This is a genomic window from Paenarthrobacter sp. NPDC089988, assembly GCF_044748465.1.
Taxonomy (GTDB): Bacteria; Actinomycetota; Actinomycetes; order Actinomycetales; family Micrococcaceae; genus Arthrobacter.
Genome location: NZ_JBIVGD010000023.1, coordinates 1 through 55,648, shown reverse-complemented (window position 1 = coordinate 55,648; position 55,648 = coordinate 1). Strand labels below are relative to the sequence as shown.

Annotated in this window: 53 protein-coding genes; 20 read left to right on the top strand and 33 right to left on the bottom strand. The window is 64.5% G+C overall.

Going from position 1 to position 55,648, the window contains the following annotated elements; all coding sequences use genetic code 11:
* Positions 1-71: 71 nt before the first annotated feature.
* The 4 genes from ACIPV6_RS20890 to ACIPV6_RS20875 all read left to right on the top strand — a co-directional run bounded on the left by ACIPV6_RS20890 (position 72) and on the right by ACIPV6_RS20875 (position 3,681).
* Positions 72-449 (top strand): MarR family winged helix-turn-helix transcriptional regulator, encoded by a 378-nt coding sequence (locus ACIPV6_RS20890; RefSeq protein ID WP_400272735.1) that lies wholly within the window; start codon positions 72-74, stop codon positions 447-449.
* A 160-nt stretch (positions 450-609) separates the two neighbouring features.
* On the top strand, positions 610-2,241 hold the full coding sequence (locus tag ACIPV6_RS20885) for a M23 family metallopeptidase (protein WP_400272734.1): 1,632 nt from the start codon (positions 610-612) through the stop codon (positions 2,239-2,241).
* A gap of 100 nt (positions 2,242-2,341) precedes the next feature.
* Positions 2,342-2,575: a hypothetical protein gene (locus tag ACIPV6_RS20880; protein ID WP_400272733.1), complete on the top strand. Its 234-nt coding sequence runs from the start codon at positions 2,342-2,344 to the stop codon at positions 2,573-2,575.
* A gap of 140 nt (positions 2,576-2,715) precedes the next feature.
* On the top strand, positions 2,716-3,681 hold the full coding sequence (locus tag ACIPV6_RS20875; protein ID WP_400272732.1) for a phosphodiesterase: 966 nt from the start codon (positions 2,716-2,718) through the stop codon (positions 3,679-3,681).
* On the opposite strand, the gene ACIPV6_RS20870 is transcribed toward ACIPV6_RS20875, so the two are convergent.
* Positions 3,659-5,188, bottom strand: coding sequence for a stealth conserved region 3 domain-containing protein (locus tag ACIPV6_RS20870; RefSeq protein WP_400272742.1), 1,530 nt, complete (start codon positions 5,186-5,188; stop codon positions 3,659-3,661). The two genes, ACIPV6_RS20875 and ACIPV6_RS20870, sit on opposite strands and share 23 nt — an antisense overlap.
* Before the next feature lie 105 nt (positions 5,189-5,293).
* Complete coding sequence (locus ACIPV6_RS20865) at positions 5,294-6,214, bottom strand: hypothetical protein (RefSeq protein ID WP_400272731.1); 921 nt, start codon at positions 6,212-6,214, stop codon at positions 5,294-5,296.
* Positions 6,215-6,351: 137 nt separating this feature from the next.
* Here ACIPV6_RS20865 and ACIPV6_RS20860 point away from each other — a divergent pair, with 137 nt between their 5' ends.
* The gene (locus ACIPV6_RS20860) at positions 6,352-6,651 is read left to right on the top strand and encodes a type II toxin-antitoxin system VapB family antitoxin (protein ID WP_400272730.1); all 300 of its coding nucleotides are present in this window, start codon (positions 6,352-6,354) and stop codon (positions 6,649-6,651) included.
* 13 nt (positions 6,652-6,664) lie between these two features.
* Complete coding sequence (locus tag ACIPV6_RS20855) at positions 6,665-7,312, top strand: LytR C-terminal domain-containing protein (RefSeq protein ID WP_400272729.1); 648 nt, start codon at positions 6,665-6,667, stop codon at positions 7,310-7,312.
* Between the two features lie 4 nt (positions 7,313-7,316).
* Here ACIPV6_RS20855 and ACIPV6_RS20850 read toward each other — a convergent pair whose 3' ends face one another.
* Positions 7,317-7,997, bottom strand: a complete 681-nt coding sequence (locus tag ACIPV6_RS20850) for a TetR/AcrR family transcriptional regulator (RefSeq protein ID WP_400272728.1) — start codon at positions 7,995-7,997, stop codon at positions 7,317-7,319.
* 105 nt (positions 7,998-8,102) lie between these two features.
* Between ACIPV6_RS20850 and ACIPV6_RS20845 the strand changes: the two genes are divergently transcribed.
* From ACIPV6_RS20845 to ACIPV6_RS20825, 5 genes are all read left to right on the top strand, one after another.
* Positions 8,103-9,104 carry a LacI family DNA-binding transcriptional regulator gene (locus ACIPV6_RS20845; RefSeq protein WP_400272727.1) on the top strand — a complete coding sequence of 334 codons (1,002 nt, stop codon included), beginning with the start codon at positions 8,103-8,105 and terminating at the stop codon, positions 9,102-9,104.
* A 215-nt stretch (positions 9,105-9,319) separates the two neighbouring features.
* Positions 9,320-10,654 (top strand): extracellular solute-binding protein, encoded by a 1,335-nt coding sequence (locus ACIPV6_RS20840; RefSeq protein WP_400272726.1) that lies wholly within the window; start codon positions 9,320-9,322, stop codon positions 10,652-10,654.
* A gap of 34 nt (positions 10,655-10,688) precedes the next feature.
* Positions 10,689-11,630 carry a carbohydrate ABC transporter permease gene (locus tag ACIPV6_RS20835; protein WP_400272725.1) on the top strand — a complete coding sequence of 314 codons (942 nt, stop codon included), beginning with the start codon at positions 10,689-10,691 and terminating at the stop codon, positions 11,628-11,630.
* Between the two features lie 2 nt (positions 11,631-11,632).
* Positions 11,633-12,529, top strand: coding sequence for a carbohydrate ABC transporter permease (locus ACIPV6_RS20830; RefSeq protein WP_400272724.1), 897 nt, complete (start codon positions 11,633-11,635; stop codon positions 12,527-12,529).
* 41 nt (positions 12,530-12,570) lie between these two features.
* Complete coding sequence (locus tag ACIPV6_RS20825) at positions 12,571-14,109, top strand: alpha-N-arabinofuranosidase (RefSeq protein WP_400272723.1); 1,539 nt, start codon at positions 12,571-12,573, stop codon at positions 14,107-14,109.
* Between the two features lie 4 nt (positions 14,110-14,113).
* Here the strand turns inward: ACIPV6_RS20825 and ACIPV6_RS20820 are convergent, their stop codons facing one another.
* Positions 14,114-14,812, bottom strand: coding sequence for a DsbA family oxidoreductase (locus tag ACIPV6_RS20820; protein WP_400272722.1), 699 nt, complete (start codon positions 14,810-14,812; stop codon positions 14,114-14,116).
* 130 nt (positions 14,813-14,942) lie between these two features.
* Between ACIPV6_RS20820 and ACIPV6_RS20815 the strand changes: the two genes are divergently transcribed.
* Complete coding sequence (locus ACIPV6_RS20815; protein ID WP_400272721.1) at positions 14,943-15,992, top strand: glycosyltransferase family 4 protein; 1,050 nt, start codon at positions 14,943-14,945, stop codon at positions 15,990-15,992.
* On the opposite strand, the gene ACIPV6_RS20810 is transcribed toward ACIPV6_RS20815, so the two are convergent.
* From ACIPV6_RS20810 to ACIPV6_RS20790, 5 genes are all read right to left on the bottom strand, one after another.
* On the bottom strand, positions 15,993-16,523 hold the full coding sequence (locus ACIPV6_RS20810; RefSeq protein WP_400272720.1) for a GNAT family N-acetyltransferase: 531 nt from the start codon (positions 16,521-16,523) through the stop codon (positions 15,993-15,995).
* A 74-nt stretch (positions 16,524-16,597) separates the two neighbouring features.
* Complete coding sequence (locus tag ACIPV6_RS20805) at positions 16,598-16,990, bottom strand: universal stress protein (RefSeq protein ID WP_400272719.1); 393 nt, start codon at positions 16,988-16,990, stop codon at positions 16,598-16,600.
* Positions 16,987-18,549 carry a tripartite tricarboxylate transporter permease gene (locus ACIPV6_RS20800; RefSeq protein ID WP_400272718.1) on the bottom strand — a complete coding sequence of 521 codons (1,563 nt, stop codon included), beginning with the start codon at positions 18,547-18,549 and terminating at the stop codon, positions 16,987-16,989. Before ACIPV6_RS20800 ends, ACIPV6_RS20805 begins: the two co-directional genes overlap by 4 nt.
* Entirely contained in the window at positions 18,549-19,052 is a 504-nt protein-coding gene (locus ACIPV6_RS20795) for a tripartite tricarboxylate transporter TctB family protein (protein WP_400272717.1), read from the bottom strand. Before ACIPV6_RS20795 ends, ACIPV6_RS20800 begins: the two co-directional genes overlap by 1 nt.
* Positions 19,049-20,056, bottom strand: a complete 1,008-nt coding sequence (locus ACIPV6_RS20790) for a Bug family tripartite tricarboxylate transporter substrate binding protein (RefSeq protein WP_400272716.1) — start codon at positions 20,054-20,056, stop codon at positions 19,049-19,051. Before ACIPV6_RS20790 ends, ACIPV6_RS20795 begins: the two co-directional genes overlap by 4 nt.
* Positions 20,057-20,353: 297 nt before the next feature.
* On the opposite strand from ACIPV6_RS20790, the gene ACIPV6_RS20785 reads away from it, so the two are divergent.
* Both ACIPV6_RS20785 and ACIPV6_RS20780 read left to right on the top strand, forming a co-directional pair.
* Entirely contained in the window at positions 20,354-21,931 is a 1,578-nt protein-coding gene (locus tag ACIPV6_RS20785) for an ATP-binding protein (RefSeq protein WP_400272715.1), read from the top strand.
* A complete protein-coding gene (locus ACIPV6_RS20780; RefSeq protein WP_400272714.1) occupies positions 21,928-22,596 on the top strand; it encodes a response regulator in 669 nt (222 codons plus the stop codon). Before ACIPV6_RS20785 ends, ACIPV6_RS20780 begins: the two co-directional genes overlap by 4 nt.
* A 6-nt stretch (positions 22,597-22,602) precedes the next feature.
* On the opposite strand, the gene ACIPV6_RS20775 is transcribed toward ACIPV6_RS20780, so the two are convergent.
* A complete protein-coding gene (locus ACIPV6_RS20775) occupies positions 22,603-23,502 on the bottom strand; it encodes a LysR family transcriptional regulator (protein WP_400272713.1) in 900 nt (299 codons plus the stop codon).
* A 101-nt stretch (positions 23,503-23,603) separates the two neighbouring features.
* Here ACIPV6_RS20775 and ACIPV6_RS20770 point away from each other — a divergent pair, with 101 nt between their 5' ends.
* Positions 23,604-24,674, top strand: a complete 1,071-nt coding sequence (locus tag ACIPV6_RS20770; protein ID WP_400272712.1) for a YeiH family protein — start codon at positions 23,604-23,606, stop codon at positions 24,672-24,674.
* Between the two features lie 4 nt (positions 24,675-24,678).
* Here ACIPV6_RS20770 and ACIPV6_RS20765 read toward each other — a convergent pair whose 3' ends face one another.
* From ACIPV6_RS20765 to ACIPV6_RS20705, 13 genes are all read right to left on the bottom strand, one after another.
* Positions 24,679-25,155 (bottom strand): heme-degrading domain-containing protein, encoded by a 477-nt coding sequence (locus ACIPV6_RS20765; protein ID WP_400272711.1) that lies wholly within the window; start codon positions 25,153-25,155, stop codon positions 24,679-24,681.
* Positions 25,152-26,162 carry a Gfo/Idh/MocA family protein gene (locus ACIPV6_RS20760; RefSeq protein WP_400272710.1) on the bottom strand — a complete coding sequence of 337 codons (1,011 nt, stop codon included), beginning with the start codon at positions 26,160-26,162 and terminating at the stop codon, positions 25,152-25,154. The genes ACIPV6_RS20765 and ACIPV6_RS20760 overlap by 4 nt, the downstream gene beginning before the upstream one ends.
* A gap of 4 nt (positions 26,163-26,166) precedes the next feature.
* Positions 26,167-27,063 (bottom strand): TolB family protein, encoded by an 897-nt coding sequence (locus ACIPV6_RS20755; RefSeq protein ID WP_400272709.1) that lies wholly within the window; start codon positions 27,061-27,063, stop codon positions 26,167-26,169.
* Positions 27,060-27,941 (bottom strand): DUF1080 domain-containing protein, encoded by an 882-nt coding sequence (locus tag ACIPV6_RS20750; RefSeq protein WP_400272708.1) that lies wholly within the window; start codon positions 27,939-27,941, stop codon positions 27,060-27,062. Before ACIPV6_RS20750 ends, ACIPV6_RS20755 begins: the two co-directional genes overlap by 4 nt.
* Positions 27,942-27,945: 4 nt before the next feature.
* The gene (locus ACIPV6_RS20745; RefSeq protein WP_400272707.1) at positions 27,946-28,944 is read right to left on the bottom strand and encodes a sugar phosphate isomerase/epimerase family protein; all 999 of its coding nucleotides are present in this window, start codon (positions 28,942-28,944) and stop codon (positions 27,946-27,948) included.
* 1 nt (position 28,945) lies between these two features.
* A complete protein-coding gene (locus ACIPV6_RS20740) occupies positions 28,946-30,124 on the bottom strand; it encodes a Gfo/Idh/MocA family protein (protein WP_400272706.1) in 1,179 nt (392 codons plus the stop codon).
* Between the two features lie 33 nt (positions 30,125-30,157).
* On the bottom strand, positions 30,158-31,279 hold the full coding sequence (locus ACIPV6_RS20735; protein ID WP_400272705.1) for a Gfo/Idh/MocA family protein: 1,122 nt from the start codon (positions 31,277-31,279) through the stop codon (positions 30,158-30,160).
* Positions 31,276-32,022, bottom strand: a complete 747-nt coding sequence (locus ACIPV6_RS20730; RefSeq protein ID WP_400272704.1) for a sugar phosphate isomerase/epimerase family protein — start codon at positions 32,020-32,022, stop codon at positions 31,276-31,278. The genes ACIPV6_RS20735 and ACIPV6_RS20730 overlap by 4 nt, the downstream gene beginning before the upstream one ends.
* Before the next feature lie 67 nt (positions 32,023-32,089).
* A complete protein-coding gene (locus ACIPV6_RS20725; RefSeq protein WP_400272703.1) occupies positions 32,090-32,983 on the bottom strand; it encodes a carbohydrate ABC transporter permease in 894 nt (297 codons plus the stop codon).
* Positions 32,983-33,951 (bottom strand): carbohydrate ABC transporter permease, encoded by a 969-nt coding sequence (locus ACIPV6_RS20720; protein ID WP_400272702.1) that lies wholly within the window; start codon positions 33,949-33,951, stop codon positions 32,983-32,985. Before ACIPV6_RS20720 ends, ACIPV6_RS20725 begins: the two co-directional genes overlap by 1 nt.
* A gap of 11 nt (positions 33,952-33,962) precedes the next feature.
* Positions 33,963-35,282 (bottom strand): ABC transporter substrate-binding protein, encoded by a 1,320-nt coding sequence (locus ACIPV6_RS20715; RefSeq protein WP_400272701.1) that lies wholly within the window; start codon positions 35,280-35,282, stop codon positions 33,963-33,965.
* A 112-nt stretch (positions 35,283-35,394) separates the two neighbouring features.
* Entirely contained in the window at positions 35,395-36,189 is a 795-nt protein-coding gene (locus tag ACIPV6_RS20710) for a hypothetical protein (protein WP_400272700.1), read from the bottom strand.
* Positions 36,186-37,277, bottom strand: coding sequence for a Gfo/Idh/MocA family protein (locus ACIPV6_RS20705; protein WP_400272699.1), 1,092 nt, complete (start codon positions 37,275-37,277; stop codon positions 36,186-36,188). The genes ACIPV6_RS20710 and ACIPV6_RS20705 overlap by 4 nt, the downstream gene beginning before the upstream one ends.
* A 189-nt stretch (positions 37,278-37,466) precedes the next feature.
* Between ACIPV6_RS20705 and ACIPV6_RS20700 the strand changes: the two genes are divergently transcribed.
* Both ACIPV6_RS20700 and ACIPV6_RS20695 read left to right on the top strand, forming a co-directional pair.
* Positions 37,467-38,687 carry an ROK family transcriptional regulator gene (locus ACIPV6_RS20700; protein WP_400272741.1) on the top strand — a complete coding sequence of 407 codons (1,221 nt, stop codon included), beginning with the start codon at positions 37,467-37,469 and terminating at the stop codon, positions 38,685-38,687.
* Positions 38,688-38,787: 100 nt separating this feature from the next.
* Positions 38,788-39,981, top strand: coding sequence for a CynX/NimT family MFS transporter (locus tag ACIPV6_RS20695; protein WP_400272698.1), 1,194 nt, complete (start codon positions 38,788-38,790; stop codon positions 39,979-39,981).
* A 217-nt stretch (positions 39,982-40,198) separates the two neighbouring features.
* Here ACIPV6_RS20695 and aceB read toward each other — a convergent pair whose 3' ends face one another.
* Positions 40,199-41,851 (bottom strand): malate synthase A, encoded by a 1,653-nt coding sequence (gene aceB / locus ACIPV6_RS20690; RefSeq protein ID WP_400272697.1) that lies wholly within the window; start codon positions 41,849-41,851, stop codon positions 40,199-40,201.
* A gap of 209 nt (positions 41,852-42,060) precedes the next feature.
* On the bottom strand, positions 42,061-43,374 hold the full coding sequence (aceA, locus tag ACIPV6_RS20685; protein ID WP_400272696.1) for an isocitrate lyase: 1,314 nt from the start codon (positions 43,372-43,374) through the stop codon (positions 42,061-42,063).
* 143 nt (positions 43,375-43,517) lie between these two features.
* Between aceA and ACIPV6_RS20680 the strand changes: the two genes are divergently transcribed.
* Positions 43,518-45,032: a helix-turn-helix domain-containing protein gene (locus ACIPV6_RS20680; RefSeq protein ID WP_400272695.1), complete on the top strand. Its 1,515-nt coding sequence runs from the start codon at positions 43,518-43,520 to the stop codon at positions 45,030-45,032.
* A 159-nt stretch (positions 45,033-45,191) separates the two neighbouring features.
* Complete coding sequence (locus ACIPV6_RS20675) at positions 45,192-46,484, top strand: serpin family protein (RefSeq protein WP_400272694.1); 1,293 nt, start codon at positions 45,192-45,194, stop codon at positions 46,482-46,484.
* A 95-nt stretch (positions 46,485-46,579) separates the two neighbouring features.
* On the opposite strand, the gene ACIPV6_RS20670 is transcribed toward ACIPV6_RS20675, so the two are convergent.
* The 3 genes from ACIPV6_RS20670 to ACIPV6_RS20660 are packed head-to-tail and all read right to left on the bottom strand — an operon-like array spanning position 46,580 to position 48,294.
* Positions 46,580-47,119 (bottom strand): DUF6036 family nucleotidyltransferase, encoded by a 540-nt coding sequence (locus ACIPV6_RS20670; protein ID WP_400272693.1) that lies wholly within the window; start codon positions 47,117-47,119, stop codon positions 46,580-46,582.
* Positions 47,109-47,651, bottom strand: a complete 543-nt coding sequence (locus tag ACIPV6_RS20665) for a hypothetical protein (protein WP_400272692.1) — start codon at positions 47,649-47,651, stop codon at positions 47,109-47,111. The genes ACIPV6_RS20670 and ACIPV6_RS20665 overlap by 11 nt, the downstream gene beginning before the upstream one ends.
* Positions 47,652-47,679: 28 nt before the next feature.
* Positions 47,680-48,294 (bottom strand): TetR/AcrR family transcriptional regulator, encoded by a 615-nt coding sequence (locus ACIPV6_RS20660; RefSeq protein WP_400272691.1) that lies wholly within the window; start codon positions 48,292-48,294, stop codon positions 47,680-47,682.
* Positions 48,295-48,587: 293 nt separating this feature from the next.
* On the opposite strand from ACIPV6_RS20660, the gene ACIPV6_RS20655 reads away from it, so the two are divergent.
* Complete coding sequence (locus ACIPV6_RS20655; RefSeq protein ID WP_400272690.1) at positions 48,588-49,517, top strand: cytochrome b/b6 domain-containing protein; 930 nt, start codon at positions 48,588-48,590, stop codon at positions 49,515-49,517.
* Here the strand turns inward: ACIPV6_RS20655 and ACIPV6_RS20650 are convergent.
* The 5 genes from ACIPV6_RS20650 to ACIPV6_RS20630 form a co-directional block, all read right to left on the bottom strand.
* Entirely contained in the window at positions 49,514-50,350 is an 837-nt protein-coding gene (locus ACIPV6_RS20650) for a hydroxymethylpyrimidine/phosphomethylpyrimidine kinase (RefSeq protein WP_400272689.1), read from the bottom strand. The genes ACIPV6_RS20655 and ACIPV6_RS20650 overlap by 4 nt on opposite strands.
* Before the next feature lie 44 nt (positions 50,351-50,394).
* Positions 50,395-51,372, bottom strand: a complete 978-nt coding sequence (locus ACIPV6_RS20645) for a TAXI family TRAP transporter solute-binding subunit (RefSeq protein ID WP_400272688.1) — start codon at positions 51,370-51,372, stop codon at positions 50,395-50,397.
* The gene (locus ACIPV6_RS20640) at positions 51,365-52,771 is read right to left on the bottom strand and encodes an ATP-binding protein (RefSeq protein ID WP_400272687.1); all 1,407 of its coding nucleotides are present in this window, start codon (positions 52,769-52,771) and stop codon (positions 51,365-51,367) included. Before ACIPV6_RS20640 ends, ACIPV6_RS20645 begins: the two co-directional genes overlap by 8 nt.
* Positions 52,768-53,430 (bottom strand): response regulator transcription factor, encoded by a 663-nt coding sequence (locus ACIPV6_RS20635; protein WP_400272686.1) that lies wholly within the window; start codon positions 53,428-53,430, stop codon positions 52,768-52,770. Before ACIPV6_RS20635 ends, ACIPV6_RS20640 begins: the two co-directional genes overlap by 4 nt.
* 334 nt (positions 53,431-53,764) lie before the next feature.
* Entirely contained in the window at positions 53,765-55,147 is a 1,383-nt protein-coding gene (locus tag ACIPV6_RS20630) for an MFS transporter (RefSeq protein ID WP_400272685.1), read from the bottom strand.
* Between the last annotated feature and the right edge of the window lie 501 nt (positions 55,148-55,648).

The following is a 55,648-nucleotide window of genomic DNA, read 5'->3' as shown; positions in this document are numbered from 1 at the left end:
TCAATGACAAGGAATATGACATGTCATCTTATGACGTGGATTCAAATGACGTCATGAACTAGAATCGGACCATGGCAACGACGCGTGATCGCCAGCTGGTTGAGCAGTGGCGCAACATCCAGGACTCCTACTTCCGCACCGCAGGAGCCTTGGACCGCGCCTTGGAGGCCAAGTTCGATATCGGCCTGAATGAGTTCGAGATCCTGGACCTCGTCGCCGAATGCGCCGACGCCGCGTGCCGCATGAAGCAATTGGGGGAGCGGACCCCCATGACCCAAAGCGCAGTCTCCAAAGTGGTGGACAGGCTCGAAAAAGCCGGGCTGGTTTCACGGCAAACCTGCGCCGATGACCGCCGGTCGCTGTTCCTCGAACTCACTGAGGCAGGCCGGGCCTTGCATGCTTCGGCGGCGATCGAGCACCGGGCCTTGCTCAAGGAAAACCTGGCCTGAGCCCACCCTCCCCAAAGCTCAAGGCGTCTTGAGGAAAAACTGAGCCAACCTTTCACGCGCAGGCAACCTTGAAGACTTTATTTTCGCCCTGAGAACGGCAACAATGGTGCTTGCACGCCAGGCTGGGGTTTGGTGCCGCTGGCTTTTGGGGAGTGTTTTTGTGGGCAAGCATCATGAATCAGACCGGGTAGCAATCCTGGTGCGCACCGAGGGTTTCCGCCGCGTCTTCTTCGCCGCGACCCTCGCGGTGGCCGCGTTCTTTGCTTTCGGATTCCAACCACTGACGTCCGCGTCCTCAACCTCGCTGAATGGGGCCCTGGCCCAGGGCGTGGTGGGACCGAATTCCTTGGGCAGCCTGGCGCCGCCCGACGCCCAGACCCTTGTGATGGACAACCTGCCCGAGCCTCCGCAGCAAACGGCCGGCACGCCCATGGTGTACTTCGACCGGGCACTGGTCCACGCCGTAGGTGCCGACGGGTCGGGCGCCCTGAACGTCGCATCCGCCGGGCTGCCCCGTCCGCCTGCCGGCTACTTGTACGCGCCCCTTGAGGTGCTCAACCCCAGCTCGTCCTACGGCTACCGCATCAGCCCGCTGACCGGCCTGCCCGGTGAATTCCACTGGGGACAGGACTACGCCGCAGCCTGCGGGACCCGCGTCTACGCTGCCGATTCCGGCGTGGTCAAGGCCGTGGGCTGGCACATCTGGGGTGGCGGCAACCGCGTTGAGATCGAGCACGGCAACGGTCTGGTGACAACGTACAACCACCTTCAGGCCATTGGAGTGACCCAAGGCCAAAGCGTCCGGGTTGGCCAGGTCATCGCCGAGGTCGGAACCACGGGGTGGTCCACTGGCTGCCACCTCCACTTCGAGACAATCGTCAACGGCCTCCACACCAACCCCAACCAATGGCAGCTCCTGCCCACCAAGCAGGTGGACCCGCTGCAGCCGATCACCATGGTCAACTATCAGCCGGGAGTTGGCACCGGTTCCAGCGCGCCGCAGTGGGCCGTTCCCGTTTCGGACGGCACCACCCGCGCGGTTATTGGCGGTGAACACGAGGAAGACGTTGCCCCGCCGGTCACGCCAAGCAACCCTGGCGGCACGGCCACCACCCCGGGCGGTACAGCCACCACCCCGGGCGGTACTGGCACCCCCACACCAAGTCCGACGGCGACTGCCTCGCCTTCGCCGTCGGCGACGGCTACCCCAAGTCCGACGGCGACTGCCTCGCCTTCGCCGTCCGCGACGGCTACCCCAAGTCCGACGGCGACTGCCTCGCCTTCGCCGTCCGCGACGGCTACCCCGAGCCCGACGGCCACCGCGACGCCGACCCCGACTGCTCCGCCCTCGCCGAGCACTACGGCAACGCCGACGCCAACGGCAACGCCGACCCCGAGTGCGACCGCCACGGCACCCGCTGCAACGGCCACGACGCCGGCTCCGGCCACCACCACTGCACCAGCCCCGGCAGTTGCTCCCGCCGCGCCCGCCACCCAGCCGAGCGTCCCTGCTTCGGCGCCTGTCGCCGTCGCGCCGGCACCGAAAGCAGTCGCTCCGGCTCCGGCGGTGGTTGCTCCGGTGCCCGCCGTCGTGGCGTCAGTGCCTGCGGTGACGCAGCCGGCGGCACCGGTCACCCCGGCAGCGCCTGCGCCTGCTCCGACCACGACGCTCGTCGCCATGTTGCCGACGGTGGTCCTGCCGCCTGGATACGTCCTGATCGCTCCGGACCTGGTCCGGAAGCCGGACGGCACCACGGTGCCGTTGTCCAGCCTCATTCTTCCCACCCCGTAGCGCGGCGAAACGCGGACACCCCGCGTTTCGTGGCCCTTACGAAGCTCCCGTAAGCTCGATGGCGGCAATCCCGCCAGCCGACGTCGTCAGGAAGCGATCCATGAGCACCCTCTACAGCATTCCCCTGACCGCGAAGGCCAACGTCCTGGGCAAGGAGCAACATCCGCTGTTTTCGGAACTGACCCGGGACCAGGACGGCCAGCCGGTCAAGGTGAAATGGAACTTTGAAAGGTTCGTCATCAACCGCCAGGGAGAAATGATCGCACGGTTCCCATCCGCCGTGGAGCCCGACTCCGAAGACCTTGTAGAAGCAGTGGAAAAGGCATTGGCATAAGCCTGGAATTCCAGAAAGGAGGAAAGTAATTTTCCAACATTCCGCCGGATATTAGCCAAGTGTTGGCTTCCCGTCTGGTTGGATTGGTCCTACTGGGGTTACACGGGAGGCGCCGTCTCCCACCTAACGCTAAGGCAGCTATGGAGCTCATCGAGGCCGAGTACCCGAAACCAGGTCATGTGCTGTTGCACTTGAGCGATCTTCACCTGGTGGGCGGACCCGGCACACTCTACGGTTCGGTGGACAGCACTGCCAGGCTGCAGGAGATCTGCGACCAGATCATCGCTTCCAGGCTGAAGCCGGCAGCCATCATCTTCACCGGAGACCTCGCCGACCGCGGCGAACTCGAAGCGTACCGGCGGCTCCGCGAGATGATCGAGCCCGTGTGCGATGCCCTCGGAGCCAGGGCCATCTGGGCCATGGGCAACCATGACGACCGCGCCAATTTCCGATCCGCGTTCGTGGACGCCTCGGAAAACAGCCGGCCCCAGGACCCGATGGACCGCAGCTACTTCGTCAACGGCCTGCGGATCATCACCCTGGACACCACAGTCCCCGGTTTCCACCACGGCGAACTGTCCGAGGAACAGTTGGAATGGCTCGCGGACGAGCTCTCCACCCCGGCGCCGGACGGCACCATCCTTGCGCTCCATCACCCGCCCGTGCCGTGCGTCCAGGACCTGGCGGTCCTGGTTGAGCTGCGTGGCCAAGCCGCGCTGGCCGACGTCGTGCGCAATACGGATGTCCGATCCATCCTTGGAGGCCACCTGCATTTCTCCACCACGGCGAGCTTCGCCGGCATCCCTGTCTCGGTCGCTTCCGCGACGTGCTACACGCAGGACCTGGGCGTCACGGCCGGCGGCCAGCGCGGGCGCGACGGTGCGCAGGCCTACAACATGGTCCACGTGTACGAGCACACGATTGTGCACTCCGTGGTGCCGATGTCCGGCGGCGTGACCGTGGGCGATCCCGTGGATGCCGAGGAGGTTCAGCGGCGGCTTGCCGCAGCCGGGATCACCATCCCGAAGCACCCGCGGACCAGCCGGCCGCGGCAGCCCCGGGTGCCCGTGGCACCGCGTGGTGCTACTTCTCCCAAGGTGCCTTGACCGGGAAGTACTTCTCCAGGAAGTCGGTGACCAGCCCGGCCCGTTCGTCGGCGTGGACCTCTGGGAAGCTGCCGTCGTTGAGGCAGAAGAGGTCCATGTTCCGCTTGGCCAGGAGCTTGGGCAGGTAGTGCAACCCGGACCACAGGGTGGTGTCAACGTACTTGACCTTGGCGTTGGTCTGGGTGACTGCACGGCCTGTCAGGAGCGCGTAGTAGTGGTAGAACGAGTTGGTCACCGAGATGTTGTCCGCGGCCCGGAAACGGCTGGCCGCCGTCTTGGTGAACTCTTCCGGGAATTCCTGCTCCATGCGTGCCACCACGCTGCGGCGGATCGGGGCAGCGGTGTGTTCCAGGTGCCGGGTGGTGATCCTGCCGAAGCGCTTCCAGAGCAGCTTGCGGTTGACGCGGGCCGCATTCTCAAAGCCGCTGCGTTCGGCGTCGTTCTCGCCCAAGCCGATCCTGGTGTTGGCCTCGATGAACTTGGTGATGCCTCCGGGGGTGAAGAACATGTCCGGCCCCACCGGACGGCCAAAAAACATGTCGTCGTTGGAGTAGAGGAAATGCTCCGAGAGCCCATCGATGTGGTGGATTTGGCACTCGACGGCCTGTGAATTGTGCGTGGGCAGCACCGAGGGGTCGGCGAAGAACTCCTCGCTGCGGACAATCGTCACCTTCGGATGGTCCGCCAGCCAGGCAGGGGCGGGGGAGTCCGTGGCAATGAAGATCTGGCGGATCCATGGCGCGAACATGTGCACCGAACGCAGCGCATACTTGAGTTCGTTGATCTGGCGGTAGCGGGCCTCATGGTCGTCGCCCTCGCCCAGGATGGCGTCCGCCTGCTGGGCACGCCGCGCGGCGATGTAGGCAGGGTCCGTGCCGTCAACCCAGGAGAAGACGATATCCACGTCGAAGTCGATATCGCTCGCGTGGTCCGCGAACATGTTCTCGATCGTGGGCCATTCAAGTCCATGACGCTGCACGGAGCCGCGGACCGCGTCCTGCCGCAGCAGGGTCCGGCGGGTCAGCGAGTTCTCCACGGGCAGTTCCAGCCTGTCGCCGTCGAAGCGCCACAGCTCCAGTTGGACACCGAGCGCAGGGCCGTACCAAAGGCCTCCTTCGGTCTCCACCCGGGGCCGGTACAGCCGGAAGATCCGGGACTTGCGGTTGGCGGACAACTCGCCGTCGGCCACCAGCACCGAGGCCTTCTTCTTGGCGTCCACGGTCATCGAGTAGAAGGGTTCGTTCCGGAAGGCCTCCACCAGTGCGTCCCGGACGGCCTTGCGGGACTCCCAATCCACGGCGATGACGGGCCGTTCGTCGTTGCCGCGCACCAGAATGAAGTCGACGCGGGCAGCGTCCAGTGCCGCCCGGACCGCCAGGAGGTCGGACACCATGGCCTGTTGCGGTGTGAGGTCCGCATTGACCAGCGCGTACCGCCCGCGGTGACGGACGACGTCGGACCTGTGCTTGAGGTGCGCGACGACGGCAGGCGAGGACGCCTCGACGATCGCGTCCTCTTCTACGGTGGGGCTGCCGTGGTAAACCGGATCGACCTGTGCTTCAGTGATGGCTGCTTCTCCGTACTGTTCCGTGGTGCGTGGGTGGGCCTGCTGCTAGATGTCCAGCGCTTCGCGCCAGCTGCGCAGGAAGGCGCCGCCGGCGTCGTCGTGGATGACGTCGTCCGCCAACTCCAGGTCCGCCGCGGTGAGGATGGTGTAGGGCTTGACGGGCACGCCGTCAGCGGGACGGACGTCCACGTGCTTGACCTCGTGGTCGTTGTGGTGGAGCCAGTCTGCCATGGCGTAGTCCGTGCGGGAATCGCCCACCGTCCGCCACGCCAGCGGCGTGATGCCTTGGGCTGCGAGGAGTTCGACGGCGCGGCTGGCGCCCAGGTCCTTGCCCAAGCGCACGGATTCGATGTCGGTGGAAATGATGGTGGGGTCCAGGCGGTAGTCGGCAGTATCGTCCGATTCCGGTGCATGGTGGTCCAGGAGCGCTGCGTTGAGGCCGTGCCGGTTCAGGATATCCAGGGCATCGGCGTCGAAGAGCTTCTGTTCCTCGAGGTAGTCCGCGCTGGCAACGTCCAGATGCTGTTCCACGGAGACCATGGCCCGCTTGGTCTCGTCGAAAAACATGTGTGCCGAGTAATCCTCGGCCACCAGGCGGCGGATGTCGTCCCCGTAGGCCTTGGGCACGGCGAGCTCGTGGTCCACGTGGATGGGGCCCGGTCCGGCGGAGGTGTAGCTGAACCAGACCGCGCCCTTCTCGCAGATGGCGTGGATGACGGTTCCCGCAGGCATCCCGGCAGCGATCATCGGTTCCATGACCTGCTGGGCGATGAAGGCGTCAGAGCGGCCGGTATTGAAGATGACGGGAATTCCCGCGGATGCCAGCGCCACGAGGTCTGCGATGATGTCCGGCTTGACGTCCCGCGTCACAGGGCTGGCAATGGGACCATCGACGTCGAGCAGCAGTGCGAGGGCCGGGGCTTTCTGGGCAGCGGTCCGGTCAGTGCCGTGGAGCGGTTGAGTCATGCCCCTATTCTGTCAGCCCGCGGCGGCTCCTCCACAGCTGTGACGCAGCGCGAAAGGATAGTCACCATTTGGCTACAACCTGCCTGTGCTGCGGGTCACAAGTTCCGTTAGCGCGGCAACTTCCATAGGCTTGCAGGGTGATCTTCAAAGCTGTGGGCGAGGGACGCCCGTACCCTGACCATGGATACTCTGCGCCGCGTGACTGGGCGGCCCTCCCGCCGCGACCCGTCCGGCTGGACGAATTGGTGACCACCAAGCGCACTTTGGATCTGGAGGCCTTGTTGGCCGAGGATTCAACGTTCTTCGGTGACTTGTTCCCCCACGTGGTCCAGTACCAGGGCACCATGTACCTGGAGGATGGCCTGCATCGGGCAGTCAGGACTGCGCTCCACCAGCGCACCGCCATCCACGCACGCGTGTTGGTGATCGATGGCTAAGCGGCCCAGGGACGTGACCAAGCTCCACGGCCACCACGTAGTCACGGGGGCCGAGCTTCGAGCCACGTTCGCCGAAGACGCCGGGGTTCCCCGCTCCCGCTTCGGGCGTCGACTCTTTCACGCCATTGTCCTGGTCCTGTTGATCGGCGTCATTGCCGCCGGAGCGGTTGGTGCCTGGGCAGTCATGAACGGCGTCATCAAAGTCCCCACGGCAGTGGCCAGCAAAGCCCCCAGCAGCCTGTGTCCCAGCACCACATTCGACTACATCCCGAACGCAACCGTGACCCTCAACGTCTTCAACGCCACCTCCCGCGGTGGTCTGGCCCGCACCGTCGCCGACCAGTTCGCGTCACGTGGCTACAAGGTGGCCTCCGTGGACAACAGCGATACCGCTTACTCGGGCGTGGGCGTAGTGATTTCCGGCGTCAAGGGGCAAGCAGCGGCTTTCAACATCCAGCGGAACCTCGCAGGGACGGACTACTACCAGGACAACCGCGAGGACGAGTCGGTGGACGTCGTCCTCACGCCGGGGTACCAGGGCCTGGTTGATGCGCAGCTCGTGGACCAGGCGCCCGGGAAGCTCAGTTGCCCGCGCGAGGACCAGCGCGTAGTGGACGGCACCAAGTGGCCCATCATCCCCACCAATCCTGCAGGACAGTAGGGAGCTAGCTGGCCAGCGTGTCCGCCGCGCCGTTGCGCACTGGCCGGCCGGCGTCGTCGAATCGCGCGCCCGCACCCAATTGGATAAAGCGCACCGTCTGCGCCGTGGCGGTTTCGACGTCGGCGAGCGGGGCCGGGACCGGACTGTCGCCGTCGGGCGTCCGGTTGCGGCGCGCGGCGCTGGCGGAGAGCGTTCCGTGGATGAGCCGCGCCAACTGGGCAACGTCGATGTCCGGCAGGTAGCCCTGCTGGACGCCGTCGTTGAGGATGTCCTCAAGCAGGATGTTCAACTCGCCCACGTGGTCCGCGAGTTTGGAAAAGGAGCCGGGGGAGAGGACAGCGGCCATTGCCGGGCCTGGTGGCAGGTGCCGGCGGCTCAGGTCCTCCACTTGCGCGCGAACGTACAGCGCCAGGCGGTCCACGGGATTCTCCAAGGCCGCGAGCGACTCCCGAAGGTCCACGATGAAGCGCTCGGTCTCGTCCAGGGCGTACGCGATGAGCAGTTGCTCCATGTCCGCGTAGTAGTTGTAGACGGCGGTTCGGCCAACTCCTGCGTGCCGGGCCACGTCTGTCATGGTGAGCCCGGGGAGCCCATGGGTGAAGAGGAGCTCTCCGAAGGCGGTCAGTATCCGTCGTTGGGTCTCGGCGCGTTGGGCAGCATTCGTGGCGGCCGTGATCCTTGGCATATAGACACTTTACAGGGATCTGTCAGCAAGTTGGGGATCCAGCGGGGGTGGGCTGCGAACTCGCGTAGCATCGATCCAACCGGACAAAAATCAAAAGGGGGACTGTTGCGGGCAACGGTCAAGGATGTGGCGCGCCGCGCGGGGGTGTCGCCGAAAACCGTCTCGAACGTCATGAACGGAATCGTGCCGGTGAGCGAATCGACGCGCCTCCGGGTGGAGCAGGCCATGCAGGAGCTGGACTACGTTCCCAATTTGTCCGCGCGGGGCCTCCGTAACGGCCGGTCCGGGGTCATCGGCCTGGCCTTGCCGGACCTGGCTACACCCTTCTCTGCCGAGATGGCGCACCACCTGGTGGAAGTCGCCCATGAGCAGGGTTGGAGTGTCCAAATCGAAGAAACCGGCTCGGACCCGCATCGCGAGCAGGAACTCATGACCCGCGCCAGGGCAAACCTGATTGACGGGCTCATTCTGAACCCTGTGGTGTTGCAGGAAAGCGCCGTGAAGGTTGGGATTTCCCTTCCTCCCGTGGTCCTTTTGGGTGAGGTAACCCAGCACCTGGCGGACCGCGTGTATGTGGACAGCTTTGCCGCGGCCCGGGACATGACTTTGGCGCTGGCGAAGAACGGACGACGGCGGATTGCGGCCTTGGGCATCAACCGCGGACGGCATTCGGCCACTGCGATCCACCGGGCGGCCGGTTATGAAGCGGCGTTGGAATCCCTCGGCATCGAGGCCGATGACGAACTCCTGATCCGCTGCGAAAAATGGACCTCCGAGTCGGCTGCGCGGGCGCTCACTGAGTACCTGGATTCCCATCCAGTGCCGGAAGCCCTCTTCTGTTTCACGGACTCCATGGCACTGGGCGCACTCAATGCACTGTGGAAGCTCGGAATCCGTGTGCCGGAAGACGTCGCCGTTGCCGGATTCGACGACGTTGCGGACGGACGCTTTGCCGTCCCGCCGTTGACCACGGTGTCGTTCGACAAGCGCACCATCGCCTCCGAGGCCATCCGGTTGTTGACCGAACGCATGGCCAGCAGGCATGAGGAGCAGCGGGTGGTGCAGGTGGGCTATTCGATCGTGGAGCGGGCCAGTACTGGCGGCTGAACCTCTGGTTGCCATCGGTGGCCCGTGTCCTGGCCGTGGAGGATGAGTAAATTGTTTGCGCTAACAATTTTCTCTTGCCGTGTCTATTACATCGATGTAATGTGAGAGCTGCGTCACTCGCCGGGCCACCATTTACCCGGAACCGTGAAGCACCGGAACCGGACTTTTGCAATGAAGCAGTGCCCTTTCAGCGGACCCATCCAAAGGAGTGACGGGTGAAGCAGTTCGAATCTTTGACCGGGAGACAGCTATCCCGGAGGCAACTCATCGCCGGATCCGCGGCCTTGGGAGGCCTTGCCCTTGCCGGCAGCCTCAGTGGTTGCGGCGGTGCAGCCCAAGCGACGGCGGCGCAGGACATCGACTTCTGGCACCTCCTCTCCGGAGGTGACGGGATCAAGATGCAGGCCATGATCAACAGCGCCAACAAGGCCAATCCCGGGTTCACGGTGCACCCAACAGTTCTCGCCTGGGGACCGCCGTACTACACCAAGCTCGCCATGGCCTCGGCGGGAGGACGTCCGCCAGAGGTCGCAATCATGCACGCAAGCAGGGTGCCCGGCTACGCTCCCGGCGGCTTGATCGATCCGTGGGACCTGGATCTCCTGGCCGAGAACGGCATCACGGGCGAGCACTTCGCGCCGCGCATCTGGGAGAAGAGCCAGCAGGGCGGCAAGGTCTTCTCCATAGCACTGGACTCGCACCCGTTCATCATGTTCTACAACAGGGACGTGGCGGACAAAGCCGGAGTGATGGGGAGCGACGGCCAACTCCAGGACGTTACGTCGCCGCAGGACTTCAAGGCCATGGCAGTCGAGATGCAGAAAGTTACCGGTGCCCACGGGTTGTCCTTCGGTTACCTGGGCAGTGGCTCCCAGATGTGGCGCCTCTTTTACACGCTCTATAAGCAACACGGAGCGGACATGGAACTGACCCCGGGCCAGCCCATGAAGGTGGACCGGGACGCGGCGATCGAGTCCTTGGAGTTCATGGCATCGCTGTTCGACGACACCATCGCGGCCAAGAGCGGTGACATCAGTACGGGCATCGCCGAGTTTGCCCGGGGCGGTTCCGGAATGCTGTTCAGCGGTGTGTGGGAACTGCCCACCATGAAGAAGGCCGGCATCCCCGTGGATGCTGCCACCATCCCCACGCTCTACGGCACACCGGCGTCGTACGCTGATTCGCACTCCTTCGTCCTTCCGCGGCAACTCAGGGTCAACGAGGAGAAACGGCGGGACGTCTACAAGTTCGTCAGCGACGTCCTGAAAGGCTCGCTGTCCTGGGCCGAGGCAGGCCACATTCCCGCGTACCAGCCGGTGGTCCAATCGCAGGCGTACCGCGAGCTGACGCCCCAGATCCACTACGCCAACGCGGCGGACATCATTGCCTACGATCCTGAGGCCTGGTTCAGCGGCTCGGGTTCCGACTGGCAGACGTACTTCGCGGAGAACGTCCAGAACGTGCTGCTCGGCAGGGACAAGGCAGCCGTTGGCTGGGATGCCTTCGAGCGCCGCACCAACACCCTTCTTTCCCAACCCAACCCGGTGTAACGGGCCAAGCCCCGAGCGACAAAGGAGTCCTTAGATGAGTTCCCCTACCTTGTCCCGGCGAAACCCCGGGACCCCCACCATTCCTGCCGCAGGTACAGCCAAGTCCCTGCGACGCTCCCGCGACAACCTCAGCGGCTGGGGTTTCGCCACCCCGTTCCTGGTTTTCTTCCTGGTGTTCCTCGTATGGCCGCTCATTTACGGGCTGTACATGAGCTTCACCGGCAAATCCCTCACCGGGGCCAATGACAGCCTCATCGGTTTCGCCAATTACACCGAAGCCCTGGCCGACGCAGACATGTGGCGGTCCTTGGGCAATACGGTCTACTTCACCGTGATCAGCACCGTTCCCTTGGTCCTGGTGGCCTTGGTGATGGCGGCCTTGCTCAACATCGGGCTGCCGGCACAGTGGCTTTGGCGGCTCTCCTACTTTGCGCCGTACCTGTTGGCCTCCACGGTGGTAAGCCTGTTCTTCACCTGGATGTACAACCCGCAGCTGGGCCTGATCAATGACTTCCTGGCCAAGATCGGCCTGCCCAAAGTGGCTTGGCTCAACGATCCCAACGTGGCCATGTGGGCCATAGTCATCGCCACGCTCTGGTGGACCGTGGGCTTCAACTTCCTCCTTTACCTGGCAGCCATGCAGAACATTCCTGCCCAGCACTATGAGGCGGCATCGCTGGACGGTGCGGGGGCCTGGCGTCAGTTCTTCTCCATCACCTTGCCGCAGCTCACGCCAACCACGGTGATGATCGTGCTCCTGCAGATCCTGGCCTCGTTGAAGATCTTCGACCAGGTGTACCAAATGACGGCCGGTGGTCCCGGTGGATCAACCCGTCCCGTGGTGCAGTACATCTTCGAGTCCGGGTTCACCGGCTATCGGCTGGGCTACTCCGCAGCCATCTCCTACATCTTCTTCGGACTGATCGTGTTGGTCTCCGTCATGCAGTTCGTCATCACCCGCCGCAGGAGCGCATAACCATGGCAACCACAACCCTTACCCGGCCCGCGGCACCGCAAGCGACCGCGCAACAGCTCCGCCAACCCCGCAAGAAGCCGACCATCGGCAAGATCGCGGCCATCGTCGTCGCGGCCGTGATCGCTGTCCTGTGGCTGGTTCCCTTTGCCTGGGCCACCGTCACCGCTTTCAAGACCGAGACGGATGCCGCCGCTCCAAAGGTGACGTGGGTGCCGCCGTCGGGCTTTACCGTGGACGCGTTCGTCAAGGTGTTCCAAGATGGCAACATCCCGCTCTGGACCTGGAACTCGCTCTACACCTCGGTGGCCATCACGGCGATCACACTGGTGATCTCGGCACTCGTGGCGTATGCCCTGTCCAGGATCGACTTCAAGGGCAAGAAGGTCTTCATGACCGTGATCATTGCCTCGATCATCGTCCCGCCACCGGTGTTGATCATCCCGCTGTTCTACCAAATGCTCGCGCTGAACATGATCGACACCTCATGGGCCATCATCCTGCCGCAGGTCATCCACCCTGCCATGGTGTTCGTGCTGAAGAAGTTCTTCGACCAGATTCCCCGCGAGCTCGAGGAAGCGGCAGTGATGGACGGGGCCAGCCGTTTGCGGATCTTCACCCAGATCATCCTGCCGTTGTCCCGGCCCATCCTGGCCGCCGTCGCGATCTTCGTGTTCATCGGCGCGTGGAACAACTTCCTGTGGCCGTTCATCGCCACCAACGACGATTCGTTGCTGACCCTGCCCGTTGGACTGCAGACCATCAAGAGCGCCTACGGCATCCAGTATGCGCAGAACATGGCATCCGCTTTGCTCGCGGCCCTGCCGCTCATCCTCGTCTTCCTGTTCTTCCAGCGCCAGATCATCAAAGGCGTGGCGACGACGGGACTCGCCGGAACTTGACCCGGCACCTTTTCCAGCAATCACCAGACTTAAGGAGAACCATGTCCCGCGCCCGCATTACCCTCGACCGCGATTTCACGGTAGGGGAAGTACCCCGCCGCCTCTTCGGCTCCTTCGTGGAGCACATGGGCCGCTGCGTGTACACCGGCATCTACGAACCCGGCCACCCCGAAGCTGACGAAAACGGCTTCCGGCAGGACGTCCTCAAACTCGTCAAGGAACTCGGTGCCACCGTCATCCGGTACCCCGGCGGCAACTTCGTCTCCGGCTACAACTGGGAAGATGGCATCGGCCCGCGGGAAAACCGGCCCCGCCGGCTCGACGGAGCCTGGCACACCGTGGAAACCAACGCGTTCGGCCTGCACGAGTTCGTGGACTGGTCCAGGCAGGCCGGCACGGAGATCATGGAGGCCATCAACCTTGGCACCAAGGGCGTCGAGGAAGCCCGTGCCATCGTGGAGTATTCAAACCACCCCGGAGGCAGCTACTGGTCCGACCTCCGGGCGAAGAACGGCCACAAGCATCCGTTCGACATCAAACTCTGGTGCCTCGGGAACGAGATGGACGGGCCGTGGCAGATCGGCCACAAGACCGCCGACGAATACGGACGCCTGGCGCAAGAGGCAGCAAAGGCCATGCGTTACGTGGATCCGTCCATAGAACTCGTGGCGTGCGGCAGCTCGAACTCCCGGATGCCCACGTTCGGTGACTGGGAGCAGACGGTCCTCACGCACACCTATGACGAGGTGGACTACGTTTCCCTCCACGCCTACTACTTCGAAGAAGAAGGCGACGTGGGGAGCTTCCTGGCTTCCGCCGTCGATACCGATTACTTCATCGAGTCGGTCATAGCCACCGCGGATGCGGTGCGGGCGAAAGGCAAGCACAAGAAGCACATCAACCTGTCCTTCGACGAGTGGAACGTCTGGTACCAGCGTGGCCGCGACACCGAGGACCAGCTGAGCAACATCGTCAAGGGACCGTGGCGCGAGCATCCCCGCGTCATCGAGGACAAGTACAACGTGACGGACGCCGTGGTGGTGGGAACGCTGCTCAATTCGCTGTTGCGCCACGGCGACCGCGTTCACATCGCCAACCAGGCCCAGCTGGTCAACGTGATCGCGCCGATCCTGTCCGAGGAAAACGGGCCCGCCTGGAAGCAGACCATCTTCCATCCGTTCGCCCGCATGGCTGAGCTCGCCAAGGGCCAGATCCTGCGCTTGTCCGTGGACTCGGACAAGTACTCGAACAACCGCTTCGGTGACACGGACCTGGTGGATGTCAGCGCCACCTGGAACGAGGAGACAGGTCGGGTGGCCTTGTTCTTCGCCAACCGCGGCTTGGACGAGGCGGCCGACGTCGAAACGGCTTTGCGGGGTTTTGACGCGCGTCAGGTGGTGCGCGCCGAAGTCCTGGAAATGCCCGACGGCGGCGACCGGTTCACGGTCAACAGCCAGTCCCAGCCGGACCGGGTTGGATTGGTGCCGCTGGAGAACGTCAAGGCCAGCGGGTCCGAGCTTCGGTTGACGCTGCCCGCCCTGTCCTGGGCCGTCGTCGAGCTTGAGGTCGCGAAAGCCTAGCTGGCTAGATGCTGCAGCCGTCGGGGCCGCAGGCCTCGGCGTCTGTGGCGCCCACCGGGATCAGCGGGTTGGCTTCCTGCCACGCCTGGTTCAGGGCCTGGGAGAAGAGCTCGGCCGGCTGGGCGCCCGAGATGCCGTACTTGCGGTCGATCACGAAGAACGGGACGCCCGTAACACCGATGGCGCGGGCCTCGTTGATGTCCCGGTTGACGGCGTCGGTGTACTTGTCCGTGGTGAAGAGCTCCGCGACTTCGCTTTCCGGAAGGCCCAGGGAAGCGCCGAGTTCGCTGAGGTAGTCCTGGTTGCCAATGTCCTTGCCGTGCTCAAAGTGGTCGCTGAGCAGGCGTTCCTTGGCCTGGTCCTGGCGGTTGTGCGCCGCGGCGAGGTGGATGAGGCGGTGCGCCGTGAAGCTGTTGGCAACCACGACGGTGTCGAAGTGGTAGTCCAGGCCTTCGCCCTTGGCAGTCTCCGTGACGTGCGCGAACATCTGCTTGACCTGCTCCGGGGCCATGCCCTTGCGCTTGCTCAGGTAATCGAGTTCCGTGCCGTCGTAGTGCTCGGGGACGGAAGGGTCCAGCTGGTAGCTCTTCCATTCAACATCCACGGATTCGCGGTGCGGGAACCCTGCAAGGGCGGTTTCGAAACGGCGCTTGCCGATGTAGCACCAGGGGCAGGCGACGTCGGACCAGATCTCAATCTTCATGGTTTCGTCAACCGGGAGGAAGGGGGGAGCATTCCGAAAAAGGCCTGTTAGATTCCTCACGGGGCTTATAGCCTTATTGAGGGTTGTGAAGTCAGCTCCTGGTTTGGGGGTTTTGCGCGGAGGCCCCAGCATGCGCATCGGACTCATTGTAGGACCTTGGTTCACCGTCCCGCCTGAGAGATACGGCGGCACCGAACGGGTTGTTGACGCCTTGGCACGGGCCCTCGTGGATGCCGGGCATGAGGTTGTCCTTGCGGCGGCGTCGGACAGCACGTGTCCCGTGCCCCAGGTGAGCGGCTTCGGCCCCAGCGCGCCGGAAGAACTCGGGTGCACGCTGAGCGAGCTGAGCCACGTGGTGCAGGCCTACCACGGGTTGCGGGGCATGGACATCATTCACGACCACACCTTGGCGGGTCCCCTTTATGCGCACCGTCCGGCCGACACTCCCGTGGTGACCACCATCCACGGCCAGCTCACGGCGCAATCCGCCGGTCTTTACCGCGCGATGGCCGGGGACACTGCCATCATCGCGATCTCCCACGACCAACGGTCCATGGTTCCGGACCTCGACGTTGCCTCGGTCATCCACCACGGACTGGACCTCTCCACGGTGTCAGTTGGCGACGGAAGCGGTGGCTACGCCTGCTTCGTGGGCCGGATGTGCCCGGACAAAGGCCTCATGGAGGCGGTGCACATTGCACGGGAGGCAGGTGTCCCGCTCCGGATCGCCGCCAAGATGCACGCCAAGGACGAAGTCCGGTTCTACCAGGAAGTCGTACGGCCTTTCCTTGGCCCGGACGAAGAGTTCCTCGGCGAGCTCTCCGACCCGGAAAAGTATGAACTCATGGGTGGTGCCGTAGCCCTGATCAACCCCATCCAGTGGCCCGAGCCGTTCGGCCTGGTGATGATCGAGGCACTCGCCACGGGTACCCCTGTGTTGGCCACCAGGATGGGTGCAGCTCCCGAAATCGTGAGGCACGGCGAAACCGGCTATCTCGCTGATGTGGGAGATTTGGCCGACTACGTGGAGGCCGCGGTTTCCTTGTCCAGGGCGGCCTGCCGTCGAGCGGTGGACGAGTACTTCAGTGCCACCCGGATGGCTGAGGAGCACGTGGCGTTGTACTCGCGGGTGATCGAAGAGTTCCGTTCGCGGGCGTTCCAGGCGGCTCCCTTTGCCTGACTAGAGCCGGTGCTCCATCACGAAGTCGTGCTCTACGGAGTCGCCCAGCGTGAAGGACTTGGTGCCCACCCGCTGGAAACCGGACTTCTCGTAGAAACGGATGGCCTTGGCGTTCTCGCTGTTGACGCCCAGCCACACACCGGCGGCGCCCTTGTCCGCGGCATCGGCCAAGGAGGCCTTGATCAGGCGGGACGCTGCCCCCTTGCCGTGGTGGTCGGGGTGTACGTAGCATTTGCTGAGCTCCGCGGACGGCAGCGCCGAGAGGACCGAGGCTACGTCTGGGTCGCTTGCCGGTTTGGCGATCAGCATGGTGTACCCGTTCAGCTGCCCGCCGTCGTCGAGCACCAGGATGGTGATGTTCGCATCGGCGAGGTACTCCGTGAAGTTGGCCTCGCTGAGCGTGCGCTCAAGGTGGGCTTGGATGTCTGCCGGCGATGCCCCGGGAGGGCACGCCAGCGGAAAGGTGACGGCTGCCAGCTCGGCGAGCTTCCCGGCGTCGTCCGTGCGGGCCGTGCGGATGGTTTCGGTCATGTGGTCCCCCTGGGAAAGTGCGTACGGAAAATGCCCCTAGGAACGCATCTTAGGGGCATTTTCTGTATGGACACCTAGTCCGCCTTCACCGCCAGCACCGGGCAGTCGGCCTCGAGGAGGATCCGCTGCGACACACTGCCCAAGATGAGCTTGCCCACGGGGCTGCGCCTGCGGAGGCCGATCACAATGAGTTCCGCGTCGTGTTCGTCGGCAGCGTCCAGGACCTCGGCCGCGGCGTCGTGGCCACGGACCGGTTGTTTGATGGTGTGCTGGATGCCTTCCTTCGCCAAGCGGTCCTCCACGGTCTGGATGTCCGGCTCCTGGGCGTAGCGGTTGTCCACCAGTGCATCGCCCTTGGAGGAATTGATGACGAGCAGCGTGTCCTTGCGGTTCTTGGCTTCTGCGATGGCCTGCGTCAGGGCTGCTTCGCCTTCGGGTGTGGGGACGTATCCCACCACGATGGTCATGGGTTCTCCTGTTTCTGGGGTTGGACGCTGTAGTCGCCAGCGCCGGAGTTGGCGGGGAGAAGCGGGTCCTTGGCTTGCCGCTTGGGCTTGATGAGCTTGTAAGCAAAGGGCCACACCAGCACGATCGCCACGATGATGTAGACAACGATCGCAATGGGTTCGCTGAAGAGTCCGGAGGGGTCGCCGGCGCTCAGCTGCAGGGTCTTGCGCAACTGGCCTTCGATGCGCGGGCCGAGGATCACGCCCAGGATGAGCGGAAGGACGGGGAGCCCGAAGCGGCGCATCATGAAGCCGAGCGCACCAAGGACCAGCAGGATCACCAAATCGAAGGCCTGTAGGTTGACCGAGTACGCGCCAAGGGTGGCGAAGAACAGGATGCCCGCGTACAGGTAGGGCCGGGGTAGCTGCAGGAGCTTCGCCCAAAGGGGAGCCAACGGAAGGTTGATCAGCAACAGCAAAAGGTTGCCGATGAACAGGCTGGCAATGAGCGCCCAGACCAGCGGTCCCTGGCTTGCAAAAAGCTGCGGTCCCGGCTGGATGCCATAGGTGGTGAACGCTGCGAGCATGACGGCGGCCGTTGCGTTCGTGGGCAGGCCCAGCGCCAGCATGGGGGTCAGGGTGCCGGCTGCTGCTGCGTTGTTGGCAGCTTCCGGTCCGGCGACACCTTCAATGGCTCCCTTGCCGAACTCTTCGGGGTGCTTAGAGAGACGCTTTTCCGTGACATAGGAGAGGAAGGTGGGAATCTCTGCGCCGCCTGCGGGGAGGGCTCCGAAGGGGAAACCGAAAGCCGTCCCGCGAAGCCACGGCTTCCAGGAGCGGGCCCAGTCTTTCCGGCCCATCCACGGGCGGCCCACGGGGATGATGTGGAGCGGGCTGCGGCGAAGATGCGCGGCTACCCAGAGTGCCTCACCAACGGCGAAAATGGCGACGGCGACCACCACAATGTCGAGGCCATCGGCAAGGAGGGGTTGGCCGAAGGTCAAACGCCGCTGGCCGGTGACGGAATCGATGCCCACCAGGCCTATGGCCAGGCCGAGGGCCAAGGAGGCGAAGCCGCGGAGCCGCGAGGAGCCCAGGACAGCAGTGACCGCGAGCAAAGCCAAAACCATGATGGCGAAGTAGCTGGGGGCTCCCAGGCTGACGGCGAACTTCACCACGATCGGCGCGAAGACAGCCAGCAGGGCGGTGCCGATGGTTCCGGCAACGAATGATCCAATGGCGGCCGTGGCCAGGGCCTGCGCTGCGCGTCCGGCCTTGGCCATCTTGTTGCCTTCGATTGCCGTGACCACCGATGACGATTCTCCGGGGGTGTTAAGGAGGATCGAGGTAGTGGATCCGCCGTACATGCCGCCGTAATAGATGCCGGCGAACATGATGAAGGCGCTGGTGGGTTCCAAGGCGTACGTGACAGGGAGCAGCAAGGCAACGGTCATCGCCGGGCCCAGTCCGGGCAAGACACCCACGGCCGTACCCAAGAGCACACCGATCATGGCGTAGAGCAGGTTCATGGGGGTCAGGGCGGTGGCGAAACCGTCCATCAGGGAGGACAGGACGTCCATCAGAGGATTCCTTCCAGAAGCCCGGCAGGCAGTGCGATGCCAAGGCCGAGGTAGAAGCCATAGAAGGTCAGCAAGGAAAGGGCCAGGGCGATCAGGCCGTCCCGGACATACTTTCGGCTGCCCAGGGCCAGGACGCTGCCCCAGAAGAGGACCGTGCCGGAGATGACCCAGCCCGCCCAGTCGATCAGCAGGATGTTCAGGATGAACGCGCCGGCCAAGGGGAGGACGGTCTTCCAGTCGGCGGGGTGGGCGAGGTCGACGTCTTCGCCGCCCTCGGCTTCACCCTTGCCGCCACGGAGGACGTTGATGGCCAGGAGTACGGCACAAACCACCAGGAGCCCGGCCACTATGAACGGCACAGTCTTGGGCCCAACCGGATCCGACTTCGAATACGGGGTGACCAGGCCATTGGCGTCCAGGAAGACCAGGACCCCGGCCACGCCGAGCAGGAGCGAGACCCCCAGCTCGGCGCGGCCTTTGAGGGCTTTTACTGCAGTGCTCACGCCAAGCCAAGCTTGGTGAGGACATCGGCAACCCGCTTGTCCTGATCGGTCAGGAAGGTCTGGAATTCGTCACCGGTGATGAACGCATCGGTCCAGCTGTGCGTCTTCAGGGCTTCCTTCCAGCCAGCGGATTCGTGCATCTTCTCCAAGGCCGCGATCAGGGACTTCTTGTCCTCGTCGCTGATTCCCGGGGGAGCCACGATGCCACGCCAGTTGGTGAAAACCAGGTCGATGTTGGATTCCTTGAGCGTGGGAGCGTCTACACCGTCCAGGCGCTTCTCACCGCTGGTGGCCAGGACACGGACTTCGCCGGACTTGATCTGCTCCAGATACTCGCCGGCACCGGACGCTGCGAAACCAAGCTTGTTGCCGAGGATCGCGGGCAGGAGGTCGCCGCCGCCGTCGTAGGAAACGAAGTTGACCTTGGTGGCGTCGATCCCAACGGCTCCTGCAAGCTGCATCGGCAGGAGATGGTCCGGGCCGCCCGGTGAGGAACCGCCACCCACGGCGATGGAGCCCGGATTGGCCTTCCACGCCTTCACCAGGTCGTCGATGGTCTTGTAGGGGGAGTCCTTGCTGACCATGATGGCGCCGGGCTCTTCGATGAGGCGCGCCAGGGGAGTGGTCTGGGTCAGCTTCGACTCGGACTTGTTGGTGTAGCTGGCTCCCACGACGCCCAGGCCCATCAACATAGCCAGATCGCCGTTGCCTTTTTCGTTGACCACGCGGGCCAGGCCCACCGTGCCACCGGCTCCGGCCAGGTTGAAGACTTCGGTGTTGCTGGTGATCTTCTCGTCATCCAAGACCTTGGCTGCGGCGCGTGCCGTCGTGTCGTAGCCGCCACCGGGGGTGTTGGGGACCATGATCTGCAGCCCGCTGAGGGGCTTGGCGGCACCGGAGCTTTCCGTGCCCGTGGAGTTCTTGCCGGTGGCACCACAACCGGTGGCCATCAGGGCGATGCCGGCTGCTACGGCGGCAAGACGCAATGCGCGGATTTGGCGCATGGTGTTCCTCTTCTCAGTGTGAAAATTCTTCGTCGAATTCCTGTGCAGTCCCCGTCTTCGGGTTCCTGCCCTGCCGTCGATGCTAGGACCCTCCGTGACGGGGATCACTCTTGTGTTCGCAGTGATCGTTAAGTTCATTGCGTTCATGCTCCGGCGGGCTTCTGGCCAGCACTGGGGTATAGTTCCCGTACTCCATGGCGGACCGCCCGTGAACGCATCCCAGCCCCCAGCAGCGTTCGGCAACCTGGAATTCATCCAAAGGACGAATCAGTGACTCGACCGTCTCGAAGAAGAGGCATGTCCCTGGCCGGACAATACCTTGTGCTGCAGTTGTTGATTGTCCTGGCCGTGATTGTGGCAGTGGCCGCCATTTCGCTTGCCGAGTCCGCAGCAACTTTCGAACGGACAGAAGGCCGCCGGGCGCTGTCCGCCGCCGAGGCCTTGGGGAACAATCCCACCGTGCGCGAACTGCTTCCGACGGCGGAACCACGGGCCGGTTCGGCGCTTCCGGCGGTTGCGGAATCGGTTCGCACGGTGTCCGGATCCGCGCAGGTGGCACTGGCGAAACTGGACGGCACGGTGGTCACCGCGTCCGACCCCGGGCTGGTTGGCAAGGCCCTCCCGCTCGGTGACAGCCGGGTGATGGAGGGGCGGGCCTGGACCGGCGTGGTGGCAGGCGGGCACACTCCCGTCCTCTCAGCCCACGTCCCTGTCCTGGACGATGCCGGCAAGATGATCGGCATCGCCTCCATCAGCCGCAACTACCCCTCCGCACTGGAAAGGCTGGGAGACGCCGCCCCGAACCTCCTCACCTACTTGGGCGTGGCAAGCGTCCTGGGCGTTGCCGGTTCCCTCCTGCTGTCCCGCCGGGTGAAACGGCAAACCCTGGGCATGGAACCCCGCGAGATCACCGGTCTGGTGGAGAACCGCGAGGCCATGCTGCAGGGCCTCAAAGAGGGCGTCGTCGCGTTGGATCCCCATGAGCGCATCACGGTGGCAAACCAGAGTGCCCGGCAACTCCTCGGCCTGCCGGACGATTGCGTCGGAAAGCGCCTCGGCTCCCTTTCCGTTGATCCAGCGTTGAAAGTTGTGCTGGCCCGGGAGCAGGCGGAACCCGACCAATTGGTGCTGGTCGGCGACCGGCTGGTGGTGATGAACAGGGTGGCACTGAAGTCCGGGGGACGGGACATCGGCTCCGTAACCACCTTGCGGGACCGCACGGAGATGTCGTCGCTGGAACGCGAACTCGGGGCAACGCGCACCGTGACCAACACCCTGCGCGCCCAGGCCCACGAATTCGCCAACCAACTCCACGTCATCTCCGGCCTGCTCCAGTTGGAGGAATACGACTCCGTGGTCCAGTTCGTCAACGGGGCCACGGTGGACCGCACGCGGCTCAACGACGAGGTGACCAGCCGGATCCAGGACCCGGCGCTTGCCGCGTTGCTGATCGCCAAGGCAAGCCTGGCGGCTGAGCGCGGTGTTGAACTGCAGCTTGCACCGGAATCCGCCTTGCCGCGGGTGTCCGAGGAACTCTCCCGAGACCTCGCCACCGTTGTGGGGAACCTCGTGGACAACGCGTTCGACGCCGTGACGGGCCTTCCCGGGGCATCGGTCTGCGTGCTGGTGGTGGACACAGAGGGCGCGGTGACGGTGACCGTGCGGGACAATGGCCCGGGTGTGCCAGCTGATGCCGTGGAGGAAATCTTCCTGCAGGGCTTCTCCACCAAGGACCCGGCTCCGGGTGAGGCGCGTGGTTTCGGCTTGGCCCTTTCCCGGGTCGTTTGCCGGCGGGGTGGAGGCGACCTGACGGTCTCGAACGACGGCGGTGCGGTGTTCGCCGCCCGATTCACGAAGGAGGCCGTCCGCTCGTGATCAAGGTACTGATTGTCGATGACGACTTCATGGTGGCCAAGGTACACGCCGGCTTCATCCAGCGGACGCCGGGTTTCGTGGTGCTCGGTGTGGCGCACACCGGCGCGCAGGCCGTGCTGGAAACGGAGCGGCTGCAACCGGACCTGGTGCTGCTGGACATCCACCTCCCGGACATCAATGGCCTGGACCTCATGCATCAATTGCGTGAGGTGGCCCCGGACCTCGACGTGCTGGTGATCAGTGCCGCGCGGGAGGTGGAGACCGTGCGCAAGGCACTGCGCGGCGGGATTGTGCACTACCTCATCAAGCCGTTTTCCCAAGCTGATCTCCAGGAACGGCTGGAGCATTACCTGAACGCGTACCACGGCCTGGATGGCTCCAAAGTGGAAGCCCAGCAGTCCGATGTCAACAGGGTCTTCGGCCTCGGAGCTTCCGCACGGACGCTGCCCAAGGGCTGCAGCGTGGAGACGCTCGAACGGGTTGAGGAGACGCTGCGTTTGGCGGATGGCGACCTGTCCGCTGCCGAAGTTGCCGAGCAGCTGGGTACATCGCGGGTGAGCGCGCGGCGTTACCTGGAGTACCTCCACGATGCCGGCGCGCTGGACGTAAAGCTGAAGTACGGCGTCGGACGCCCTGAAAGGCGGTACGTACTCAAGGCACGGTAAGAGCGTTCAACTGCTCGATTTGGCGATGCGGATCAACTCTGCCGCGCTGCCTTCCGGCCGACGTTCCGGGAGCCAGACTGCCCTCAATGAACGCGTCAGATCCAGGCCTTGGACGGGCACGGCGATGAGCTGCCCGTTGGCGAGTTCGGCGATGACGGCGAGCTCGCTCAACACGGCGACGGCGGTTCCTTCGACTGCCGCTGCTTTCACGGCGACGGTGCTGGCCAGCTCCATACTTGCTTCGACCAGCGGTGTGCCGGACCGCTCCAGTGCCCGGACCAGGGTGTCGCGTGTGCCTGAGCCGACTTCCCGGAGCGCCAGTTCGGCCGCTATCAGTTCCCGGGGTTCCACCGGAGTGCGCCTGCGTGCCCATGGGTGGGTGGTGCCTACCACTACAACCAGCTCATCGCGGGCCACCGTGGTTGACGCAACGCTGCGCGGAAGGGCAGGGGTTTCCACGAAGCCCAAGGGAACCTCCCTCGAAGCGAGCTGCTCAAGGACCTCACTGGAGTTTCCCACCGCCAGGCTCACGTGCAGCTCCGAGTGTGCCCTGCGGAAGCGCGCCAACCAGCGTGGGGCCAGATACTCCGCGATCGTAAGGCTGGCCGCGACCGTCAGGTGTGCCGCCTGCTCCGCGGCCAGAGAACGGGCACCCAGGATCATCCGGTCCATCGCGCCGAGCGCCTCGCGGGCCCAAGCCGTCACCACCTCTCCTTCGTTGGTGACCCTCGATCCAGCCGGTGTGCGGATCACCAGGGTGAGTCCCAGCTGCCGTTCCAGCCGGGCGAGGGCGCGGCTGGCATTCGGCTGCGCCATGCCCACCCGGCGGGCCGCAGCGCCGAGCGACCCCGTCTCGGCGACCAGGACGAGGATTTCCAAGGCGGTTAGATCCGGGCGGCTGCTCATGCTTGGAAGATATGCCTGGTGTTCAACCCATGTCAATTAAGCATGGGTTCAGGCCGAAGGAGCGGCTACCGCGGCGCATGTTTTAGGGGGATCGTGGAACCATGAGCACAACCAGGCCGCGCAGCGCACACGTCCCGGCGACGGCGAAGGCCCCCGCGTTGCCGGCTGTCCTTACTCTGGCTCCCGGACTTGCGGCCTGCGTTGTTGCCGTGGGCGTCGCCTTCGGACTTCATGCTTTGCTGCCGTCCCTGCCTGCCATGACGTTGGCGGTGGTTTTGGGCATTGGTGCCGCGAATGTGCCCGGAGTTGCAGGCTGGGTGGGCGGTGCCTGGCAGCCGGGTCTCCGCTTTGCCTCCAAGCATTTGATGCGAGCGGGCATTGTCCTTTTGGGCCTGAAGCTGAGCCTGGGAGATGTCGCTTCGCTGGGCTGGCAGGCCTTCGGGCTCATCGTCGCCGTGGTGTTGCTGGCCTTTGCCGGGACCTACGCACTGGGCAGGCTCTTCAAGCTTCCGGGCGACGCACCACTGCTGATCGCCACTGGATTCTCCATTTGCGGTGCCTCGGCCATCGGTGCCATGGCCGCCGTCCGGGGAACCAAGCACGAGGACACCGTGCTGCCCGTGGCCCTGGTGACCCTGTGCGGCACGTTGGCGATTGGCACCCTGCCGTTGCTGATGCACCCTCTGGGTTTGGACGCTGTGGGCTTCGGACGCTGGGTGGGGGCATCAGTACACGACGTGGGGCAGGTGGTGGCCGCCGCCCAGACCGCCGGTGCGGTGGCGTTGAGTGCTGCTGTGGTCATCAAGCTCACGCGGGTGGTTTTGCTGGCACCCATCGTTGCGACGGCTGGCGTGTGGGAGCGCCGCCGACGGGTGCGGGGCGGTGCGGGCGCCCCGGGCACCCCAGGTAAGTTTCCGCCGATCGTGCCGCTCTTCGTGCTGGGCTTCCTGGCCATGATCGCCCTCCGAACCCTCGGCTGGGCTTCGCCGGTGGTCCTGGACGTTGGGGGACTGCTGCAGGAGATCGCACTCGGAGCTGCCCTCTTCGGCCTGGGCACCGCGGTCCGGGTGCGGGAACTCCTGCACGCCGGACCACGGTCCCTGGTGATGGCTCTGTGCGCGTGGGCCTTGATCGCCGCCCTGGGCCTGGGCGCCGTGTGGTTGATGGCCTAGAAATTCACGCCCCGACCGTCTTCAGGTAGTTCCGGATGCCGTCTACAACCAGTTGGTGGTCCTCATCGGAGGCCAGTCCGGACACAGTGATCGCGCCGATGACCCCGGCGCCCCGCACCCGGAGGGGGAAGGAACCCCCGGCCAGGGTGTAATCGTCGTGCGAAAGCCAGCCACCACCCAGCGGGCTGTGGCCGAGGACGGAAAACTGCTCGGACAAGAGTGCAGTGCTGTGCTCGAACCGAAGCACCGAGGCCGACTTCCGGCGGATCCACTCTTCCTGGTCGGACGTCGCTCCGGGCAGGACGCAGCGGAACAGCACGATGTTGTGCCGGCGGATATCGATCGCCACCCCAAAACCTGACGAGATGGCGTGGTTGGCGATGAGGGAGCCGAGCCGCCAGGCATCGTGGTGGTCGAAGCTCGCGAAGACCAGTTCCTCTTCCTGGGCCCGGAGCTCAACCAGTCGCGGGGACTCACTCATGACTGGTCCGCCTCGTAGCTCAGACCGATCTGCCGACGGATCTCGTCCATCGCCGCCATGATCGCCACGCTCTCGGAAGGCGGCAGGATGGTGCCCGCCGTCGAACCGGCTGCAACAAGCCGTTCCAGTTCGGCAGCCTGGAACTGCATGCCCCGGCTGTTCACGGGCTCATCGAAGCGCTCCACCACGGAGCCGTCCACGGCATGGACAGTGAACGGTACCGGGTTGTACCACGTGTGCTCGATGTCGATCCAGCCTTCCGTACCGATCACCAAGGCACGGTTGGCGCTCGCAGCGTCCAGTTCGCAATCCACCAAAGCCTGCGCGCCGCCGTCGTAATCGAAGATCGCCGCGGTCTGGCGGTCGACGCCGGTGGCCGTCATTGATGCGGTCGCGGTGACACGAGACGGCGCGCCGAGGATGTCGATCGCGAAGGAGACCGGGTAGATGCCGAGGTCCAGCAACGCGCCACCGCCCAGGGCGGGGTCGTTGAGACGGTGGGCGGGGTCGGTGGGAAGGCTCTGGTTGTGGCTCGCTACGACTTTGCGGACCTCGCCGATGGTGCCGGCGGCGATGACCTCGCGGATCCGGATCATGTGGGGCAGGAACCGGGTCCACATGGCCTCCAGCGCCACCAATCCCTTGGTCGCAGCCAGTTCGGTGACCTCGCGGGCCTCCCGGGCGTTCATGGTGAACGACTTTTCCACGAGGACATGCTTCCCGGCGTTCAACGCCAGCAGCGCGTTGGCGTGGTGCATGGGGTGCGGAGTGGCGATGTAGATGACGTCCACATCGGGGTCCGCGGCGAGGTCCTCGTAGCTGCCGTGCGCGGTGGGGATACCGTGCTGTTCGGCGAACGCCTTGGAGGAGTCCAGGGAGCGGGAGCCCATGGCCTGGACCGTGAAGCCGTTCTCCTTCAGGTCCGTGGTTTGCAGTCCGGCGATGAAGCCGGTGCCGAGGATGCCCCAACGGATGGTGCCGTCGGAAGTGCCATGGGGGTGGGTCACGTTTTTAGTCCTTTACTGAGTCAGTGAGGGGGTACGCGACGAACGCGAAGCGCCCGGAGTCCGGCGACCAGCTGTTGACGTTGAGCGTACCTTGGCCACCAAACAGCGGCCAGGTGTGCAGCGGAGTTTGCCAGTCACCTGTTGGGACGAGCACGACGGCGACCGGCAAGTCCGCGGGATGGCCTTCGGTCCCGCTGGGGAACCGGATGTAGGAGGCGTACTGCCCATCGGGGGAAAGGTGCGGGAACCAGTCGACGGTGTCGGACGCCAGGAGTTGCTCGAACCCGGTTCCGTCCACCCGGATCCGGGCCAGCTGGGCATGGCCTTTGACCGTGCTGAAGGATTCCGTGTTGAGGTAAAGCCATTTCCCGTCGGGGGAGTATTCCGGGCCGTCGCAGTGGCCGGGTCCGACATCGACGCTGGCGGCAGTACCGCCGTCGGACTTTATGGTCATGAGGCGGCCTGGCTGCGTGAAGTCGCCATCAGCGATCCCCACGTACGCGAGCTCCGCACCGTCCGGGCTGACGCCGTGGAGGAAGTGCCACGAGCCGTCGTTCTCCGTGATCCGGGTGGCGTGGCCGCCGACCAGCGGTGCGCGGTAGATGTGGCCGTCGTTGGCGGAGAGGAAGATGTTCTTCCCGTCCGGATCCAGGACGTGATCGTTGTTCAGGTCCGGGATGCCGGTGAGGGGGATGTGGGTTGGTTTGGCTGAATCGAAGTCCAGACGCCACAGTTTGCCGTCCCCGTTGAGGATGAGCGCGGAGCCGTCCGGCGACTGATCCGCGGCCCAATTCGGGGCTTCGAGGAGGATCTCGTCCGTGCTGTAGAGGAGTTCGGCTTCGCCGGTGACCGAGGCGATCCAGACTTCGCTCCGCTGGCCGGGTTGGAGGGTGCGGTTCACAGCGCGGCTTCCTGGTCGAGTTCCTTGATCCGGATGTTCCGCCACCGGCATTGCGCGCCCTTGCCCCAGCGGGCTTCACCGAACATCGAGTCGTTGTCGTGCACCTCCAGGGCGATATGCCCCCGCGAACCGAGGGCTTCGAGGACGTCCGCCGGGTTGTAGTTCGGCGAATCGAGCGTGGCCGTGTCCAATTCGGCGATCTTCACGCCGTTGACCCACGTAGTGATGACAGGGAGCGCTCCCATGCAACGGATGCGCAGCTCGTTCCAGTCATCCCAGCGCCAGGCGTTGAGGAAATCCTCGACGTCGGCCGCGTAGCTTAGGCGGGCACGCTTCTCTTCGGTGACGGGCTCCACCGAGGTGGCCGGGTCATCGGCGATGAGTCCAGTGGGGCGGCCGTCCTTATCCACGGCAACGTCCACGGCGAAGGGAACCGCCGAGAAACTCGCCAACCCGTTGCCGAAGAACCCACCGATCCCGCCGGAGGGCCGGTGGTCCACCAACACCTGGAAACCCTCCCAGGAATCCGGGCGGCGGCGAAGCATCACCCCGGTGTCCGCCGGCCAGTCCGGGCGCATTTCCAGGACGAGCTCGAAGTCGCCGAAGGCCTGCTCGCTGACGAGGTAGCCACCATAACCGCTGCCGGGGGAGTCCTGTTCGCCGATCAGCACGCCATCCTCGACGAACCAATGGGCAGGGTGCTTCTCCGGCTCCACCGGCGGAGTGAGTCCCAAGGCTTCGAAACGCTCCAGGAGCAAGGGACCGCCGGGATACTCCGTGCCGTACACGCGGGGTACGGAGTACCAACCGGACAAGGATTTGCCATCGAACAGCGGGACGAAACCGTCGCCGTCGTCGTTCTTTACCGTTTCCGCCACGCGCCTAGTCCTGGCTGAAGGCGGCGTCGAAGGAGGTCTGCGAGGCCGGGAAGTCGAACTTCTTGAGGGCGGCGAGGGCTTCGGGGGCGCCGTGGAGGCGGTCCATGCCTGCGTCTTCCCACTCCACGCTGATGGGTCCGTTGTAGCCGATGGCGGTGAGGGCGCGGAAGGACGCTTCCCAGGGCACGTCACCGCGGCCGGCGGAGACGAAGTCCCAACCGCGGCGGGGGTCGCCCCACGCAAGGTGCGAGCCCATCACGGTGTTCCGGCCAGTCTGACGCACCTTGGTGTCTTTGCAGTCCACGTGGTAGATCCGGTCTTTGAAGTCCCAGATGAAGGAGACGGGGTCGATGCCTTGCCACATCATGTGGGAGGGGTCCCAGTTCAGGCCGAACGCTTCCCGGTGCTCGATCGCTTCGAGGGTCCGGACGGTGGTCCAGTAGTCGTAGGCGATCTCGGAGGGGTGGACTTCGTGGGCGAACTTCACGCCTTGTTCGTCGAAGACGTCCAGGATGGGGTTCCAGCGGTCGGCGAAGTCCTGGTAGCCGGCATCGATGACTTTTTCGGGGACGGGCGGGAACATGGCCACGTATTGCCAGATGGAGGAGCCGGTGAACCCGACCACGGTGTCCACCCCTAGGGCGCGGGCGAGGCGGGCGGTGTGTTTCATTTCTTCGGCGGCGCGTTGCCGGACGCCTTCGGGGTTCCCGTCGCCCCAGACTTTGGAGCCGACGATTGCTTCGTGGCGGAAGTCGATGGGGTCATCGCAGACGGCTTGGCCTTTGAGGTGGTTGGAGATGGCCCAGACTTTGAGGTTGTACTTGTCCAGGAGTTCGAGTTTGGATTCGACGTAGCCGGGTTCGTCCCAGCGCCAGGCGTCCAGGTGGTCTCCGGAGACGGCGATTTCCAGGCCGTCGTAGCCCCAGCCTGAGGCAAGACGCGCGACTTCCTCGAGGGGGAGGTCGGCCCACTGGCCGGTGAACAGGGTGTACGGGCGGGGCATGTCAGGCTCCTTCGGTGGTATTGGACAGCTGGATCAGTGAGCTTTTGGCGGCGGCGGACTCTTCGACGGCGGCCAGGACGCGCTGGATTTGGAGCCCGTCCTCGAACGACGGCGAGGGCGCCTCACCGGCTGCGATAGCGGTCAGGAAGTCGCGGACTTGGTGGGTGAAGGTGTGTTCCCAGCCGATGATGTGTCCTTGCGGCCACCACGCTTCAAGGTAGGGGTGTTCGGGTTCGTTGACCAGGATCCGCCGGAAGCCCTGCTCCCGGACCGGAAGGGTGGCGTCAAGGAAGCCGAGCTCGTTGAGGGCTTCGAGGTCGAACAGGATGGTGCCCTTGTCGCCATAGATTTCGAGTTTCAGGGAGTTCTTTTGTCCGGTGGCTACGCGCGAGACTTCCACTGAGGCGATGGCCCCGGAGGTGAGGGTGAGCGTGGCCCAAGCGGCGTCGTCGACAGTGACATCCTCGGGGCCGTCAGGTCCGGGGCGCTGGTCCACGAAGGTGTGCAGGCGGCCGGTGACTTCGGTGACGGCGTCGCCGAGGAGGTAGAGGATCTGGTCGATGGCGTGGGAGGCAATGTCGCCCAGGGCTCCGGAGCCGGCGGTTTCTTTGCGGAGGCGCCAGGTCATGGGGGACTCGGCGTCGGAGAGCCAGTCCTGGAGGTAGGCGGCGCGGATGTGCCGGATGGTGCCGAGGCGGCCTTCGGCGATGAGTTCGCGGGCGAGGGCGAGTGCGGGGACGCGGCGGTAGTTGAAGCCGATCATGGACTGCACGCCGCGGGCGCGGGCCTTGGCTGCGGCGGCGGTCATGAGTTCGGCTTCGGCCAGGGTGTTGGCGAGGGGTTTTTCGACCAGGACGTGTTTGCCGGCTTCGAGGGCGGCGATGGCGATTTCGGCGTGCATCCAGCCCGGGGCGCAGATATCGATGATGTGGATGTCGTCCCGGTGGATCACGTCGCGCCAATCGGTGGCGGATTCGGCCCAGCCGTACTTCGCTGCGGCTTCCGCGACGGATTCGGCGTCCCGGCCCACGAGCACTTTCTGCTCGAAGGCCGGGACGTCGAAGAAACTGGCCACATTCCGCCACGCATTCGAGTGGGCCTTCCCCATGAAGGCGTAGCCGATGGCGGCCACACCGAGTGGACGGTCCGAAGGCAGGGACGAGTGGGCGGGGGTGGTCATGTTCTTGTTCTCTTTCTCTCGCTTGGCGAGCTGCTAGAGCGTTGCTGTTTCGGGGGCCCAGTCTTCAGGGACGGCGGCCGAAACGGGGGCGTTGCTGGTGACGTCCACGAACGATCCGGACTCGACGGACTCCGCGATCGAAACCATGGTGTCCAGCACGTGGTAGGCGAGGTCGCCGGTGGCGCGGTGCGCTGAGCCGGAACGCAGGGCCCGGGCCATATCCAGCACGCCGAGGCCGCGGCCTTGGGCCGGACCGGTGGCGGGGATGATCTCCGGTTCTTCCGCGCCGGGACGCCAAAGCTTGAGGTCGCCGTCGAAATAGTTCGGGTCCGGCAGCGACAGGGTCGCGTCGGAGCCGGTGATTTCCACGAAGCCCATCCGCAGGCGCGGGGACTCGAAGGAAAACACGCTGTGGCTGGATTGGCCGCCTTCGAACTGCGCCATCGCGGAGACGTGCGTGGGGACCTCGACGGCGAATTCCTCGCCTGCCTTGGGACCGGAACCGACGATGCGGGTCTTCTTCGCGGCGGATCCGACGGCGGCCACCTTGCGGACCGAACCGAAGGTCTGGATCAGCGCTGTGAGGTAGTACGGGCCCATGTCGAACAGCGGGCCAGCGCCCTGGGCGAACAGGAACGCCGGGTTCGGGTGCCAGGATTCCGGGCCGGGGGTCTGGAACGTGGTCATGCCCGTCAACGGGGTGCCGATGTCCCCGCGTTCGATGATCCGCCGGGCGGTCTGCAGCCCGGCGCCCAGGAACGTGTCCGGTGCTGTGCCCAGGCGGATGCCCGCGGCGTCGGCGGCCTTGAGCAAGCCGAGCCCGGATTCGCGGTCCAGGGAGAAGGGCTTCTCGGTCCACACATGCTTGCCCGCGTTCACTGCGGCCGTGGCCACCTCGACGTGCGCGGCCGGGATGGTCAGGTTCACGATGATTTCGACGTCGGGATGGTTCAGCGCCAGCTCGGGGGCACCGAACTCGGGAATCCCGTATTCCTTGGCCCGCGCCTCGGCTGCCTCAACGAACAGGTCCGCGATCACGTGGACTTTCAGGTCCGGGAAGGTGGTGAGGTTATCCAGGTACTGCTTGGAGATGTTGCCTGCGCCGATGACGGCGACACCAACAGGGCCCTTGCGGGTGGACGGTGCGAAGCTCATGCCTTGGCACCTTCCTTTGCCTTGTTGAGGTAGTTCAGGGATTCGGTGATGCCCTGGAAGATGTCTCCGGAGTAGTCATCGAATTCCACGACGCCTACCTCGAGGGACTTGGCAGCGGCGATGACGTCCAGGACTGGGATGGTGCCCTGCCCGGCGGGCTGCTGTGCCTTGATGTCGGTGTTTGCCGGGCCGTCCTTGATGTGGATGAACTTCACCCGGTCACCCAGGCGGGCCAGCAATTCAACGGGATCCTGGCCGCCCACGGCTGCCCAGTAGGTGTCTACTTCCAGGACGAGCTCCGGGTCCAGGAGGGATTCGAAGTACTCCAGGGCGGTGGTGCCTTCGATGGTGGACTCGAGCTCCCAGGCGTGGTTGTGGTAACCCACCCGGATGCCGTATTCGGCGCCTTTCTTCGCGGCTGCGTTGAGCTTGGCTGCGGTTGCCTGGATGTCCTCGGCGTTCTGCCAGTGCTCGGCCGGGAGATACGGGTCGATCACCGTGGCGATGCCCAGTTCCTTGGCTGCTGCGAAGATTTCGTCCTGGTCCTGGGACAACAGGGGAGCGTGGCCGGACGGGGCCGTGAGCCCGTTCTCCTTCAACGCTGTACCGAGCTGCGCAGCCGTGGCCACGAAGTTGTACGGCTCAACCTGCGTAAAACCGATCTCGGCGACCTTCTTGATGGTTCCAGGCAGATCCTCGGCGATCGCATTGCGGAGGGTGTACAGCTGGAGTGAGTAAGACATGGGATTCCTTTACAGGGAGTGGGTTTTTGCTTGACGTTACGCTTCGGGTGCGGTGAGTGGGAGGGCCTCAGCGACCGGCGAGGGATCCGCCGATTCCGCCGACGCTGAAGTATTTGTTCAGGGCGGCGAAAACGATGATCGGCGGGAGCATCATGATCACGGCCAGGGCCATGACTCCGGACCAGTCGGTGAGGTTTTGCTGGAAGAAGGACTGGACGCCCATGGGCAGCGTGAAGATCTCGTTGGAGCGCAGGAACACGATCGCTACCAGGTAGTCGTTCCAGGCCAGCAGGAAGGCGAAGATCGCAGTGGACAGGATGCCCGGGAGCGAGTTGCGCAGCACCACCTTGGTGAAGGAACCGAACACGGAGCACCCGTCGATCCAGGAGGCTTCTTCGAGGCTGATCGGGATGGAGTCGAAGTAGGCGGCCATCATCCAGGTGGCCACGGTCATGGTGGAGCCGACGTAGATGATGGTCAGGCCCATGAGGTTGTCCACCAGGCCCATGGCGGCGAAGAGGATGAACAGCGGCACCACCGAGGTGATGATGGGCAGGGACTGCATGACGAACAGCAGGAGCGAGTAGCCGGAGACTGCTTTGGACCGTCCGCGGGACAGCACGTACCCGGCCGGAGCCGCGACGGCGACGGAGACCACTACGGTGGCCAGGGTGGTGATGAGGCTGTTTTGCAGCCAGATCCCGGCGAGGGTCTTGGAGAAGACCCCGGTGATGTTCTCGAGGGTGAGGCCGGTAGCGGTGCTGTTCGGGCCAGGGGTGAGGGCCAGGACAACAGTGACCATGATCGGCACCAGGACGATCGCGGTGATGACCAGGATCAGGGCGAACCGCCACCAGCGTCCGCGCATGCCGGCATCGGACAGGACGCGGCGGGCTTTGCCGGGTTCCGCGATGCCCAGGGCTGGCCCGGACTCGGGGTGGGCGTGGAGTACTGCGCTCATTATTCGACGCTCGACTTTCGGATCTGGCGGTACAGGATGACCGAGACGACTACCAGGGTGATGGTCATAAGGAAGGCGATTGCGACGCCGGGACCGGTGGCGAAGTCCTGGAAGACCGTGCGGTAGGCCAGGACCACCAGGGACGTGGTGGCGTCAACAGGGCCGCCGCCAGTGAGCAGGTAGATGGTGGGGAAGTCGTTGACGCAGAAGATCGTCATCAAGATCCAGGAAATGTAGGTGGAACGGGCAATCAGCGGGAGCGTGATCTGGGTGAACTGCTGGAACCGCGAGGCGCCGTCCATGCTGGCTGCTTCGTAGACGGTGTCATCCACCGAGGCCAGGGCCGCGGAGGTCATCATCATCATGAAGGGGAAGGATACCCAGACCTTGAAGATCATCACCGTAACGGCGGCGAGGGTGGGATCGGCCAGGAAGAGCGGGGTGCCCAGGCCGAGGCCACGGAAGATCGACGGGATCAGGCTGTCCGGCGTGCCCACCAGCCAGTTCCACGCAGTGGAGGACACCACGATCGGGACCACCCACGGCAGGAGCAGCAGCACCTTGAACGTTCCTCCGGCCGGGATCTTGGTCCGCAGCAGCAGTGCCAGGCCCAGGCCCACGGCCCAGGAGCCGAAGACACCAACAATGGTGAACAGGAGCGTGAACTGGGCGGCCTTCCAGAAGGCCGGGGAGGACAGGACGTTGGCGAAGTTCTCAATGCCGACAAAATTGCCGGTCGCGATCAAATTTCCGTCGTGGGTGGCCTGGACGCCTGCCTGGAAGAGCGGGTAGCCGTGGATCAGGACGAGCAGGATCACGGAAGGAAGCAGGAGCCAGAAGAACGTCCTGGAGGCCTGTGCGGAAAGCTTGCTCTTCCGGTTCAGGTTCAGGGACCCACCCCCGGGCCCGCCGGGGGCAAGGCCCTTGCGGGCCCGGGCCAGGCCGGACTGCGCTGTAGTGGAGGACATGGTGCCGGCGCCTACTTCTTCAGGACGGACTTGAGGCCCGTTTCGAAAGCGGTCAGCGCAGACTTGGCGTCGGTCTTGCCGGTAAGGATGGTTTGGGTGAACTGGTTCAGGGCCTGACCACCGTCAAGGGCTGCGAGGTCTGCGCTGAGCGCTGTGCCCTGGGAAGCGAAGGTCTTGGCGATCGGGACGTATTCGTTGACGATCTTGACGTTGTTGGCGTCCGCGGTGAACTCGGGAAGCTCGGTGATGGATTTGAAGACGGGCAGGGCGTTCATGAGCTTCTGCTGCCACAGTTCCTTGAGCTTGCCCAGGTAGTAGACCACGAACTCGTCCGAGGCGTCCTGGGACGGGGTGTTGGTGTACATCATGATGTTGTTCGGGAAGATCAGGGCGGCCTTGTCGCCATGCGGACCCGCGAGGGGACTTGCCACTTCCAGGTCACCGGAAGTATCACCTACACGCTGGGGCAGGCCAAACACGTACATGCCAAATGCGGCCTTGCCGTCCTTCTTCCACTGGGCGTCGAGATTATCAGTGGTGTAGCTGACGGCTGCGGGATCGATGATGCCGTTGGAGACCAGTTCCAGGAGGAACTCGACAGCTTCAACGTTGCGGTCGTTCATCACGTCCAGTTGGCCGTCCTTGGTGAATACGCCGCCGCCGTTGTTGATCATCATCATGATCATCAAGTGGTTGCCGATGTTGTTGCCCGCGCCCGAACCGGTGGCGAAGCCGACGGAGCCTGCGCTCTTCAGCTTCTTTCCTGCCTCCAACAAGCCTGCCCAGTCCTTGGGGACCTCGGCACCGGCCTTCTCGAACAGCGATTTGCGGTACCACAACGGACGTACGTCCAGCTGCCACGGGACGGCGACGTAGCCCTTGGACGACTTGAAAGGATCGAGTACGCCCGGAAGGAAGTCATCGAACTGCCCGTTGGACTTCAGTTTGTCGATGACCTTGTCCGCGTACGCGATCTGTCCCTGCTGCTCAAACTGGAACGCCTGGAAACCGCCGCCGGTGGAAACGGCCGGTCCGGTCTTGGACGCGATGGCAGAAGAGAAGGTCTGGTAGAAGTTGTTCCACTGGATGATCTGGTAGCTTGCCTTGCTGTTGGCGCCGGAGAATCCTTCAGCGATCTTCTTGGCAGCGTCGTTGTAGGCCGGTGTGCCCCATGGCATGTCCCAGAACTTGATGGCGCCTCCAGCCCCTCCACCCTGGGAAGCGGAACCGCCACCGCAGGCGGCCAGCAGCGGAACCGACGCTGCGGCTGCCGTCAGGCCGAGGAAACCGCGGCGGGAAAAGGCTTTGTTGGCTGCGGGCTGAACATTCATGATGATTCCTTTCGGGACCGGTCCACTTTCCTGGTGGCCGGGCCAGCTCAACGTTGAGAAGGGCAAATGCTGTGAATGACTGGTACTGCTTCTTGTGAAAAGGGGTTGCGAACTAGGAGAGGGCGGACAGGGATTCCGTCAGCACCGCAAAGCGGTCCAGGTCGGAAGGGGCGGTGCCGGCGTCGAGGTGTTCCTTGAGCCGGCGCCAGGTGGCGCGGTGGGCGGATTCGTAAAGCGTCGGCAGGAGCAGTTCGCCCTGCGGGCCGGTGACTGTGACCGTGGCCGGCCACGCAGCCACGGGCTCTGGAAGCGCAACGCAGGCGCCGCCGTCGTCGGTCAACAGGTTGATGTGGACGCCTGCGGGACGTGCGCTGGAGACGATGCCTTGCAGCGCCGTGGGCGCTCCGTTCGCGAGCTGCGCGGACACTGTGTAGCCGTGCGCTCCCCGGTTGACGAGCCGGAATCTCTCGAGCGGACCGGTCAAACGCACGACGGCGGCAAGATGGTCCGCGAGCAGCGCACCTGCGTCACTGCCCGCCGGGGCGGTGGCGACGCTGTCCAGGAGGGCAGCGCGTCCAGCCATGGTGCGGACGGCATCCTCGGCCCCGGCAGCCGCAGGGTTCGAGGCCCAACGCTGGTCAATGACGATCGCGGTTCCGCCGGCGTTCGCCGCCTGCTGGAGTTGTTCGACGCTTTCAGCGGCCGGGTTCACCACGACGATGCCGCGGGCACCGGCGTCGATCGCTTCGAGCGCCTGGCCCGTCCAGCCGGGGCGGCCGTTGATGACGTGGACATCGGCCGTGGTGGAGGCGTGGGCATACGATTCCGGCAAGGACGCAACGGCCAAGGCAACGGCACCCGCTTCCTGTGCTTCCGGGGACGTCTGGACCGTGTAGTGCTTGCTCATGCGTGTGCTCCTTCGCGGACGGCCTGCTTGGCGTTGTGGTCCGCGTCCACCCGGGCGGCAGTTGCTTCGGCGATGTCCAGGGCGAAGGTGAGGTCATCGATCAACGTCACGGCGGCCGGTGCCTGCTTGGTTCCGGTGGCGATGGCTGCCAGTTCGCGCCACTCGCCCTCGTAGCCGTTGTGGTCGAACGGTCCGTGGACCGTTGTGGCTTCGCCGCGGCTGAACGTGGCCACCGCGGAACCGGCCTGCACATAGGAAGGGGTGAAATCGATGCGGACAGCCTCGTCGTCGGAGAAGGCCTCGAAGCTCCATTCGGGCTTCCACGTGTTGTTCATGGCTGCCCGCAATTCGATGGTGCGCGTTGGCGTGCGGAGGGAAATGACGTAGCCGAACGGGCGGACGTGCCGTGCTTCGAGGACCTCGATTTCCTCGAAGTCGGGGGTGAAGCGGCGGACCAGGGGGAGGTCGTGGATGGCCAGGCCCATGATGCCGCCCCGGAGCATGCCCTTGATGACCTCGACGTCCTTGTAGTCGGGTGTGCCGGGAGCCGGGCGGGTGATGATCTCCGTCGCGAAATCCTCAAAACGGGCATTCGGCGGGAGGACGATCGAGGAACGGATGGTGTGGGTGGTTTCGGGAAGGTCGCCCCAGTTGGCTTCAGCAGCGAGCCAACCGGGATCGAAGGTGTGCATGGCGCCGACGATGATCGGCACGCCGGTTTCTTCGCTGACGGCCGAGATCTGTGCGGCCTCTTCGGCGTTCCATGCGAATGGTTTCTCGCACAGGACCGCCTTCTTGCCGGCGCGGCATGCTGCGATGACCTGCTCTGCGTGGAATTGGTGCGGGCTGCAGATTGCAACGACGTCTACTTGGGGGTCGCCCAGGAGGGCATCAATGCTGGTGCTGTGGGTAGCGCCCACCCGTGCGGCGACGGATTCGGCAACCGCGGGGTCCACGTCCATGATGTGGCGGACGGTGAGGAGATCGCCCAGGCGGGCGAGGGAGGGCAGGTGGATTGCCTGCGTGACGGGGCCGGCGCCGAGGATGCCGACTCCGAGGGTTCGGGCGGCGTCTGTGTGGCTGGACAAGTTCAGTTACCTCTTCGTAAGCAGAATCAGAACGGGAGATCGATGCCGGCGATACCGGACATCGTTTGTTGTGATGTGGTGCTGCTCACAACCTATGAGGACTTTTGCCGAGCGTCAAGCAAAAGTTGAAATATTCCCGACAATCTTTTGGTGCGTGACACGCATAACCATCCGTGCTTCACTATTTCCATGACCTCAGCCTCCGGAAATGACGCTGGCAAAGACGCCTCTGCACAAGAGGCCGGCAGTCTTTCGCGCGCTGGTGATCTCTTTCAATTGCTTCGCGACGGCCAGGCCAGGACCCGCGCCGAACTTGCGCTGACCACCGGCCTCGCACGTTCCACCGTCGCCTCGCGCATCGATGCCCTCATCAGTTCCGGACTCGTTGGCCCCGCTGGTGAGGCAAGCTCCAGCGGCGGAAGGCCGCCGTCGCGCTTTGCCTTCAACCCGGCCGCGCGCGTGGTGTTGGCCGTCGATGTGGGAGCCACGCACGTGATCGTCGCTGTAACGGACCTCGGCGGTAAGATCCTCGCCGAGCGGCGCCTCAAGCAGGAAGTCGCCGACGGCCCGGAGGTTGTCCTGGGCCGGGTTATCACCGCAGGCAAGGAGCTGCTCGGCGAAGCCGGACGCGAGCTGGGCGACCTCGCGGGCATGGGCATCGGCCTGCCGGGCCCCGTGGAACACGACACCGGACGCCCCGTGAAGCCGCCGATCATGCCCGGTTGGGACGGCTTCGACGTCGTCCCTTACGTTCAGCGCTCTCTGCCCGTCCCGGTGCTCGTGGACAACGACGTGAATATCATGGCGCTCGGCGAACGCACCGCCTACTGGCCCGAGCACGAGAACTTCCTGTTCATCAAAGTGGCCACCGGCATCGGCGCGGGCATCATCAGCAGCGGTGACCTGCAGCGCGGCGCCAACGGTACGGCCGGCGACCTGGGGCACGTCCGCGTGCCCCGGGGCGACGATGTCCTCTGCCGGTGCGGCAACCACGGGTGCCTCGAAGCTCTTGCCTCAGGTCCCGCCGTCGCACGTCAATTGGCGGCCCAAGGGCTGGAAGCCGTCTCCGGCGCTGATGTGCTGCGACTCGTGGCGGAAGGAAACCTGCAGGCGATCCAGGCGCTCCGCCAGGCCGGCAGGGACGTCGGTGATGTCTTGGCCACCGTGGTCAACCTGCTCAACCCGTCCATGATCGTCATTGGCGGCAGCGTGGGGGAGGCCGGGGAACACCTGGTTGCGGGTATCCGCGAGGTGGTCTACCGCCGCTCGCTGCCGTTGGCCACCACGCACCTACGCATCGGCATCTCCATGGCCGGCGACCGGGCGGCCATCCTCGGCGCAAGCCAGATGGTCACCCAGCACGTGCTGTCGCCCGCCGTGATCGAAGCCACGCTCCAAGCCACCGGGTAGGAACGACTTCCGGCGCCTTGGTGGCTGCAGGCGTGATAGCAATGAAAGTGATGAAAACGCTTCCCGCCATTTTCCGGCCCGTCCTCCTCTGGCCCGCCCCGTGAGCCAGTTCCTTGCCAAAATCCCGCGCGGTTGGCTGATCCTCGCGTGCATAGGCCTTATTGCCCTTAACATGCGTGGGCCTTTCGTCGCGGTTGCCCCGGTAGTGGATTCGCTGCGGCAGGATCTGGGGTTCTCCCCGGTTGAACTCGGCCTGCTGACCGGCATTCCGGTGCTCTGTTTCTCCCTGGCTTCGCCGCTGGCTTCCATGGCAGGACGGCGGTTCGGGGCAGAATTCGCCATCATGCTCACGTTGCTTGGCGTCCTGGCGGGCGTGGTGATCCGTTCCAGCGGTGGCGGCGTGCCTGTCATGGTGGGTACGGTCCTCATCGGCGTGGCCATCACCATCGGCAACATCGCGGTTCCCCTGATCATTCGCCGCGATTTCGCTCCGCGCCGGCAAGCCACCGCGATGGGCGTGTACACGGCCGCGTTGAATATCGGCTCGTTCCTGACGTCTGTTGTCACGGCGCCGTTGGCTGATCTGGTGGGTTGGAGGCTCTCCCTCGCAGCGAGTGCGTTGCTGGCGTTGGCAGCGATCGTCTTCTGGCTGCCGACGGTGGGTGTGCGGCGGGCCCTGGTTCCAGTCCCCGTGCCCGCGGTTTCCGCGGGTGCCTCCGGTCCGACGCGGGGTGTCGGCTGGCTCGTTGCCGGGCTCACGCTGGGCTTCGCGGGCCAGGCGTTCTCCTATTACGGCGTCACCGCCTGGCTGCCGAGCTTCCTGTCCGACGAGCTCGCCATGGGCACCGCCGAAGCGGGTGCCGGGTCGTCGCTGTTCCAGATTTTCGCGATTGTCGGCGGCCTGGGCGTGCCGCTCCTGGCGCGCTTTTCAAGTACGACGACGGTGGCGGTCACCTTGAGCGTGCTGTGGCTGACCGTTCCCGTTGGCCTGTTGTTCGCCCCCGGCCTGTGGTGGCTGTGGTCCTCGCTGGGCGGGATTGCCCAGGGCGGCGGCATCACGGTCATCTTCATCGCCGTCATCAAGTTCGCCCATTCCCAGGCAGCGGCGGGAAAGATGTCCGCCGTCGTGCAGGGCGTGGGCTACTGCTTCGCCGCGCTGGCTCCGACGATCGTTGGCTACGTGCACAGCGTGTCCGGAGGCTGGACTGTTCCCTTGCTGGTGATCCTGGGCTCGGTGCTGACGTTCTGCATCTGCACCACGTTGTCCGTGCGCTGGGTGTCCCGCCAATCCTGAGCCGCCCGCAAGGTGAGCCGCCCGCAAGGTGAGCCCCGCCGTCGTGCGTACCCAACTGGGTCGCAGTTCAGGTCGTTCCCAGCGCTGGGAACGACGCGAACTGCGACCTACTTGGGTGCGGAGAAGCCCCGGTGCTGGGCTGCCTCCCCGACCATCGGGGTCACTTGTTGCGAAGAGTGCAGGCAGCCCAGCGTCGGGGCTTCGGTATGGCCGTTCGCTAGGCGGCGACCAATTCTTCTTCCGTGGCTTCTTCCTTGGCTTCGGTGAGGAAGCGGGCGTAGGCCGGGATGGTCAGGAAGGTGGGGAATTCCTCGGTGAGGGCGACTTCTTCGAAGATGCTGCGGGCGTCTGCGAAGCGGTCTCCGTCGAAGCGTTCCAGTCGGGCGAATTCCTCGTCCAGCATGTCCTGGACCCATTCCCGGGTGATGATGTCGCCGTGTTCGGTGATGGCGTGGGCGTGGATCCACTGCCACAGCTGGGAGCGGGAGATCTCGGCGGTGGCGGCGTCTTCCATGAGGTTGTGGATGGCCACGGCCCCGTTGCCGCGCAGCCAGGACTCGATGTAGCGGATGCCTACCTCGATGTTGATCCGGATGCCCGCCTCGGTGATGGTTCCCTCGGTGGTGGAAATATCGATCAGGGCACGGTCGTCCGGAGTAACATCCTCTCGGCTGCGGTCCAGTTGGTTGGGCTTGTCACCGAGCACTGAATCGAAGACTTCGCGGGCCACGGGCACCAGGTCCGGGTGGGCCACCCAGGAGCCGTCGAAACCGTCGTTGGCTTCGCGGGTCTTGTCGGCGCGGACCTTCTCGAAGGAGGCTGCGTTGGCTGCCTCGTCCTTGCGGTTCGGGACAGCTGCAGCCATGCCCCCAATGGCCATGGCCCCGCGGCGGTGGCAAGCCCGCACGAGTTGCTCGGTGTAGGCGCGCATGAACGGCTGGGTCATGGTCACCTGGCCGCGGTCCGGGAGCACGAAGCGCGGTCCACGGATGCGGAAGTTCTTGATCAGGGAGAAGATGTAGTCCCATCGGCCGGCGTTCAGGCCCGCCGCATGGTCACGCAGTTCGTAGAGGATCTCTTCCATCTCGAAGGCGGCCGTGATGGTCTCGATCAGCACTGTGGCGCGGATGGTGCCCTGCGGGATGCCGAGCAGGTCCTGGGCCAGGATGAAGATGTCGTTCCAGAGGCGTGCTTCCAGGTGGTTCTCGATCTTGGGCAGGTAGAAGTACGGGCCCTTGCCCTGGGCCAACAGGCGCCGGGCGTTGTGGAAAAAGTAGAGCCCGAAGTCCACGATTCCACCGGCGATTGGCTTGCCATCGATGAGCAGGTGCTTCTCCGGCAGGTGCCAGCCACGGGGCCGGACCACGATGGTGGGCAGGTCCTCGGCGGCCTTGAGCTTGTACTCCTTGCCCTCGGGGGATGTGAAGTCGATCCGACGCTCCAAGGCATCCGTCAGGTTCAGCTGGCCCTGGATGACGTTGCGCCACGTCGGCGTCGAGGAATCCTCCATGTCCGCCAGCCACACCTTCGCCCCCGAGTTCAGCGCGTTGATGGTCATCTTCTTGTCCACCGGACCCGTGATCTCCACGCGACGGTCCTCCAAGCCCGGGGCCGGGGGAGCCACCCGCCAGCTAGGGTCGTTACGGATGCCCTCGGTCTGCGGCAGGAAGCGCGGGTCCTGGCCGGAGGAAATCGCGTTGCGCCGTGCGTGCCGTGCCTGCATTAGCTCCTGCCGCCGGTCGGCGACCGCCCGGTGCAGCTTCCCAACGAACTCAAGGGCGTCGGGAGTGAGGACCTCGTTCTGCCGCGAAATGGGCTGCGCGGTCAACGTGATGCCGTTAATAGTGAAGTTGTCGGTGAAGCTGTTCATTTCAAGACTCCTAAGAAAATGTTCGACGGCGGCACTTCCGTGAGGTGCGCACGAGGCCGGAGGTGCGGTGATGCGGCAGCCTGCGTAAAAGGGGCCCTGCGTCCCGGTCCGTCCTCGCTCAGCGAGGTCGAAACCGGGACGTGGGGGATAGCAGGCAGAGCATTACCGCAGCGGAGGCCGGAGGCGACAACGGCCGTCGGCGGGGGTGGTTAGTGGAACTGGCCCTCTTCGGTCGATCCGACCAGTGCGAGGGTGGAGGCGTTCGGGTTGAGCGCTGTGGCGATGTCGTCGAAGTAGCCGGTGCCGACTTCGCGCTGGTGCTTGGTGGCGGTGTAGCCGCGGGATTCGGAGGCGAATTCCTTTTCCTGGAGCTCGACGTAGGCGCTCATGCCTTCACGGGCGTAGCCGTGGGCGAGGTCGAACATCGAGTAGTTCAGGGCGTGGAAGCCGGCCAGGGTGATGAACTGGAACGTGAAGCCCATGGCGCCGAGTTCGCGCTGGAACTTCGCGATGGTGGCGTCGTCCAGGTGCTTGCGCCAGTTGAACGACGGCGAGCAGTTGTAGGAGAGCATCTGGTCCGGGTACTCGGCCTTGACTGCTTCGGCGAACTTGCGGGCCAGTTCCAGGTCCGGGGTGCCCGTTTCCATCCAGATGAGGTCGGAGTACGGGGCGTAGGCCTTGGCACGGGCTATGCAGGGTTCGATGCCGTTGCGGACCTTGTAGAAGCCCTCGGCCGTGCGTTCTCCGGTGATGAATTCGCGGTCGCGCTCGTCCACGTCGGAGGTGATGAGGGTTGCCGCTTCGGCGTCGGTGCGGGCAATGACGACGGTGGGGGTGCCGGCGACGTCGGCTGCCAGGCGGGCCGCGTTCAGGGTCCGGATGTGCTGCTGGGTGGGGATCAGGACCTTGCCGCCGAGGTGACCGCACTTCTTCTCCGAGGCCAGCTGGTCTTCCCAGTGCACACCCGAAGCGCCGGCGGTGATCATGGACTTCATGAGCTCGTAGGCGTTCAGCGGCCCACCGAAACCGGCCTCGGCGTCGGCGACGATCGGGACCAGCCAGTCCTCAACGGACTTGATGCCCTCGGCGTACTCGATCTGGTCGGCACGCAGCAGGGCGTTGTTGATGCGGCGGACAACCTGCGGGACCGAGTTGGCCGGGTACAGCGACTGGTCCGGGTAGGTGTGGCCGGAAAGGTTGGCGTCAGCGGCAACCTGCCAACCGGAGAGGTAGATGGCGCGGAGGCCGGCCTTGACCTGCTGCACGGCCTGGTTGCCGGTCAGGGCACCGAGGGCGTTGGTGTAGCCGCCGGTGGGAGCTTCCTCGGTGAGCTGCTTCCAGAGCTTCTCCGAACCACGGCGGGCCAGGGTGTGCTCTTCGGAGACGCGACCGCGGAGGCGGACGACGTCGGCAGCCGAGTAATCACGGGTGACGCCCTCCCAGCGCGGGTTGGCGGACCATTCAAGTTCCAGCGCTGCGGCCTGCTGTTCTGCGGTCAACTCTGGTTCAAACGATGCGGTCATTGCATGTCTCCTTGTTGGTTCCCGGGCCGGCCTCAGCTGCGTCCTTGCAACGTCGGCCGGCTCCCGGGGTCTGTATTTCTTTTTCGTGAGAACTACTTTTCTGCACTTTCAAGAGGCTTTCTAGGGGAAAACTATGGAAAGAAATGCAGTTCTTCGCGTATTCTCAAGAAATGTCGCCTGTGAGCTGGAGCCGCGACGTCGCGTCGCCGTCGTCGTCCCCTGTAACCCCCGAACTGGACGTCATCAGCCTTGGCCGCCGCGTGCGCCATCTGCGCAAGCAAGCCGGCCTGACGCTCGATGACCTGAGCGCCGCCGTCGGGACCGCCCCAAGCCAGTTGAGCCTGATCGAGAACGGCAAACGCGAACCCAAACTGGGCCTGCTCCAGCAGCTCGCCGCGTCGCTGAATGTGAGCATCGACCAGCTGCTCGGAGCCGAGCCGCCGAGTCGTCGCGCGGCGCTCGAAATCGAGCTGGAACGGTACCAGCGCGGGCCTCTCTACGAGTCGCTGAACCTGCCCAAAATCCGCATCAGCTCGCGGCTTCCGCTGGATGTGCTGGAGTCGCAGGTGGGTCTGCTGCAGGAACTTGAACGCAAGCTCAACGAGCAAGTCGCGACGCCGGAAGAAGCCCGCCGCGCGAACGGCGAATTGCGTGCCATGATGCGGGAGCGCGGCAACTATTTCCCCGAGTACGAGGCGGAGGCGCAGAAGGTCCTCAAAGGGGTGGGCTACACCTCGGGACCGCTGAGCCAGCACGTCATCGCGGACATCGCCGAGAACCTCGGTTTCTCGCTGCACCACGTGGGCGATTTGCCGCATTCGACGCGCTCAGTGACGGATTTGAAGAACCGCAGAATTTACCTCACGCAGAATCAGCGCCAGGACCACGACCCCCGTTCGGTGCTGCTCCAGGCGCTGGGGCACTACGTCCTGGGCCATGGAACGCCACGCAACTATGGCGACTTCCTGGCGCAGCGGGTGGCCACCAACTACTTCGCCGCCGCATTGCTGCTGCCCGAGCAGGCAACGGTCGAGTTCCTGCAAAAGGCCAAGGCTGCCAAGGAAATCGCCGTGGAAGACATCAGGGATGCGTTCGCGGTTTCCTACGAGACTGCGGCCCACCGCTTCACCAACCTGGCCACGAAGCATCTGGGAATCACCACGCATTTCCAGAAGACCCACCAGTCCGGCATCATCTACAAGGCCTACGAGAACGACGGCGTGACGTTCCCGCAGGACCACACCGGGGCGATTGAGGGGCAGCCGTCGTGCAAGGCCTGGACGTCCAGGGCCGTCTTCGATGTGCCGGACAAGTTCAGCGCCTACAGCCAGTACACGGATACTCCGTCCGGTACGTACTGGTGCACGGCCCGCACTGAACGTTCCGCAGCGGGCGAGTTCTCGCTCAGCATCGGGGTGCCGTACCAGCACGTGAAGTGGTTCCGGGGACGGGAGACTACGGCCCGTGCCACCTCGACGTGCCCGGACCCGAATTGCTGCAAGCGGCCGCCGGCTGACCTGGCGAACGAATGGGCCGGCAACGCTTGGCCGTCCGCCCGCGCCCACTCGCACCTGCTGGCGGCCATGCCGCCGGGCGCGTTCCCCGGCGTGGACGAGACCGAGGTGTACTCCTTCCTCGAGGCCCACTCGGGGCGCTGAGCCCACCCAGGATTCCAACGCTCTATCACCTTCCCGCCTCTTTTCCCGATCGCTCTATCACCTTCTTGCAACATTCGGGCATCCCTCTCTCACTTCACGTGAGTTTGGACCCCTTACGGGGCACCATGAAGCCATCACGGTTTCAAAGGGGGGAGTGTCATGGCCCGGACCTTGCTGAGGTTTGCTTCAGGATCTTTGGTGGGCGCGCTGGTAGCCCTGGCTGCCTGCGCGCCCCAGCCAGCCGCCGTCGTGCTTGTGAAGGCCGACGGCGTCACCCGGGTTTCGGTGCAAACGGAGGACTATGGCGCGCAACTGGAGGCCCTGAACGCTTCCGCGCGGAAGCTCGGGGACGCGCTCCTGGCGGACGGGGGCGACGGAACAAAAGGCAACGTGGTGTCCTCTCCCGCCAGCGTGCTCGTCGCGCTGGGCATGCTGCGGGCCGGAACGTCCGGAACCACGGCGGCGGAGATGGACGCTGTCCTGGGTCTGCCCGCTCAGGGACGTGACGAGGCCATGAACGCGCTGCTCACCTCGCTGGAAAAGTACGACGGCGACCCCGGCTCGGTTGACGAGAACAACCCGCCGCGGAAGCCTGTGATGCACGCTGCGAACGGGCTGTTCGTTGAGCGCTCGACTCCCAACGGGCAGGATTTCCTGGCGACCCTCGGACGGCACTACGGCACGGGCGTGTACCCGGTGTCCTTTCAGGACGAGGCCGCCACGAAGCCTGCGATTGACCGCTGGGTCAGCGACAACACCGGCGGACGAATCAAGGAAGCTCCTGCCGGATACGATCCCAAGAACACGTTCAGCCTGGTCAATGCGCTGTACTTCGCGGCCGCGTGGCAGACCCCCTTCAGCGCGAACGACACCTATGACAAGCCCTTCACCAAGGCTGGCGGCGAGGTGGTGAACGTGCCCACCATGGGTGAAACGGTCAGCATGAAGTACGCAGAGGCCGCCGGCTGGAAGGCCGCGGACCTGCCGTACGCTGAAGGTTTTGTGATGCGGCTGGTACTGCCCGACGCCGGTACGCCGGGTTCGGATTCTCCGGCTACGGTTTCGGCGGAGGTGCTTGCCGGGGTTGGTAAATCGTTGGCTGAGGCTCCCTCGGACCTGGTCACCATCAGTCTGCCGAAGTGGGACCACAAGACCACCTTCGACCTGCGGAAGGTGTTCAAATCTCTGGGGCTCAAGGAGATGCTGGCAACGGACAGCGATTTCAACTCGATCCAGGGCGGGATGAGGCTCACCCAAGCGGCCCAGGCTGCAAACATCAAGGTCGCCGAAAAGGGGACGGTGGCGGCTGCGGTAACCCAGATGAACGCAACGGACTCTGCTGGTAGGGGCTCCGAGCGCGAGATTATCCTGGACCACCCGTTCCACTATCAGATCCTGCATTCGGAGACGGGGTTGCCGTTGTTCACGGGCTGGGTGGCGGATCCGCGGTGAGGCCGTGGCCTCGAGTTCGCGGCAACCGCGCGGTGACGCCGGAAGTTTCCGGGGGCCTTCGGCGGTTTCCCACGACATCAGCGCAGGCCGCCCGCTCAGTTGTTCAACGAACTTGCCCAAACCAATGCGTTTGCCCGGCGGTGTTCTGCCGGGTCGATGAGCTTAATGCGTTCCACCAAGGCGACTGGGTCAATGAGTTTCGACTCAACAAGGGCAACGACGAACGCATGGTCCTTGGTCCTGCCGGCAATGAGCTTGGCAGCGCAGAGGTCGTACGGGTCCAGACACAGACCCGTGCTGTTCTTTGTGTTCTCGTTCCGGACGCTGACCAGCCTGAACTCCCAATCGCGTGGGAGCACAGCCGTTCCCCTGCCGACTCCCTGCACGTAGAAGCCGAACTGTGCGTGAAACGGAGACCACTCGCCGATGGCCGCGTCAATGCTGTCTGCCAAGGTCCCGGCATCATCATCCGACATCGGTGCGATGTCCACTTCGTCCGACATGGTAGCCGCCACGGGCAACTGATCCTCGGTGTAGGAGCCCAGGATGGACTGGCTACCAATGACAATGACACGATCGTTGTGGATGATTTCAGTGGCAGCCCGAATGGCGTGCTCTAGTTCTTCACGGCGCAAGAGCAGCTGCCTTCTTGATTGCGATCAAGCGCTCTTGTTCAGAGAGCGCTCCAGCGAAGGGGCTCATCTGCCTGAGTTCAGTGGCGAACGGGCTGTCCTCGAGCATTGCCTCATTAATCTCTGCCACCGGTCGGCCCAGGAGTTGGTCCCATTTGTCTACCCACTCGTCAGCAACACTGCTTCTGGGCCTTTCGCGCATTTTCCTGACCCCCGCGCGACCTATGCTGCGGATTTTCTCTTCATCAGCGTGCAGCTTGAGGCTCAACTGGACGTGCAATTCAAACGGGATGCGTTCTTCCCTGCGCACCAGATGTGGGCGTCGGGAACGGGCGGACTTTAGGGACGCCTGGACAACGGCGGGGCTGGAATGAATCCTCTTGGCGATGTCTCGAATCGACAGTCCCAGAGCATGGAGAGACAGGATCGCCTCCTGCCTCCGATGGGCAGCCACCAGTTGTTTAAGGCGTAACTGTTCGCTGATTCTGCCAAGCTCCTCGGCTTCCTGAACCAGTTCGTCGACGTTGATGTCCATCACTGCATGGTACCCCCATACAGTGATGCTAACCAGCCAGTCGCGCAACCAGCACTGCCGCAGCGTTGACGACGTCGTCCGCTTCCCGCTTGGTGGCACTCAAGGCGACCTCTTGGCCGGCAACGGTGATGATGTCCGTGATCACCGCAACGGTGAGCCGGCCCAAGGTGTCCTCGCCCGAGCCGAGAAGGACCGAGTTCTGCCGCACCCATTCGCGTCCGCGTTCGCGTCGGAGGACCTCGAAGCCCGGGGGAGTGTCGCCCTGGATGAAGACGCGTTCCAGCGCCCGATGTTTCCATGTGTAGTCGAAGTAGCTTCGGCTGCCCACATCGAACAGAGCCAAGGCATCGGTTTCGCCGGACTTCCGGGCCTTGGCCACTGCAGCAGCGACGAGCCGCTCGTGTTCGTTCTGGTAGTCGTCCCACAAAGCCAGGAAGAGTTCAGTCTTGCCGCCGAAGTGGTGATACAGGCTGCCAACGCTGGAGCCGGAGCGCGCAACAATGTCCGAGATGCCGGCGTCAGTGAAGCCTTGTTCGGAGAAGACAGAAGCGGCCGCGTCGAGGAGGTTGCGCCGTGTAACAGCCGTGCGGTGCCACTGCCAGGAACCGGCATGGACCGCGGCATCGGACGCTTTTCGAACCATCAGTCCTCCTGGATGCAGCCTCGGTGTGTCGTCGGGGCTCAATTCTGGAAGGCGCACCCACGGAACCAGCCGGTAGCGCCACAATAACCTTGACCCAGCCCCAAGCTACAGGAAATAATTCTGGAAGTCTGTTCTAGAAATATGTATTGCAGTATGTAACCAAATGCTGCGATTTTTGACGTCGAACGCCCCAAAACCCGGGTGTCGTTTTCACCGTCGGGCAGCAACTGGTTGAATCGCTATGAGAGCGCCAACTGGTCGCACGCCAACAAGCCAGAGAGGAACGCGGCCTGATGTCCGTTTCAAGCAAGTCGTCCGGGATCACGTCGAACAGGTGGTTCAAACCCGTCGTCGTTACCGCAGGGGCTCTGGTCGTCGCACTGATCCTGGTGCTCATCGCCATCTGGCTTCGCACGCTGGACCCCGTCAAGCAGTTCCTGGTTGACTACCCCGGACACTCCGCCATTCCGGAGGGGACCCCCACCGGCTTCCCGGCCTGGCTCGGGTGGCAGCACTTCCTCAACATGTTCTTCCTGGTCCTGATCATCCGGTCGGGGTGGCAGGTACGGACCACCACTCGTCCACCTGCGTACTGGACCCGTAACAACAAGGGTTTCATCAAGACCAAGAACCCGCCGTCCAAGATCAGCCTGGATCTCTGGTTCCACCTGACCCTGGATGCGTTGTGGGTGCTCAACGGCATCATCTTCATCGTGCTTCTCTTCGCCACCGGCCAATGGCTGCGCATCGTCCCCACCAACTGGGACGTGTTCCCGAACGCCGTCTCGGCCGGACTGCAGTATGCCTCGCTGAACTGGCCCGTGGAAAACGGCTGGAACAACTACAACTCGCTGCAGTTGCTGACCTACTTCATCACGGTCTTCATCGCCTCCCCGCTGGCCATCATCACCGGCGTGCGCATGTCCGGTGCGTGGCCCAAGAAGGCTGCGGTCAACAAGTTCTACCCGATCGAGCTCGCCCGCAAGATCCACTTCCCCGTGATGATCTACTTCGTGGCCTTCGTGATCGTCCACGTGACATTGGTCCTGGCCACGGGGGCGCTGAACAACCTGAACCACATGTACGCCTCGAACAATGACGTCAGCTGGTTGGGCTTCGGTATCTTCGCAGCGTCCATCGTGTTCACGGCCGCGGCGTGGTTCCTGGCCCGGCCGCTGTTCCTGCGCCCGATCGCTTCGCTGATGGGTAAGGTTTCGCGCTAGCTCAGCGCCCCACCCTGCCACAGCGCGTCGAACGGAGCGCCCGAAGCCACGCGGTTCCGGATACCCGCAGTCACGAACGCCTTGGCCGTGCGGGCAGCTTCCAGCGGGGTGGCGCCCTTGGCCAGTTCCGCGGTTACGGCTGCAGCAAGCGAGCAACCGGCACCGGACACAGCCACCTCGCCCACCTTCGGCGCGCGCAGGACTTCCAGCGTCTCGCCGTCGTAGAAAACGTCGACGGCGTCAGCACCTTCCAGCCGCACCCCACCCTTGGCGAGGACGGCTGCGCCGCTGAGTTCGTGGATGCGGATGGCAGCGGCCTTCAGCGATTCTTCGTCAGTGATAGAGAGCCCGGACAACGACTCGGCTTCGAAATGGTTCGGCGTGACGAAGGTGGCGAGTGGGAGGATCTGGGCCTTCAGAGCATGGTCGGTTTCCAGTGCGTGGCCCGGCTCCTGTCCCTTGCAGATCAGGACCGGGTCCAGGACCACGTTGGCGAAGGAACCAGCGGACAATGCCTTCTCGACCGTACTGATCGTCGCTGGGCTCCCGAGCATTCCGATCTTCACGGTGTCCAACACCGAAGGTGCGCCTGAACCGGCACCGTATGCCGCCGTCGTGGCTTCCAGTTGGTCCGCGATGACCTGCTGGTCCACCGGCACAAAGCGGTGGTTCCACTGGTCCTTGGGATCGAACGAAACGATGCACGTGAGATTGACGATGCCGAAGACTCCCAGTTCCTGGAAGGTCTTGAGGTCGGCTTGCGCACCGGCGCCGCCGGTCGCTTCCGAGCCGGCGATGGTCAATGCAATGGCAGGGGAAACGGCTGAAGTCATGGATCCTATTTTGGCAGCTGCCCCGGCGTCGCGCCTAAACGGTGCTAGCCGTGCAGCGCCTGGTACGCAGCCACGGCAGCGGGGTGCAGGGGAACGCCGGCCGTGTTGATAAGCGTCTCCGGACTGAGGAACTGCACGCCGGCACTGGAAGCGGGCACAAGGTCCCGGGCATGCTCCACGAGCAGTTCCACCGTGCCCGTGGCCAGTGCATCAGGCAGGTCACGCCGGCAAAGCAGCAGGTTGGCCACGCCCACAGTCCAGACAGCGGGTACTTGGCCGTAGCTGTTGGCCGGGATCAGTACGCGGTCGTAAAAGAACCCGGACTGCGCCCTGGTGGCCGGGATGATGCTGGAGAGATCCAGCAGCCGCAGTCCGGTTTCCTTGGCGGCAGCCACGACCGGTGCCGTGGGTACACCCCCGGATTGGATCATCACGTCGATTGAACCGTCCTTCAACGCCGCGAGGGCTTGGTTCAGGCCAAGGTTCACCTGCTTCAGGGCCCTGTCCGGACCCTGTTCCGAGCCCAGCCCGGCCGCGGCAATGATCCTTGCGGCAGTAAGAGTGGTTCCGGAACCCACTTCGCCTACGGCCGCGGTCTTGCCGCCCAGCTCGGAAAATGATCGGATTCCGCTGTCCTCCCGGACTATGCAGTGGACGTAGTTTTCGTACACCTTGCCGAGGGCCACCAGCCCGTCACCCTGCCCGGGGCCAGCAGCTTCCACCACCGCCGTATCAGCCAGGGCGACGGCGAGTGTCGCCTCGCCGGACAGGACCCGCCTGACGTTGTCCAGGCTTCCGCCGGTGACCACAGGTGTCGCGGTCCCGGCCACGCCCTCGCGCTGCAGCAGCCCGGCCAACAGGGTGGCGAACTCGAGGTAAAAGCCCCCAGACTCGCCGCCCGCAACGCTCAGCTGCTGAGGCCTGGGCGCCGGAGTGCACGCGGAGGCGGACACCAGCAGCCCGCCTGCGCCGAGCGCCAGCCCGGCTTTCAGAAGGCTGCGGCGCGCCACCCCGTCACGCATCAGGACCACCCTTGAATTCCAGCCGCGCTGCAAGTCCTTGCGGCTCCCGGGCATCCAGGAACAGTGCGCCGTCGTTGGCTTCGGCCAGGCGTTCCACAATGGTCATGCCCAAGCCGTTGCCAGGGAGGCCGCTGTGCTGCGGTGCCCGCCAAAACCGGGTGGTGGCGGCTCCGCGCTGTTCGGTGCTAAGGCCAGGACCGTCGTCGGAAATTACGACGGCGGCACCTCCTTGGGTGGGCCGGGCCGAGACGGCGATGCGGCCGCCTGGAGCGTACTTGATGGCATTGGCCAGGAGTTCGCCCACCATTTGGCCCAGCTCTTCGGGGTCGCAACGGATGGCAAGGGGCTTACCCAGCTGTGCGAGGGAGACGGTGCAGCCTGCCCGTTTCGCGGCGGGTTCGGCACGTTCCACTTCGCCCTGGAGCACGGGCATGGGGTCAATCACGCTTTGCCGCCTGTGCTCCGACTCCTGCGCTGTTCCAGCAGCCCCAGCAACGGCGCGGTGTTCCGCCGCAGCCAGCTTCAGCACGCCGTCGAGCATGTGTTCCACGCGGTCCAGTTCCGCAACGACTCCCGCCGCGGCGGCCTCCCCGGGAGTGTTCCGCAGTTCGAGTTGCAGCAGGTCGATCCGCAACCGCAGGGCACCCACCGGGTTGCGCAGTTGGTGGGAAGTATCGGCGATCAGTTGGCGCTGCGAGGCCATGCTCGAGCTGACCGTGTTGGCCATTGCAGTGAACGAGCGGCTGAGTTCGCGCAGTTCCGGCGGACCGGCCTCGGGGAGTTGGCTGGTTTTCCCCGTTTCTTCGAGTTCGTGGACCGCCTTGCTGAGCCTGTGCACCGGCCGCAACACCCAGCCGGTGACCCGCGCCGCCGCCACCAGCAGCACTGCGAACATCGCCAGTGCCGCAAGCCCGACGACGAACCATCGCTCCCGTAGTTTCGCCCTGGCTGCGCTGGGGTCGACTTCCAGGACGGTTTCGCCGAGAACCTGGCTGGCCGTGCCGAAGGACCGTGAAATGGTTTCCGTTCCGGTCTCGAAGGGACGGACCGTGCTGACTGTGGTGTCGCTGAGGTTGAGGCTGGCCCGGCTGATGGCCTCTTTCACGTCCTGCCGGTCCTCATCGAGGTTCCCGGACCGCAGCGTTCGTTCCTGCAGCCGGATCAGGATTCCTTCACCGTAGAGCTCGGAGTACCGGTCCATTTCGCGCTGGAGTTGGGTGGTGTCATTGTCAGCGGAGGCGTCGTTGGCCAGCTGGGCGAAGCGGTTCAGGGCGGCCACGCGGTTGATCTGGACCTCTTGTGTGAGTTCGCGGCCGGCCGAGCTCAGGATCACGCTGGACACTGTCACCACAATGAGCACGGCGATCACACTGAGGATGACCAGGACGCGGACTTTCATTCTTGCTCCACCCGGTAGCCGACGCCTCGGACGTTGATGATGAAGCCCGGAAGCTTGAGCTTGGACCGCAACCCGGTGAGGTGGACGTCCAGGGAGCGGGAGTACGCCAGGAACGCATCACCCCAGAGGGCGTCGAGGATCTGTTCGCGGGTCACCACGGAACCTGCGTTCTTGGCGAGCAGGGCGAGGAGATCGAATTCCGTGGCGGTCAGGGACAGTTCGCGGTGTTCGACGGCGGCTACCCTGCGGTCGAGGTCCACGGTGAGGGGTCCGAGCGCGATCTGTTGTGGAGCGCTCGGGCCGGAACGGTTGGTCCGCCGGGTCACGGCTTCGATGCGGGCGAGCAGTTCCACGAGCTTCACGGGTTTGACCAGGTAATCGTCGGCTCCGGAGCGGAGGCCAAGGACCACGCTCCGCTCATCGTCCCTTGCCGTGAGGATGAGGATGGGGGCGTGGGTGACTTGGCGGAGCTTGCGCAGGACGTCCAAGCCGTCCATGTCCGGGAGGCCCAGGTCCAGGAGGATGACCTCGTGGTTGCGATGGTCAAGGAGTGCGTCCTCGCCGCGGGACACCCGGGTGGGCTTGTGGCCCGCCGAGGCCACGGCGGCACTGAGCGCGGAGGCCATTGCGTCGTCATCCTCGACAATGAGCACGTGCACGGTGGGTGTTCTCCTTGCGTTTTGCTGGGCGGTCCGTCTTGGACGTTACTCCCTTCGCGGAGCTTCTGCGTTGCCTGGGAATCCTGATCCGACTCGTCCAGCGCCCAGGCACCCAAGCGCGGCAGCCGCCGTCGTACTTCCCCACCCTGGCTGCCGCCGTCGTACTTCCCCTAACCCTCTCTCACCTATGGCCCGCTTTTCGGCGACCCTCTCTCACCTTTGTGCGTCTTTATCGAAACCCTCTCTCACCGGATAACGGCGCTTAACCTTGCGAGGCCCGCTTTGCGCCCTTCGCGGCAAGCAAAGGGCGCAAGGCGGGCCTCGCAACGGGGTCTTAGGCGTCGACGAGGTCCTTCTTGCCGTCCCCGCGGACTTCCCACGCGTGGCCCTGTTCGGTGTCCAGATGCGTGGTCTTCTTGTTCTTCAGCGCGAAGATGTACACCAGCAGCGAGATGAATATTGCGGCTGTCACGTAGGTGAAGAACACGTCCACCTGGCCAGCCTTCTGCAGCGCGGCGCCGATCAGCGGAACCGTGCCGCCGAACAGGGAGTTGGCGATCGCGTAGCCCAGCCCAACGCCCAGTGCGCGGATGGACGCGGGGAAGAGCTCGGCCTTCACCAGGGCGTTGATGGAGGTGTAGCCGCCGACCATCAACAATCCGCCCATCATGAGCAGGAAGGCCATGAACGGATCCTTGGTGCCAGCGAGCATGGAGAGGAGCGGCCACGTGAACAGGACACCCGTGACGCCGAACCACACCAGCAGCGGCTTGCGGCCGATCTTGTCCGATATCAAGCCATACACCGGCTGGAGGAGCATGAAGATGAACAGCGCCCAGAAGTTGATGACGGAGGTGTCGGTCTTGGGGATGCCGGAGGTATCGTTCATGAACTTCAAAATGAAGTTGGTGTACGTGTAGAAGGCCACGGTACCGCCAAGGGTGATGCCGATGCAGATCAGCAGCGGCTTCCAATGCTTGGTGAACAGGAGCTTCATGGTTCCCGGCTGTGCTTCGCCTGCAACCTTGACGTGGGCGGCACGGAGCTGGTCCGCGGAGAGAGTTTCTTCCATGGAACGGCGGAGCCACAGGACCACCAGGGCCGCCACGCCACCGATAGCGAACGGAATACGCCAGCCCCACTCGGTCAGGGCTTCCTTGGTCATGGTGTTCTGCAGGATCACGAGTACCAGCAGGGCGAGCATCTGGCCACCCACAAGCGTCACGTACTGGAAGCTCGAGAAGAAGCCACGGCGCTTGGCGGTTGCAGCCTCGGACATGTATGTGGCGCTCGTCCCGTACTCACCGCCCACAGAGAAGCCCTGGACCACGCGGACGAACACCAGGAGGATCATGGCCCAGAGGCCGATCACGTCCTGTGTCGGCAGGATGGCGATGGCAAAAGAGCCCGCGGACATCATGGTCACGCTCAGCGTCAGCGCCGCCTTGCGGCCCTTGCGATCTGCGTAGCGGCCGAAGAACCAGCTGCCGATGGGCCGCATAAGGAACGACGTCGAGAAGACCGCCATCGCTTCGAGGCCCGCCTGGAGATCGTCCGAGGAATTGAAGAAGTGCGACTGGAAATACGCCGCAAACGCCGTGTAGACGTACACGTCGAACCACTCCACGAGATTGCCCGCGGAGCCCTTGAGGATGTTGCCCACGGCCTTGCGGGTTTGTGCCGCCTCGCTGAAGGGCGCAGCTTGCTGGGTGCTCATCAATGAACCTTCCTGGCCGGCTGCGCACGCGGCAGCCGTGTCTTTCATGAGTTCGTTCTGTCCATGAAGCTCGTGCTCATGGCGTCCTTGCGCATGGCTCTTCGTCGACTGGGAAAGGCCCTCTTGGGGTGAAGAGGACGTATTCCAAACTAGGGGTGATGCACGGCACAACCAACGCGGGAGGGGATTTCCTAACACTTCCTTAGGTTTCGGGGTTGCGTTTGGTGCCGTGCTGAGTGGCGCGGTTCGCCCCGCCAGCGGCCGGCTTGGATCCGCTGTCCCCTGAAGCACGACGGCGGCACGCAGCTTGGTCGCCCGACGCCCCTTTCGCTGTGGTCCCCCCGGACGCTCTCTCACCGAATGCCCGGCGTGGGCGGACGCTCTCTCACCGAATGCCCGGCGTGGGCGGACGCTCGTTACCTTTTTCGTAGCCTGTTTCCTGGTGCAGGATATGGGTGTGCTGGCCTGCCGGCTCCGGCATGATTTTGACGCTCTGTCGCT

Bases quoted from the DNA above. Each gene is read 5' to 3' on its own strand.
- ACIPV6_RS20890 (WP_400272735.1), top strand. From the start codon at position 72: ATGGCAACGACGCGTGATCGCCAGCTGGTTGAGCAGTGGCGCAACATC.
- ACIPV6_RS20880 (WP_400272733.1), top strand. From the start codon at position 2,342: ATGAGCACCCTCTACAGCATTCCCCTGACCGCGAAGGCCAACGTCCTG.
- ACIPV6_RS20875 (WP_400272732.1), top strand. From the start codon at position 2,716: ATGGAGCTCATCGAGGCCGAGTACCCGAAACCAGGTCATGTGCTGTTG.
- ACIPV6_RS20865 (WP_400272731.1), bottom strand. From the start codon at position 6,214: ATGACTCAACCGCTCCACGGCACTGACCGGACCGCTGCCCAGAAAGCC.
- ACIPV6_RS20850 (WP_400272728.1), bottom strand. From the start codon at position 7,997: ATGCCAAGGATCACGGCCGCCACGAATGCTGCCCAACGCGCCGAGACC.
- ACIPV6_RS20835 (WP_400272725.1), top strand. From the start codon at position 10,689: ATGAGTTCCCCTACCTTGTCCCGGCGAAACCCCGGGACCCCCACCATT.
- ACIPV6_RS20830 (WP_400272724.1), top strand. From the start codon at position 11,633: ATGGCAACCACAACCCTTACCCGGCCCGCGGCACCGCAAGCGACCGCG.
- ACIPV6_RS20825 (WP_400272723.1), top strand. From the start codon at position 12,571: ATGTCCCGCGCCCGCATTACCCTCGACCGCGATTTCACGGTAGGGGAA.
- ACIPV6_RS20820 (WP_400272722.1), bottom strand. From the start codon at position 14,812: ATGAAGATTGAGATCTGGTCCGACGTCGCCTGCCCCTGGTGCTACATC.
- ACIPV6_RS20815 (WP_400272721.1), top strand. From the start codon at position 14,943: ATGCGCATCGGACTCATTGTAGGACCTTGGTTCACCGTCCCGCCTGAG.
- ACIPV6_RS20810 (WP_400272720.1), bottom strand. From the start codon at position 16,523: ATGACCGAAACCATCCGCACGGCCCGCACGGACGACGCCGGGAAGCTC.
- ACIPV6_RS20805 (WP_400272719.1), bottom strand. From the start codon at position 16,990: ATGACCATCGTGGTGGGATACGTCCCCACACCCGAAGGCGAAGCAGCC.
- ACIPV6_RS20800 (WP_400272718.1), bottom strand. From the start codon at position 18,549: ATGGACGTCCTGTCCTCCCTGATGGACGGTTTCGCCACCGCCCTGACC.
- ACIPV6_RS20790 (WP_400272716.1), bottom strand. From the start codon at position 20,056: ATGCGCCAAATCCGCGCATTGCGTCTTGCCGCCGTAGCAGCCGGCATC.
- ACIPV6_RS20785 (WP_400272715.1), top strand. From the start codon at position 20,354: ATGTCCCTGGCCGGACAATACCTTGTGCTGCAGTTGTTGATTGTCCTG.
- ACIPV6_RS20775 (WP_400272713.1), bottom strand. From the start codon at position 23,502: ATGAGCAGCCGCCCGGATCTAACCGCCTTGGAAATCCTCGTCCTGGTC.
- ACIPV6_RS20770 (WP_400272712.1), top strand. From the start codon at position 23,604: ATGAGCACAACCAGGCCGCGCAGCGCACACGTCCCGGCGACGGCGAAG.
- ACIPV6_RS20765 (WP_400272711.1), bottom strand. From the start codon at position 25,155: ATGAGTGAGTCCCCGCGACTGGTTGAGCTCCGGGCCCAGGAAGAGGAA.
- ACIPV6_RS20745 (WP_400272707.1), bottom strand. From the start codon at position 28,944: ATGCCCCGCCCGTACACCCTGTTCACCGGCCAGTGGGCCGACCTCCCC.
- ACIPV6_RS20740 (WP_400272706.1), bottom strand. From the start codon at position 30,124: ATGACCACCCCCGCCCACTCGTCCCTGCCTTCGGACCGTCCACTCGGT.
- ACIPV6_RS20735 (WP_400272705.1), bottom strand. From the start codon at position 31,279: ATGAGCTTCGCACCGTCCACCCGCAAGGGCCCTGTTGGTGTCGCCGTC.
- ACIPV6_RS20730 (WP_400272704.1), bottom strand. From the start codon at position 32,022: ATGTCTTACTCACTCCAGCTGTACACCCTCCGCAATGCGATCGCCGAG.
- ACIPV6_RS20725 (WP_400272703.1), bottom strand. From the start codon at position 32,983: ATGAGCGCAGTACTCCACGCCCACCCCGAGTCCGGGCCAGCCCTGGGC.
- ACIPV6_RS20720 (WP_400272702.1), bottom strand. From the start codon at position 33,951: ATGTCCTCCACTACAGCGCAGTCCGGCCTGGCCCGGGCCCGCAAGGGC.
- ACIPV6_RS20715 (WP_400272701.1), bottom strand. From the start codon at position 35,282: ATGAATGTTCAGCCCGCAGCCAACAAAGCCTTTTCCCGCCGCGGTTTC.
- ACIPV6_RS20710 (WP_400272700.1), bottom strand. From the start codon at position 36,189: ATGAGCAAGCACTACACGGTCCAGACGTCCCCGGAAGCACAGGAAGCG.
- ACIPV6_RS20700 (WP_400272741.1), top strand. From the start codon at position 37,467: ATGACCTCAGCCTCCGGAAATGACGCTGGCAAAGACGCCTCTGCACAA.
- aceB (WP_400272697.1), bottom strand. From the start codon at position 41,851: ATGAACAGCTTCACCGACAACTTCACTATTAACGGCATCACGTTGACC.
- aceA (WP_400272696.1), bottom strand. From the start codon at position 43,374: ATGACCGCATCGTTTGAACCAGAGTTGACCGCAGAACAGCAGGCCGCA.
- ACIPV6_RS20680 (WP_400272695.1), top strand. From the start codon at position 43,518: ATGCAGTTCTTCGCGTATTCTCAAGAAATGTCGCCTGTGAGCTGGAGC.
- ACIPV6_RS20675 (WP_400272694.1), top strand. From the start codon at position 45,192: ATGGCCCGGACCTTGCTGAGGTTTGCTTCAGGATCTTTGGTGGGCGCG.
- ACIPV6_RS20665 (WP_400272692.1), bottom strand. From the start codon at position 47,651: ATGGACATCAACGTCGACGAACTGGTTCAGGAAGCCGAGGAGCTTGGC.
- ACIPV6_RS20660 (WP_400272691.1), bottom strand. From the start codon at position 48,294: ATGGTTCGAAAAGCGTCCGATGCCGCGGTCCATGCCGGTTCCTGGCAG.
- ACIPV6_RS20655 (WP_400272690.1), top strand. From the start codon at position 48,588: ATGTCCGTTTCAAGCAAGTCGTCCGGGATCACGTCGAACAGGTGGTTC.
- ACIPV6_RS20650 (WP_400272689.1), bottom strand. From the start codon at position 50,350: ATGACTTCAGCCGTTTCCCCTGCCATTGCATTGACCATCGCCGGCTCG.
- ACIPV6_RS20645 (WP_400272688.1), bottom strand. From the start codon at position 51,372: ATGCGTGACGGGGTGGCGCGCCGCAGCCTTCTGAAAGCCGGGCTGGCG.
- ACIPV6_RS20640 (WP_400272687.1), bottom strand. From the start codon at position 52,771: ATGAAAGTCCGCGTCCTGGTCATCCTCAGTGTGATCGCCGTGCTCATT.
- ACIPV6_RS20630 (WP_400272685.1), bottom strand. From the start codon at position 55,147: ATGAGCACCCAGCAAGCTGCGCCCTTCAGCGAGGCGGCACAAACCCGC.